The organism is Asaia sp. VD9, assembly GCF_037150015.1.
GTDB lineage: Bacteria > Pseudomonadota > Alphaproteobacteria > Acetobacterales > Acetobacteraceae > Asaia.
On record NZ_JBBCQM010000011.1, the window covers coordinates 57,672 to 115,342 of the forward strand.

General features: G+C 59.0%; 46 protein-coding genes and 1 riboswitch (2 of these 47 cut by a window edge). Of the genes, 28 read left to right on the top strand and 18 right to left on the bottom strand.

Annotated elements, in window-relative coordinates; all coding sequences use genetic code 11:
• From fliM to WFJ47_RS13145, 3 genes are all read right to left on the bottom strand, one after another.
• Nucleotides 1-722, bottom strand: the 5' portion of a protein-coding gene (gene fliM, locus WFJ47_RS13135; protein WP_336763581.1) for a flagellar motor switch protein FliM. 289 nt of this gene lie to the left of the window's left edge; the window shows 722 of its 1,011 coding nt (coding positions 1-722); its start codon is at nucleotides 720-722; its stop codon lies off the left edge, out of view.
• A gap of 178 nt (nucleotides 723-900) precedes the next feature.
• Nucleotides 901-1,419 (bottom strand): flagellar basal body-associated FliL family protein, encoded by a 519-nt coding sequence (fliL, locus tag WFJ47_RS13140; protein WP_336763583.1) that lies wholly within the window; start codon nucleotides 1,417-1,419, stop codon nucleotides 901-903.
• Between the two features lie 212 nt (nucleotides 1,420-1,631).
• Entirely contained in the window at nucleotides 1,632-3,350 is a 1,719-nt protein-coding gene (locus WFJ47_RS13145; protein WP_127101979.1) for a flagellar hook-basal body complex protein, read from the bottom strand.
• A 501-nt stretch (nucleotides 3,351-3,851) separates the two neighbouring features.
• Between WFJ47_RS13145 and WFJ47_RS13150 the strand changes: the two genes are divergently transcribed.
• The 12 genes from WFJ47_RS13150 (at nucleotide 3,852) to WFJ47_RS13205 (ending at nucleotide 22,756) form a co-directional block, all read left to right on the top strand.
• Nucleotides 3,852-5,537 carry a PAS domain-containing methyl-accepting chemotaxis protein gene (locus WFJ47_RS13150; RefSeq protein WP_336763584.1) on the top strand — a complete coding sequence of 562 codons (1,686 nt, stop codon included), beginning with the start codon at nucleotides 3,852-3,854 and terminating at the stop codon, nucleotides 5,535-5,537.
• 184 nt (nucleotides 5,538-5,721) lie between these two features.
• On the top strand, nucleotides 5,722-7,290 hold the full coding sequence (gene flgK, locus WFJ47_RS13155) for a flagellar hook-associated protein FlgK (RefSeq protein WP_127101977.1): 1,569 nt from the start codon (nucleotides 5,722-5,724) through the stop codon (nucleotides 7,288-7,290).
• Nucleotides 7,291-7,308: 18 nt separating this feature from the next.
• Complete coding sequence (locus WFJ47_RS13160; protein ID WP_127101976.1) at nucleotides 7,309-8,394, top strand: flagellin; 1,086 nt, start codon at nucleotides 7,309-7,311, stop codon at nucleotides 8,392-8,394.
• Nucleotides 8,394-9,800, top strand: a complete 1,407-nt coding sequence (locus tag WFJ47_RS13165; protein WP_336763586.1) for a tetratricopeptide repeat-containing glycosyltransferase family protein — start codon at nucleotides 8,394-8,396, stop codon at nucleotides 9,798-9,800. Before WFJ47_RS13160 ends, WFJ47_RS13165 begins: the two co-directional genes overlap by 1 nt.
• A 297-nt stretch (nucleotides 9,801-10,097) precedes the next feature.
• Entirely contained in the window at nucleotides 10,098-10,883 is a 786-nt protein-coding gene (gene flgG / locus WFJ47_RS13170) for a flagellar basal-body rod protein FlgG (protein WP_023980023.1), read from the top strand.
• 7 nt (nucleotides 10,884-10,890) lie between these two features.
• A complete protein-coding gene (flgA, locus tag WFJ47_RS13175; RefSeq protein ID WP_233582030.1) occupies nucleotides 10,891-11,889 on the top strand; it encodes a flagellar basal body P-ring formation chaperone FlgA in 999 nt (332 codons plus the stop codon).
• Nucleotides 11,890-11,921: 32 nt separating this feature from the next.
• Entirely contained in the window at nucleotides 11,922-12,644 is a 723-nt protein-coding gene (gene flgH / locus WFJ47_RS13180; protein ID WP_127101974.1) for a flagellar basal body L-ring protein FlgH, read from the top strand.
• 786 nt (nucleotides 12,645-13,430) lie between these two features.
• Entirely contained in the window at nucleotides 13,431-15,212 is a 1,782-nt protein-coding gene (locus WFJ47_RS13185; RefSeq protein WP_336763588.1) for a methyl-accepting chemotaxis protein, read from the top strand.
• A gap of 228 nt (nucleotides 15,213-15,440) precedes the next feature.
• Nucleotides 15,441-16,754, top strand: a complete 1,314-nt coding sequence (locus WFJ47_RS13190; protein ID WP_336763590.1) for a methyl-accepting chemotaxis protein — start codon at nucleotides 15,441-15,443, stop codon at nucleotides 16,752-16,754.
• A gap of 650 nt (nucleotides 16,755-17,404) precedes the next feature.
• Entirely contained in the window at nucleotides 17,405-19,048 is a 1,644-nt protein-coding gene (locus WFJ47_RS13195) for an Hsp70 family protein (protein WP_336763591.1), read from the top strand.
• 56 nt (nucleotides 19,049-19,104) lie between these two features.
• Nucleotides 19,105-21,705: a hypothetical protein gene (locus WFJ47_RS13200; RefSeq protein ID WP_336763592.1), complete on the top strand. Its 2,601-nt coding sequence runs from the start codon at nucleotides 19,105-19,107 to the stop codon at nucleotides 21,703-21,705.
• Between the two features lie 145 nt (nucleotides 21,706-21,850).
• On the top strand, nucleotides 21,851-22,756 hold the full coding sequence (locus WFJ47_RS13205; RefSeq protein ID WP_336763593.1) for a sugar phosphate isomerase/epimerase: 906 nt from the start codon (nucleotides 21,851-21,853) through the stop codon (nucleotides 22,754-22,756).
• Nucleotides 22,757-22,813: 57 nt separating this feature from the next.
• Here the strand turns inward: WFJ47_RS13205 and WFJ47_RS13210 are convergent, their stop codons facing one another.
• Entirely contained in the window at nucleotides 22,814-24,031 is a 1,218-nt protein-coding gene (locus tag WFJ47_RS13210) for a cation:proton antiporter (protein WP_127101969.1), read from the bottom strand.
• Nucleotides 24,032-24,238: 207 nt separating this feature from the next.
• Between WFJ47_RS13210 and WFJ47_RS13215 the strand changes: the two genes are divergently transcribed.
• Nucleotides 24,239-25,087 carry a M48 family metallopeptidase gene (locus tag WFJ47_RS13215; RefSeq protein ID WP_336763596.1) on the top strand — a complete coding sequence of 283 codons (849 nt, stop codon included), beginning with the start codon at nucleotides 24,239-24,241 and terminating at the stop codon, nucleotides 25,085-25,087.
• Nucleotides 25,088-25,185: 98 nt separating this feature from the next.
• Here WFJ47_RS13215 and WFJ47_RS13220 read toward each other — a convergent pair whose 3' ends face one another.
• The 6 genes from WFJ47_RS13220 to WFJ47_RS13245 all read right to left on the bottom strand — a co-directional run bounded on the left by WFJ47_RS13220 (nucleotide 25,186) and on the right by WFJ47_RS13245 (nucleotide 36,230).
• On the bottom strand, nucleotides 25,186-27,564 hold the full coding sequence (locus WFJ47_RS13220; RefSeq protein WP_336763597.1) for a TonB-dependent receptor: 2,379 nt from the start codon (nucleotides 27,562-27,564) through the stop codon (nucleotides 25,186-25,188).
• A gap of 86 nt (nucleotides 27,565-27,650) precedes the next feature.
• A riboswitch (cobalamin riboswitch) is annotated at nucleotides 27,651-27,853 on the bottom strand.
• A gap of 128 nt (nucleotides 27,854-27,981) precedes the next feature.
• Nucleotides 27,982-30,006: a phosphocholine-specific phospholipase C gene (locus WFJ47_RS13225; RefSeq protein WP_336763598.1), complete on the bottom strand. Its 2,025-nt coding sequence runs from the start codon at nucleotides 30,004-30,006 to the stop codon at nucleotides 27,982-27,984.
• A 17-nt stretch (nucleotides 30,007-30,023) separates the two neighbouring features.
• Nucleotides 30,024-32,402 (bottom strand): TonB-dependent receptor domain-containing protein, encoded by a 2,379-nt coding sequence (locus WFJ47_RS13230; RefSeq protein ID WP_336763600.1) that lies wholly within the window; start codon nucleotides 32,400-32,402, stop codon nucleotides 30,024-30,026.
• A 119-nt stretch (nucleotides 32,403-32,521) separates the two neighbouring features.
• Nucleotides 32,522-32,935 carry a DUF2809 domain-containing protein gene (locus WFJ47_RS13235; protein ID WP_336763602.1) on the bottom strand — a complete coding sequence of 138 codons (414 nt, stop codon included), beginning with the start codon at nucleotides 32,933-32,935 and terminating at the stop codon, nucleotides 32,522-32,524.
• Between the two features lie 35 nt (nucleotides 32,936-32,970).
• Nucleotides 32,971-33,852: a DUF817 domain-containing protein gene (locus tag WFJ47_RS13240; RefSeq protein WP_336763604.1), complete on the bottom strand. Its 882-nt coding sequence runs from the start codon at nucleotides 33,850-33,852 to the stop codon at nucleotides 32,971-32,973.
• A gap of 77 nt (nucleotides 33,853-33,929) precedes the next feature.
• The gene (locus WFJ47_RS13245; protein WP_336763606.1) at nucleotides 33,930-36,230 is read right to left on the bottom strand and encodes a TonB-dependent receptor domain-containing protein; all 2,301 of its coding nucleotides are present in this window, start codon (nucleotides 36,228-36,230) and stop codon (nucleotides 33,930-33,932) included.
• 158 nt (nucleotides 36,231-36,388) lie between these two features.
• On the opposite strand from WFJ47_RS13245, the gene WFJ47_RS13250 reads away from it, so the two are divergent.
• From WFJ47_RS13250 to WFJ47_RS13265, 4 genes are read left to right on the top strand one after another with little or no spacing between them, the layout of a single operon-like run.
• Complete coding sequence (locus WFJ47_RS13250; RefSeq protein WP_336763608.1) at nucleotides 36,389-37,321, top strand: ABC transporter substrate-binding protein; 933 nt, start codon at nucleotides 36,389-36,391, stop codon at nucleotides 37,319-37,321.
• The gene (locus tag WFJ47_RS13255; RefSeq protein WP_336763609.1) at nucleotides 37,318-38,334 is read left to right on the top strand and encodes an iron ABC transporter permease; all 1,017 of its coding nucleotides are present in this window, start codon (nucleotides 37,318-37,320) and stop codon (nucleotides 38,332-38,334) included. The genes WFJ47_RS13250 and WFJ47_RS13255 overlap by 4 nt, the downstream gene beginning before the upstream one ends.
• Nucleotides 38,331-39,149 carry an ATP-binding cassette domain-containing protein gene (locus tag WFJ47_RS13260; RefSeq protein WP_336763611.1) on the top strand — a complete coding sequence of 273 codons (819 nt, stop codon included), beginning with the start codon at nucleotides 38,331-38,333 and terminating at the stop codon, nucleotides 39,147-39,149. Before WFJ47_RS13255 ends, WFJ47_RS13260 begins: the two co-directional genes overlap by 4 nt.
• Nucleotides 39,150-39,168: 19 nt before the next feature.
• Entirely contained in the window at nucleotides 39,169-39,483 is a 315-nt protein-coding gene (locus tag WFJ47_RS13265; protein ID WP_127101959.1) for an antibiotic biosynthesis monooxygenase, read from the top strand.
• 126 nt (nucleotides 39,484-39,609) lie between these two features.
• Here WFJ47_RS13265 and WFJ47_RS13270 read toward each other — a convergent pair whose 3' ends face one another.
• Genes WFJ47_RS13270 through WFJ47_RS13280 form a run of 3 tightly spaced genes read right to left on the bottom strand, consistent with a single transcriptional unit; the run spans nucleotide 39,610 to nucleotide 42,641 of the window.
• Nucleotides 39,610-40,113: a CinA family protein gene (locus WFJ47_RS13270; RefSeq protein ID WP_336763613.1), complete on the bottom strand. Its 504-nt coding sequence runs from the start codon at nucleotides 40,111-40,113 to the stop codon at nucleotides 39,610-39,612.
• Nucleotides 40,106-42,058 (bottom strand): lytic transglycosylase domain-containing protein, encoded by a 1,953-nt coding sequence (locus WFJ47_RS13275; protein ID WP_336763615.1) that lies wholly within the window; start codon nucleotides 42,056-42,058, stop codon nucleotides 40,106-40,108. Before WFJ47_RS13275 ends, WFJ47_RS13270 begins: the two co-directional genes overlap by 8 nt.
• On the bottom strand, nucleotides 42,045-42,641 hold the full coding sequence (locus tag WFJ47_RS13280; protein ID WP_408868661.1) for a TerC family protein: 597 nt from the start codon (nucleotides 42,639-42,641) through the stop codon (nucleotides 42,045-42,047). Before WFJ47_RS13280 ends, WFJ47_RS13275 begins: the two co-directional genes overlap by 14 nt.
• A 147-nt stretch (nucleotides 42,642-42,788) precedes the next feature.
• Here WFJ47_RS13280 and purB point away from each other — a divergent pair, with 147 nt between their 5' ends.
• From purB to WFJ47_RS13330, 10 genes are all read left to right on the top strand, one after another.
• Nucleotides 42,789-44,120 (top strand): adenylosuccinate lyase, encoded by a 1,332-nt coding sequence (gene purB, locus WFJ47_RS13285; protein WP_336763619.1) that lies wholly within the window; start codon nucleotides 42,789-42,791, stop codon nucleotides 44,118-44,120.
• A 98-nt stretch (nucleotides 44,121-44,218) separates the two neighbouring features.
• A complete protein-coding gene (locus tag WFJ47_RS13290; RefSeq protein ID WP_336763621.1) occupies nucleotides 44,219-45,607 on the top strand; it encodes a sugar porter family MFS transporter in 1,389 nt (462 codons plus the stop codon).
• 109 nt (nucleotides 45,608-45,716) lie between these two features.
• Nucleotides 45,717-46,481 (top strand): phosphoribosylaminoimidazolesuccinocarboxamide synthase, encoded by a 765-nt coding sequence (gene purC, locus WFJ47_RS13295; protein WP_025886165.1) that lies wholly within the window; start codon nucleotides 45,717-45,719, stop codon nucleotides 46,479-46,481.
• On the top strand, nucleotides 46,478-46,720 hold the full coding sequence (gene purS / locus WFJ47_RS13300; protein WP_127101953.1) for a phosphoribosylformylglycinamidine synthase subunit PurS: 243 nt from the start codon (nucleotides 46,478-46,480) through the stop codon (nucleotides 46,718-46,720). The genes purC and purS overlap by 4 nt, the downstream gene beginning before the upstream one ends.
• Nucleotides 46,717-47,118, top strand: coding sequence for a Rap1a/Tai family immunity protein (locus WFJ47_RS13305; RefSeq protein ID WP_336763623.1), 402 nt, complete (start codon nucleotides 46,717-46,719; stop codon nucleotides 47,116-47,118). Before purS ends, WFJ47_RS13305 begins: the two co-directional genes overlap by 4 nt.
• The gene (purQ, locus tag WFJ47_RS13310; protein WP_336763625.1) at nucleotides 47,115-47,816 is read left to right on the top strand and encodes a phosphoribosylformylglycinamidine synthase subunit PurQ; all 702 of its coding nucleotides are present in this window, start codon (nucleotides 47,115-47,117) and stop codon (nucleotides 47,814-47,816) included. The genes WFJ47_RS13305 and purQ overlap by 4 nt, the downstream gene beginning before the upstream one ends.
• A complete protein-coding gene (purL, locus tag WFJ47_RS13315) occupies nucleotides 47,813-50,011 on the top strand; it encodes a phosphoribosylformylglycinamidine synthase subunit PurL (protein WP_336763627.1) in 2,199 nt (732 codons plus the stop codon). Before purQ ends, purL begins: the two co-directional genes overlap by 4 nt.
• A 3-nt stretch (nucleotides 50,012-50,014) precedes the next feature.
• Nucleotides 50,015-50,245: a BolA family protein gene (locus WFJ47_RS13320; RefSeq protein WP_264815482.1), complete on the top strand. Its 231-nt coding sequence runs from the start codon at nucleotides 50,015-50,017 to the stop codon at nucleotides 50,243-50,245.
• 104 nt (nucleotides 50,246-50,349) lie between these two features.
• Complete coding sequence (gene grxD, locus WFJ47_RS13325; protein ID WP_127101948.1) at nucleotides 50,350-50,685, top strand: Grx4 family monothiol glutaredoxin; 336 nt, start codon at nucleotides 50,350-50,352, stop codon at nucleotides 50,683-50,685.
• Between the two features lie 167 nt (nucleotides 50,686-50,852).
• Nucleotides 50,853-51,161: a hypothetical protein gene (locus tag WFJ47_RS13330; RefSeq protein ID WP_127101947.1), complete on the top strand. Its 309-nt coding sequence runs from the start codon at nucleotides 50,853-50,855 to the stop codon at nucleotides 51,159-51,161.
• Between the two features lie 356 nt (nucleotides 51,162-51,517).
• Here the strand turns inward: WFJ47_RS13330 and WFJ47_RS13335 are convergent, their stop codons facing one another.
• The 3 genes from WFJ47_RS13335 to WFJ47_RS13345 are packed head-to-tail and all read right to left on the bottom strand — an operon-like array spanning nucleotide 51,518 to nucleotide 54,347.
• Complete coding sequence (locus WFJ47_RS13335; protein ID WP_336763632.1) at nucleotides 51,518-51,892, bottom strand: YraN family protein; 375 nt, start codon at nucleotides 51,890-51,892, stop codon at nucleotides 51,518-51,520.
• Nucleotides 51,889-52,887 (bottom strand): porphobilinogen synthase, encoded by a 999-nt coding sequence (hemB, locus tag WFJ47_RS13340; protein WP_336763654.1) that lies wholly within the window; start codon nucleotides 52,885-52,887, stop codon nucleotides 51,889-51,891. The genes WFJ47_RS13335 and hemB overlap by 4 nt, the downstream gene beginning before the upstream one ends.
• 2 nt (nucleotides 52,888-52,889) lie before the next feature.
• Nucleotides 52,890-54,347: an amino acid permease gene (locus WFJ47_RS13345; protein WP_336763634.1), complete on the bottom strand. Its 1,458-nt coding sequence runs from the start codon at nucleotides 54,345-54,347 to the stop codon at nucleotides 52,890-52,892.
• A gap of 123 nt (nucleotides 54,348-54,470) precedes the next feature.
• Here WFJ47_RS13345 and glyA point away from each other — a divergent pair, with 123 nt between their 5' ends.
• Nucleotides 54,471-55,778: a serine hydroxymethyltransferase gene (gene glyA, locus WFJ47_RS13350; RefSeq protein ID WP_408868660.1), complete on the top strand. Its 1,308-nt coding sequence runs from the start codon at nucleotides 54,471-54,473 to the stop codon at nucleotides 55,776-55,778.
• 145 nt (nucleotides 55,779-55,923) lie between these two features.
• Here the strand turns inward: glyA and WFJ47_RS13355 are convergent, their stop codons facing one another.
• Both WFJ47_RS13355 and argE read right to left on the bottom strand, forming a co-directional pair.
• The gene (locus WFJ47_RS13355; RefSeq protein ID WP_336763636.1) at nucleotides 55,924-56,955 is read right to left on the bottom strand and encodes a succinylglutamate desuccinylase/aspartoacylase family protein; all 1,032 of its coding nucleotides are present in this window, start codon (nucleotides 56,953-56,955) and stop codon (nucleotides 55,924-55,926) included.
• Nucleotides 56,952-57,671 carry the 3' portion of an acetylornithine deacetylase gene (gene argE, locus WFJ47_RS13360; RefSeq protein WP_336763638.1) on the bottom strand. 432 nt of this gene lie beyond the right edge of the window, so 720 of the gene's 1,152 nt are visible here — the last part of the coding sequence; its start codon lies off the right edge, out of view; its stop codon occupies nucleotides 56,952-56,954. The genes WFJ47_RS13355 and argE overlap by 4 nt, the downstream gene beginning before the upstream one ends.

Sequence of the window (57,671 nt, forward strand, 5' to 3'; positions counted from 1 at the left end):
GAGATCAGATGGTTCTCCCACACTGAATCGCGCCCAAACCGCTCCCCCATGAATTGCTGGGAGAGGAGGTCGCGCACGGGTTCAAGGGTCGCATAGGGAATGACGAGGTCCATATTGCCGGTCCTGTCTTCCATATCGATATGCATTTTAGATGTGACAACCGCATTCGAGGCTCGAGCGATGGCCGCAAACCGCGAACTCACTTCAAGCCGCTCGAATACGAGATCAACCTGACACACCGGACTGAATGCGATCGACAACTCTCTCAATGTGAGCGTCATGAGTTTTTCTATGAGGGTACGTTCTATCGCGGTATGAGGCCGACCCTCGGTGCCCGAATGTCCCTTGCCGCGCGGCCCCCCCATGAGGATATCGATGATAGAGTAGGCGAGTGCCGAGTCTATGACGATGAGGCCATAATTTTCCCACTGCACAGCTTTGAACACTGCGAAGAGCGAGGATGAGGGCACGCTGTTAACATAATCGCCAAAACACATGGAGCGCGTATACTCCATCGTGATTTCGACATTGTCATTCGTGAAGTTTCTGAGGCCCGTTGTCAGGAGCCTCACGAGCCGGTCCAAAACGATCTCGAGCATAGGCATGCGCTCATAGGCGACAAACCCGGCTCTGATGACGCGCTCCATGCCACTCTCGTGGCGCTCGGGCAGGTCGCTGAATGCGCCTCCAAGAAGGTTATCGATCTCGGACTGATCGAGCATTTCGCTTAATGTCTCGTCCGGTGAAAAATCATTTTGGACATCATTAAAATAGTCGCTGCTGAAGTCACTTGTAGAAGCAGCGCTCTCTGAGCCGGGGGTGGGCGGTATATGATCTTCTCTGGGAGGCATGACGCGACTCTACCTGGATATAGGGGCTCTGTAGATATGCAAATTTGCCTTATTGGATGAGGAATTCGGTAATGTAGAAGTTCGTGATGTTCAGAGGCGCGATCTCGATGCGCAGACGTCTCAGCAGTGTCTCACGGAGCCTGTATACGCCATTGCCTCTTATTTCCTGTGGGCGTGTCTCATGCAGATACGTCTGGAAAATATCCTGGATCTGCGGAATGTACCGGCGCAGGGACGCCTCATTTTGTACGCCCGCAATCTCAACTCGCGCTGTCATCTTGACGTATACGGGGCGTCCTTCGCCGTTATCGAGGCTTGAGATGATCGATGGCACGGCCAGAATGGTTGTTTGTGTGGGAGCCTGACCTGCAGGATCTGCCGAATCCTTGTGAGAAAATAGCCAGCCCTTATGGATCGCAAAGTAGCCCGCGCCCCCAATGGCCAATAGCAACACCAACGAAGAGACGATGAGAATGAGACGTTTGCGTTTTGGTTGAGCCGTCTTTCCGAGCCGATCGTCCCCAACAATATTGATGTCGAGATCATCGTTCGCACGGGAGTCACTCATTTGTTTATTGCTCACCTTCTTCGGGCGTTAGGTTGGTCGAGGGGCGCAGGCGCGTAACATTAAGGGAGCCACGCACGCGTACAAAAGTATCGACTCCGAGAGTACGCGTGACGTAACGCGGGAAGCTCCGCATAACGCTAAAAGCGCGGCCTCGACGCGACACCTTACGGTGTCACGGGCGTGGCCATAAGCAAAGCTTCGAAGCTCCGTGGTTATTGCTTCATGGCAATCGTCGCTTGCAACAGCGTATCAGCAGTGGTGATGACCTTAGTGTTTGCAGAATAAGCTTCCTGCGCAACGATCAATGCAGAGAGATCACTCGTGAGATTTGTCGTTGAGGATTCCGTATAGCCGACGGAAAGCGTCCCCGTGCCGTTGGCGCCCACAGTACCTATGGCGGGATTGCCCGATGCGGAAGTTGCCGTATAGGCTTGCCCGTCCACCGCATTAAGACCATTTACATTGGCGAAGTTGGCAAGAGCAATTTTTCCGACGAGCTGTGATGCACCGTTGCTGAACTGAGCCATGACCGAACCATCGCCCTGTATCTGCACACCCTGATAGGTGCCCGTGCCGATGCTATCGGATGTCAGCGCCGTTGTATCCAGACCGAGCGAACTCGATGTGGAGAGGAGCGGGCTAGCTGCGTTGGTCATGTTTGGAAGATTGACCGTGTAAGCCTGCCCGTTGATTGTTGCGGAGAGGCTGGTCGGAGGCGAATTTGCTGTCCCATTGGCATTGAATGTAATTGAACTCGAAGCGCTCAGCGCGGCGCCAGTTGACGAGTTTATCGCCGAGACACTCCATGTCGGGGGGGAGGCGGATGTCTGTGACCAGCGTAGCGAGACGGGTGTGCCAGAGACCTCGATTGGCGATGTCATGTAGCTCTGATTTGAGCCGGTCGTGGTTCCGATCTGCGCGCTATTTTCAGTCAGCGTTGCATTTGCGCTGTCTAGCGTCAGGCTCGAGACTGCACTCTTACTGGCCGTCCCTGTAGACTGCGCCATGATCGTTCCACTCGTTCCGCCAATGGTGCCGAGGGAGAGATTGATCGTCTGGGTGGAGTTCGTGCCGTAGGAGGCCGTGATCGGCAAGGTAACGGCAGCGCCGCTCGCCGTTGATCCAACGGCCGCCCCGGTCGAATCAGTCACGCTTGCCAGCGTGCCGTTGCTGTTAAAGGTGACGTTATAGGTGTTGTTCGCCTGATTGATTGCCCCGGTGCCATCCGCGTCGTACGCGCTCGCGGTCCAGACCAAGGGATTTGTTGTGCTTTGCGACCAGGTAAGCGCTACGTGATGCTGGGTTGCATTCGCATCGTAGACTGTCACTGGAGCCGTCGTGTAGGTTTGCGCATCGGCGGCGGTGTAATTTGCCGTGTTTGCCGGCATCGTCCCTACCGTTGCGGTAAGGGTGAGCGTGTTCGTCTGGGGCGGACGATAAGCCACGTTTCCGACATTAATCTGTGTCACAGTCGTTCCGAGTTGGCCGGAAGACGGATCGACCATGTAGCCGTCCATATAGTAGCCGCTCGTATTAACTAGATAGCCTTGGTTATTTTGGGAAAACTCGCCGTTCCGGGTGAAATAGCTTTGGTTGGAAAACTGCGTCGTGCTTGTGCTGCTCGCTCCGGTAGCTTTCGAGACAACGAATAGTCCGTTTCCAGAAATGGCCGAGGAAAGGCTGTTGCTGCTGCTTGTCGGTGTTCCCTGATCGTCAACGTGCTGCACGGTGATTGCAGAAACTGAATCCGAGACGTCTGCGGAAGCCGTGTTGCCGATCAAGGAACCCGCGACGAAATTCTGAAACGCTGTCGTATCGGCCTTATATCCAACAGTCTGGCTGTTTGCGATGTTGTTGCTCAAATTCGTAAAGGCAGTCGACTGCGCGTTTATGCCGCTGACAGCCGTCGTGAGCGCATTGAATACTGACATTGGGTGTCCTCGACCTTTGTGCCGCGGGCTGCTTCGCCTGCCGCTATGGGCATTAAATACGAAACATCCAAATGTTAAATGAACGAGACAAGATAAAAATGCACAACGCCTTAGGCGGATCGGCGGCAGTCGGCCCGAGCTGAGAGCACGGACAGCAACATTTTCCGAGCGACATGAAGCCTAGCGGCACATTGGGTAGCACGCGCTGACGGAAACGCAAGCTTTGTTACGATGTTTTTCCCGATGTCCGGCAATGGCGCATACCGAGTGCGGTAGAGGCGGAAATCTGCCTAGGCCTGACCCCGAGATGCGCCAAATGAGAACAATAAACCTTTCGTTAACCATTTGCACGAACATATGAGTTGACCGGTAGAAGGCCGGTTCATCTGGGAGTCGCGTCAAAGTCGGCGCGATTAAACTGATCTTCACCTATGTGGCTTAGGGTCCGCATTGACCAGCCCTCCCTCAATTTTTGACAGCCTATCTCCGGAGTAAGAATCGATGCTCAAGTCGTGGCCTGGTGGCTGGGCGGATGCCAAAGCCAAGCTCAATGCGCTTGACCGTGCGCTGGCATTCATCGAATTTGATATCAACGGCATTATTTTGAATGCGAATGAGAATTTCTGCGAAGCGATGGGGTATCGTCTCGATGAAATTGTTGGGCGGCATCACAGGCTTTTTGTCGATGCCGCTTACTCTGCAAGCGCTGACTACGCCTCATTTTGGCGTGGGCTAGCCCAGGGCGTTTTTTGCACTCAGGAATGTGTCCGGATCTCGAAGAGTGGATCTGAAGTTTTGCTTCAGGCAAGCTACAATCCGGTCAGAGATGTGTCCGGCAAGGTTTACAAAGTCGTCAAGGTTGCGGCCGTTGTTACTGAGGCGGCGACGCTTCGTGCTGATACTGCGGGCAAACTCGACGCGATTTCGCGTGCGCAGGCTGTGATTGAGTTTGCCCCCGACGGGACGATCCTCACCGCTAACGAGAATTTCCTGACTGCGATGTCTTACTCTTTGACGGAGTTAGTCGGGCGCAACCATGCGATTTTTGTGGGGCCAGAGATGGCGGCAACTCCGGAGTACAAGGCCTTTTGGGACAAGCTTCGATCTGGTGAGTATGTGCCGTTAGAGTGCAAGCGTCTGAATAGTCGAGGAGAGCCTGTCTGGTTGCAGGCGTCCTACAATCCTATTTTCGATATGCAGGGTGGCGTGGTCAAGGTCGTCAAGTTCGCGACCGTCATCACGGGACGCGTTCGGGCGATCGACGATGTCGGCAAGGGATTGGCGCGTCTGGCGGATAATATCCTGAGTTTTCGCCTCAATGGCGAGATCGATCCCACATACGAGAAGCTGCGGGAGGATTTCAACAGGGCGATCGCCAAGTTAGATATAACTCTCGGGGGCGTTGCTGCCTCGGTGGGGACCGTTGCGAACGGCGCGAATGAGATCGTTGTCGCATCAAATGATCTCGCACAGAGAACGGAAATCCAGGCAGGGAATCTCGAGCGCACTGCGGTTACGTTGAACCAGATTACAGCGCGCGTGTCGCAGGGGGCCGATAGCGCCAAAGCTGCTGCTGCGTCAGCATCATCGGCAAGGGGGGAGGCCTTGGCGGCGAGCAAAATCGTCGATGATGCGGTTGTCGCGATGGAACGAATGCGCGAGGCATCGAAGTCGATATCGCAGATCACAGGAATGATCGAGCAGATTGCATTTCAGACCAATCTGCTGGCGCTGAATGCGGCGGTCGAGGCGGCGCGTGCGGGTGAAGCCGGGCGGGGTTTTTCCGTCGTGGCTACCGAAGTTCGTGCGCTCGCCGAGCGATCCGCAAAGGCCTCTCAGGAGATACGTGTCCTCATCTCCGAAAGCACGGCCCACGTGGATCGTGGCGCGGGTCTCATTGTCGATGCAGGTTCCGCTTTGGGCGGGATTGTCGAGCGTATATCCGGAATTGACGGTCTTCTATCAGAGATCGCTGTCGGGTCAGAGGACCAGGCTGAGGGCCTCGGGCAGGTGAACCAGGCGGTCGGACAACTTGATCGCGTCACTCAACAAAACGCGGCGATGGTTGAGGAGGCAACTGCGGCGGCAAATAGCCTCGGCGTTGAAGCGGGTCGCCTGAAGGGGCTTGTGGCGGAGTTCACCCTCAGCGAGGCTGTTCCTGGTAAGGCGCCGGCCATCGCAGCTTAGGGCCTGTATAAGGCGCCTGGCCATAACATGGCGAGGCGCCCCCTGCTCGAAGATCGTCTGGAAACCTTTCTGAAACCATTTGTCCTTACGAACTGCGTTATAAGTTACAAACCCCGTGAAGATAGGCCTTTTTATCCTGGTCCATCCTGGATGATTTCCGCCTTCCTCTGCTGACTGGACTCCTATGAACCTCCTGGCATCCCTCTCTATTGCTACGGGTAGTCTCAGTGTCATTGAGGCACAGTACGCAGTGACCGCCAATAACGTGGCGAATGCGAACACAACTGGATATGTGCGCGAAACAGCCGCGACACTCTCCTCCGTGGCTGCGGGCTTCGGAACCGGGGTGCGGATCGGCAACACGCAACTCGCAATCAATCAGGCCTTGCAGGCGTCACTTTACCAGCAGAATGCTCAGGCATCATCCTACACGGTGATGAGTAATTCGCTTGCCTCTGTCTCATCCATACAAGGCTCGACATCGGCGGATTCAGGGAGTACGTCTTCGCTTTCAGATCAGCTCGGAAATTTGCAGAGCGCGCTCATTTCGTTGACCTCGACGCCGACACAGAGCGCCTCCCAGACTGCTGTCATCAATAAGGCATCAGCGTTGACAACGACGGTTCAGACCCTCGCTTCGACCTATGCATCACAGCGTCAAGCGGCAGCAGATGGGGTTGTGTCGGACGTTTCCTCGATTAACTCTGGCCTCACCCAGATCGGGGCGCTGTCTCAACAGATCATCAAGTTCAAAAGTCTGGGTCAGAATACGGCAGATCTCGAAAATCAACGTCTCGGCGTGATGTCAGACCTGTCCTCAGAACTGAGCGTCTCGTTTTCGACCAAGGCCAATGGCGATATGATCGTGCGTACGGCGGACGGCACACAATTGCCGACAAGGCCGGACCAGATTGGGCAAGACGATGCGACACAGACATTGCCCAGCTCTACGTGGCCGCTTTCGACATCGAGCGCGACCCTTTCGAGCAGTTCTTACTACAGCGCTCAGAACAGCAATTCCTCTATACCGGGGATCACGCTTTCCGGTCAGGATATCACGTCCAGCCTCACGGGGGGTAGTATCGGGGGCAATATTGCCTTGCGCGATACTGTCTACCCTCAGATGCAGGCTCAGCTGGACTCATTCTCATACACGGTGATGAACCGGTTCAGCAGCGCAGGGCTTCCCCTATTCGTTACGAGTTCCGATGCGGGTGCCTCCAGCTCACTTCAAGGCAGTGATCTGACCAAGCCTGTTCCGCAGGGGATTGTCGGGCTGTCCTCTTCGCTGAGTGTTAACAGCGTCTACAGCAACGATCCGTCCCAGCTCACGACTACGACCAACAGTGACGGGACCACAAGCACTGGCGTCACCACAACTGTCAGCAACGTGCTGACAGTAGGATTTGGTTCAGACCCCTCAGACGTGAACGGTACGCTTGCAGCACCATCTACTAATCTTGGTCCTGCCGGATCTCTCTCGACCGGCTATACCGGTAACCAGGGACTTCTGGCCCTCTCTGCCGCCCTGACTTCCAATCAGGGGGCAACGATCGCGGCAGCGAGTTCCGGCGTCACCTCGAGCACCGCGGTGGTCACCCTGCTGCAAACCAAGGTTGCTGACGTTTCCGGCGTCAATGTGAATGATGAGATGGCGAAGACGGTCGCTCTTCAGAATGCCTACACGGCCAATGCGAAGATAATTTCCACCGTCCAAACCATGTTCAACGCACTCTTGTCCGCAATCCAGTAAGCGTTTCGGGGAACTCTCATGAGCAGTTCGATAGGCCAGTTCGGAGGGTCGGCTCTCTCCCTGATCCTCGAAGCGAGCGTCAAGGATCTCAACGCGCAGCAGGAGGTGGCTACGTGGCAAAGTAGCACCGGGATCACCGGGGCTACTTATGCTGATCTCGGGTCGTCACGATCGACAGTGCTTAGCCTTACTCCCAAGGTTACCCAGGTCGAAGCCTGGCAGTCGAATATCACGAACGCGCAGAGCACGCTCTCTGTGACAGCGACGGGCCTGAATCAGCTCGTTTCCCTTGCACAGACGCTTTCGACCAATCTGCTCGGGATTTCAGGGACCGCGACGACGAGTCAGGTGGCCGCAGCGTCTTCCTCCGCGACGAGTGCGCTCGCTAGTCTGAAAACTGTCCTCAACACCAGCGACGGTGCGAATTACGTGTTTGCCGGGACAGATAGCAACACGGCACCTATCAAAGGGAGTGGCACGCTTTCATCCAGCAGTTTGGCGGAACAAATTGCCGCAAGCGTCCAGTCGCTCAACGGGACAAATGCCAGTGCGGTCTTCTCCCAGGCGACCACACTTGCTGGGTCTACTGACCAAGCGCTCACGGTATTCTCGGCGTCCCTTTCCGTATCGCCTTCGCAGGCAGTGTCCAATCAGCGGGCGATTATGAGCGGAACCAATGGGACAACGAGTTTCGGTATCGTGGCGACGCAGTCCTCAACGACTTCGTCAAGCTCGGACAACTCCACCGGTTCCCCCATCAGGGATCTGATGCGCGACTTGATGGCAGTTTCCTCCATGAGTGGAATGTCGTCCAACACACCTGGCTTTTCGGATCTTGCAAAACAACTCTATGCGTCCCTCGGTACGACCATCAGCCAATTAACGGAGCAGGAGGGGGCGGTCGGCGCCACGCAAAACAGCCTTACAGCGCAGTCGACCCTTCTGACGGGGGTGTCCTCCATGCTACAGACGCAGTTGGGGGACGCACGGAATGCTGACATGGCCACGGTCGCGACTAATGCCGCGAATATCAAGACAGCACTGAATGCTTCATACATCCTGATTTCCAACATGAAGGGCATGACGCTCGCGGATTACTTGTGATGACGCATCCGCAGGGTAGCGCAGAGGCGCTCCAACTTGCTGGCAGCTACGAAGCGGCCGCGGCAGCCTATCAGGCGCGGCTTCAAAGCTCTCCCGATAATGCGCGCACGCTGAGCAATTACGGCGGACTGCTCAATCTGCAAAATCGGTTTACCGACGCCCTCGCATTGCTGGGGCGTGCAGTCACGCTGGATCCAAACTTGCCTGATGCCTGGTCAAATATCGGCAATAGTTTTCTGCATTTGAGTCAATACGAGAATGCGATAGCGTGCTATCGCAACGCGCTTAGGCTCGATCCTTCGCACGCTCTCGCCCTGAGTAATATGGGTGTCGCTCTGGATCATCGAGGGGACCACGCGCTGGCGCGAGGATTTCATGATGCTGCCGTTCAGATCGATGGTCAGAATGTCTACAGCCGGACGAACCGCGCGGTGTCCCTCCTTCAAAGCGGGGACTATCTCGAGGGTTTCGCGGAATACGAGCATCGCTGGACGGCTATACGTGCCAACAGTCAGCCAACGGATAAGCCGCGTTGGGCGGGCCAGGAAGCCCAGGATCAGACCCTTCTCGTCTTCACGGAGGGAGGTTTCGGGGACGTATTGCAGTTCTCGCGACTGGCGCCGATAGCAGCTCGTCGCGTTGGGCGGGTCATTTTGCGGGTGCGGCCAGAGCTCGTCTCCCTCCTGAGACGCAGCTTATCCGGTGTGCTCGTGACCTCGGAGGCCGATCCGCTTCCTGAGTACGATCTGGAATGTCCCGTATTGAGCCTCCCGCACGCGTTGGGGATCACGCTACCTGCAATTCCTGATGCGGGCAGATATCTGTTTGCTGACCCTCTCAAGATTTCGTGGTGGCGCGATTTGATCGCTGCAGACACGGACGGCGCCAAGAGCGATGCTTTCCGCGTCGGACTGGTCTGGGCAGGCGCTCCGCACCCTGAAATTCAGGCCGCTTTTCTGGCGGACCATCGACGCTCAATGGATCTGGGTCAGTTGGCTCCATTGGGAGAGGTGGCACGGCACCACAGCTCTCTCGTATTTTACAGCTTGCAATTAGGGGAGCGTGCCGGTCAGGCCCTTTCGCCACCGGAGGGAATGCGCGTCGTTGATCACACGGCGCATATAGCGAGTTTTGACGATACCGCCGCGCTCATCAGCACTCTTGATCTGGTGATCGCAGTGGACACTTCTACCGCCCATGTTGCTGCGGGCCTTGGTAAGCCCACATGGCTTTTGTCCCGGTACGATCAGTGTTGGCGGTGGCTTTCCGGGAGGAAAGATTCGCCATGGTATGAGTCGGTGTGCATTTATCAGCAGACTAATCCGCTCGATTGGACGCAGCCTGTTCTGAACGTCGCCGCAGATCTTGAACGCTTGATCGTGCAGGGGCGGTCTTCCGTAAAGTAGGCTTGGTGACGGTACGGGCGTGTCCTAAAAGACGCGGATGGGACCGATTTCGGATTTTCTGGAAAGTTTCATTCCTCGACCCTCGTATTGTGCAACAAAGCGTTGTAGGCTGTAACCACCTCGTGATGACCGCCGTTGCGGTTGGCGAGGGATCAATTTTGCTTACCTTAAAATTTACCATTCGCCTGATATTAGCGCGGAGTATGCCTCTGGAAAGCGGCCCCTCTGCGAGCACAAACATTATAGTGATGCTGAGAGCGGCGCCGAGACTGCTCTGCGGGAGATTGTCTTTAAATGATGAGATCGCTTGATATCGCGAATACGGGCATGCAGGCCCAGACGACGAACGTCGAGACAATTTCGAACAATATCGCGAATATGACGACGACTGGTTACAAGCGCCGTCGTGCGGAGTTTCAGGATCTCATTTATCAAGACCTGCGTCGCGCCGGTACGATGAGCTCTGATACGGGCGACCTCGTTCCTGCGGGGGCTCAGGTGGGTCTGGGTGTCAGGACCGCAGGTATCTATCGTATCAACGAGCAGGGCACGCTGGAGCAAACGGGTAATTCGCTCGATCTTGCGATCGAGGGACGTGGCTATTTCCGTGTCACGCTGCCATCGGGTGAATATGCCTATACTAGGGACGGAACATTTTCCCTTTCGGAAGACGGTACGATCGTCACGGCTGACGGATACCCGCTCTCTCCCAATATTTCTGTTCCGAATAACGCCGAAAACATCACAATCGATCAGTCAGGGCAGGTGCAGTACACATTATCGGGTCAAACGACCGCGCAGGTGGCCGGACAATTACAGCTTGCAACGTTCCAGAATGAAAATGGCCTGACTGCGATGGGTCAAAACCTTTTCACGGAGACGACCTCGTCCGGGACCGCCAATTTAAGCACGCCGCAAAGCGAGGGCTACGGCTCGGTCCGTCAGGGGTTCGTTGAAGAATCCTCGGTCAACGTCGTCACCGAGATTACTGCCTTGATCACTGCGCAACGCGCTTATGAAATGAATAGTAAGGTCATTACCGCTTCGAACGAGATGCTACAAACCCTGACCAATCTGCGGTGACATGGAAATGCGGGGGCTCACGATCGCTCTGATGGCGGGACTGATGCTGGTCTGCGTAACCGGGCCTGGCGATGCTGCGACGCTGCGCAGTTCGTCAATGATTTCCGCATCCACAGTCCGCCTCTCCGACATATTTTCCGGCCTAGAGCCGGGGCAGGATCGCGTACTTGGGCCGGGTCCCGCTCCTGGAACGAGTATTCAGGTCGGAGGTCAGCAATTGATTGCCTTGGCCGATCAGTACGGCGTTGATTGGGAGGATCAATCATCTTCCGCCTCAATGACCATTACCCGCGCAGGCAGAATTCTGGATGAAGCCTATTTCATCGCGTTGATACGGAAAAACTTGCCAGATCTCGGCGAAGGCCCTGTTTCCATCGCACTTCATGATTTCCATCCGATGATGGTATCGTCAGACGAGGCCGAGCCGGTCGTGCTTTCTGACGTCAAGTGGGATCAGCGAAGCGGCTGGTTTTCTTCCACTGTCTATAGGGCGCATCCTTCAGGGGATTTGACGTCAGACTCGTTCATGCTGACTGGCGTTGTCCATGCCACTCAACGCGTGATGGTCTTCACTCACTCCCTTCCAGCTGGAAGCGTGATTACCTCGGCTGATGTCAGGATGGACGAGTCCTATGCCGGGCATATTCCGTCTCGTGCCGTAACCGATGAAAGTGAAGCCGAGGGGCAGACGGTCAGCCGCGGTGTCGTAGCTGGCGCCGCGGTCATCGCTCAAGATCTCCAACGGACCGTTCTTATGCACAAGGGAGACCCGGTTCTGATATCCTATGTCGCGCCAGGGTTGAGGCTATCGATTGCGGGACGGGTTTTGGAAGATGCCGCAGCCCGTCAGCAGGTACGGGCACTTAACGAGGCAAGCGGCATGATTGTAAGCGGACGGGTCATGGATAGTTCGAACGTTGAGGTCGAATTGACGAGCCATCCCGTGCCTTCCGACCCCAATACGATGCGTCGACTTTCGGCGTCCCTGCGCAATCCCGCGCCTTGACAGATTATTGGCGATAAATAGGCCCCGATACGATGAAACTTGTGCTCTCAGGTGGCTCGTTGATTGCTCTGCTTCTGCTGAGCGGCTGCACGTCGTTGGCTGATCTGACCGAATTGGGACATCCGCCTAGAATGACGCACACCTCGGATCCGACCCAGTCTCCGGATTATCGTCCGGTGACCATGCCCATGCCGCCTCTTCAGCCCCCGCCGACAGAAGTGGGCAGTTTGTGGCGTTCCGGCAGTCGCGCTTTTTTCAAAGATCAGCGCGCCTCTCAGGTAGGGGACCTGATCACGATCAATGTCAATATTTCTGACAATGCAGCTCTGAATGATAATACGACTGTTGCCGGGAGCGGTTCGCAAACATTTGGTATCCCGAGCTTTTTCGGTGCACAGGGTAAGGTACTATCCAGCAGCAGCGCGCTCGATACCAGTAGTGCAAGCGCGAATACCGGGGCCGGTGTCATTCGCCGCAACGAAACGGTTACTCTCGCTCTCGCTGGGACGGTGACGCAGGTTCTGCCAAACGGCAATTTTGTTGTCGTTGCGAGGCAGGAAGTACGTATCAATGGCGAGTTGCGTCAACTGATGGTCAGCGGGGTTGTGCGACCCCAGGACATCACCGAGGACAATATCGTTACCCACGACCGCATTGCGGAGGCGAGGATATCCTATGGCGGTCGTGGGCAGTTGACCACTGTACAAAGCGCTCGTTGGGGACAGCAGATCATGAACGGTGTGCTGCCATTCTGATCTGTCACCTCGATGCTCTACAGCTCAGCTTTCTGAATGGATAGTCCGGAAAACCGAGATCGAAAGCGGTGACGCGGTGAAATGCCCCGGCGCGTCAATGTCGAAAGCCAGGCTAGGAAAATGGAGCCGGCAAGGCTCCATCTCGACGCTGGCCTAACTGACACACTCGCCATATCTGACCCACGAGTTTTTTTTAAGGGTTCTTCTCGCTTAAAGCCCCGCGATATTTCTGCCGAATCGATACAGAAGTATGGATCCCACCAAGGCTTTCCAACGCGCGTGGCTATGTTCTTTTAACGATTGGCCCCTACGAATCGAAGCTCTCGCTAGAAATAGATGATTGAGAGTATCGCATGCTAACGAAATTATTGGTCCTGTGCGCAGGCTTGGGGATCGCAGAGACATTATGCGTGGCGATATTGTCCGGTATCGGAGAATGGCTCGCGGATTTCGATCAATTCAATGGATCCTTGGAAAAACTAACGGCCATCTGCGAGATTTCAGCCGTGCTTTCTTTTTCGGGCGCAACGTTGTTCGGTTTTCTGAAGATGGCGCTGAGACCGGGCTTACCAAGCAACTTTGAGAAGCAAGATATAACCTCCGGCTAAGCGCTCATACCATTTTACAGCAGGGCTGTTCCTCGTCTTTTAGGGCGGCAAAAGCGTTTTCCAGGATCTGATGTTGAGACGGTGTTTCGATAGCGGAATATCGCTCATCGGTGAGACGATTTTTTAATAATTATGGAGGACGAATGGGGGGTACGCTGAGAAAAGGCTCAACCTCCCCATGTTCAATGTCCTTCGCTTCAAAACCAAGATTGCGCTGGTTGCAATAACATTGACGCTTGTGACGTTCATCGGTGCCGGGTTTCTGGTGAGTAACCAGTTACAATCTGGCTCGCGATATCGATCCTTCATTAATTCTGATGACCGCGGCACCATTATGCTTGCGCGTATCAGTGATAAGCTGAACGCATTATTGTATGCTTCTCACTTGCTCATTGACCAGGCTGGCAGCCCCTTCATCGGTGATGTCGTCACACGCTTCCAGAAGGACATGAAAGGGACGCGAGAGATCTTCGCTGAAGCGGTGCGAGTCGATCCGCGTCTTATCCCGACGCTCGATCCGCTCTTGTCACGCTACGGCACCTTCGAGCAGCAACTCAATAGTCTTCTTGCCGCACTGAACAAAGGGGATGTGGCGAAGATGCGCCTGATCGCACAGGCATCTGATCAGGATGGTGTTCATCTTGCAATCGACATCGGTGCCATTACCGGCCGCCGTATCACTCAGGTTGAGATCGCCTCGAACCGTCTCGCGCAGGAGACGAGTGTTTCCGTACGCAATTGTGTCATCGGTCTCGTCCTTGTTCAGATCATCATTCTCGTCATAACCCTCCTTATGAGCCAGAGAACAATCGTTGCGCCGCTCCTGAGGGTCCGTGATCGCATGCTTGGGATCGCTGAGGGGCGTTTGGACGACAATATCCCCTGCCTCGAGCGAGGGGACGAAGTGGGTGACATGGCCAAGGCTCTCAGCACGATCCAGGCCGGGTTGCAGCAGGCCAAGGCTCAAGCTGCCGAGCAAGCGGTCGAGCGAGAGGCCGTGGCGAAAGAGCGGGCCGAGAATGCCGCGCGCGTTGCCAAGGAATTGGAAGAAGAATCCCGTGCGGTCGAAGCCATACGCAACGGCTTGGCAGCTGCCGCCGAGGGCAATCTAGTTTATCGTATAGACGTGCCGTTGCCGCAGCGCCTTCAGGTGATGAAGACCGATTTCAACGATGCATTCGAGCGGCTCAACCAGACATTCTCGGTTATCCAGCAGAGCGTTATGGCGATCGGCTCCGGCACCGGAGAGATTTCTGTCGCCTCGAACGACATGTCGCGCCGCACGGAGCAGCAGGCGGCGAGCATTGAGCAGTCGTCGGCGGCCATCGAACGTGTTGTCAGTATGCTGAAAGATGCCGCCGATAGTGCCAAGAAGGCAGCAACCGTAACGGATGACACCCGCCTAGGAGCCGAAAAGTCGGGCTCGATGGTCCATAATGCCGTCAATGCCATGAGCCAGATCGAGAGCAGCTTCGCCCAGATTAGTCAGGTGATTGGGCTGATCGATGAAATTGCTTTCCAGACCAATCTGCTTGCCCTGAACGCGGGCATCGAGGCAGCGCGCGCAGGAGACGCGGGGCGCGGATTCGCCGTGGTCGCAACAGAGGTGCGGACCCTTGCGCAGCGTTCCACGGAAGGCGCGCGTCGGGTAAAAGAGATGGTATCAAGCTCGAGCGATTTCGTCTCCGATGGTGTCCGGCTCGTGCGCGAGGCGGGAGGCGCATTGGGCGTCATCCTCAATCAGGTAGCCGAGATCGACAAACTCGTTGCCGAGATTGCCCACTCTTCGACTGGGCAGTTCTCAGCAATGCAGGAGATCAATCTTGCAGTTGGCGAGATGACGAGATCCACACAGCAAAATGCTGCGATGGTAGAGGAGAATACGGCCGCCATCTCTTCGCTTGATAAGGCTGCAAGTGTTCTGCGCGATCGGGTTGCCCAGTTCCAACTGGAAAAATAATTCCTGTATCTGCACGCCGCTGCATGCAGTTTCTGGCCCGGTGATCGCATGCAACGCGATTGCCGGGTTTTTTTATGTGAGGGGATAAAATAAGATTTAACGAATAATGCGTTGTGAAGGGATACAGATCACTCGGCGGACGTGTAATTGATTGATCGCGAGCGGTATTTGTTCAAGTCCGCGTGCGGATCGTCTGTCATATATTTGTCATATATTGTGGGGTTAACCATGCTCGATACTCGGAACGGCGCATCAAGTTCTGCTCGCGGCGTCCATGAGCGCGCAATCCCTGCGCTGTATATGTCGGATATTGTGGAGGATGTCCCCGTTCTGAGAGCAAATGATATCGGCGCGACGCTCAATACGCTTTTTACTGGCCAGGCTGATTTGATGATGGTCGCCATTGTCGCTGAAGATGGGCGGCCGCTCGGGATTATTGATCGACAGTTCTTCTTCGGGGTAATGTCCGGTCGATTTGGCCGCGCCCTATACACGCGAAGACGTGTGGACTTGCTCGTGCAGAGCGAACCAAAGATTGTCGAGCACGATGTCGCAATAAGCGATTATACGCAGTTTTTGTTAAACGCCGATGTAAACGATCTCTATCAGGGTTTTATCGTCGTTCGGAAAGGACGTTACCTCGGTGTGGGGTCAACGCTCTCCCTCGTCCGAGCGATAAGCCGGCAAAGTGAAGAGTCTGCGCGTTACTCCAAGCAGACCGCAAACGACCTCCGTCGAGTGATCACAACCATTTCGTCGAGCGTGAAGACAGTCCATCAGGTCTCGGCGTCGATCAGGGAGGGAAGTCTGGCGCTTTCGGGGCGCACCCACAGGCAGACAGAGGATCTGACTGTGACCGCTTCGAGTATGCGTGAAATGAACGATGCCGTTCAGGCGACCGCAGAGAATGTCGATGCTGCTCGGCACCTTGTTTCCGATGTCAACGAGAATGCCGCCGCCTTCCGTATTGTGGTGGGTGAGACGGTCAAGGCAATCACGGAGATAGCAACGCGTTACCGTGATATGGTCGAGAGTCTCGGTCTGATTGAGGATATCAGCCTTCAAACACGGCTATTGTCATTCAATGCAGCGGTCGAGGCCGCGCATGCCGGTCAGGAAGGTAAAGGTTTCGGGGTCGTCGCTGATGAGATCAGAGCGCTGGCACACAGGTCAGCCGAAGCCGCACAGGTAATTGCTACGCTTGTCGCTGAATCGCGAGAGAGAATGACGATTGGGGTGCGTCTTGCCGAGAATGTGGAGCATGGTTTGGAACGAATTGTACGACAGGTCACAAGCGTCGACGAGCTCATCCGCGATATACGTGACACGACCCAGCAGCAGGCTTCCAATATTGGCGAGATCAATAGAAATATCAAATCGATCGAAGAAATTGCTGGAGACAATATGTTCATGACCGCCGGGGTTAATGAGACCTGTCTCGATCTCGATAACAGGATAGGTTCTTTGAACGAATTTTTGAAGTCCTTCTCTCCTTCCGGAACCGAGGACGCATCCTCCGGTGTCGACTTGGAGTTCTCTTGACAGGATTAGAGGTCCTGGCCACCGCTCATATCACCGTTGCAGAATCTGATGCGTCGTCGAGACGCATTAGATTTCGTGACATAGGGTTTGTTCGCGCTCGTGCGGTGCCCATCACGAAAGCAGGGACCGTGACTGACTGTTGAGGAGAACATTTCTAGCGCCTACGCTGCTCGCCGATTACGCCTCCTCGGTCCCATCATCATGGACCATTGGGGGAGAGCCTTGACTCTCTGCTCATTCCGCGCGGATCCTCTGCATGAGTACGCCTTTCCATGACGGTTCCGCCAGAATGAAATTTCAATGGCGGCGTGACTCACCCGAGCTCCGACCCACCCGTGAAAGGCGGCGCAGAATTTCACTTCTTAGATCCGTCACGTAGAAGCACGCATGATAGTGGCCTAAGAGCAGGGGATAAGTCCCCGCGCCGGATCGTCCTGCTCTTTGGCGTGTTTCGCTGTCCAGATCACCCTATCGACGCGCATGGAGCGGTTTTCCACAACGCCGTGACCGTCTTATTACCAACGCCGGGCCTCGCGTGATCGAGAAATAGTCAATTTTCATCCTCTTTTCTTGATACATCGCTCTTAGCATCCTCGGTCAAAGACGTGTCGCGCTCATGCGACAGACGAGGACCGAGAAGAAGTGCCGACGTGACGTGTATTGGAATTGATCTGGGGACCAGCAACTCGGTCGCTGCCTATCTCGAGGATGGCATACCCAAGCTGATACCGAACGCTTTAGGCGACACCCTGACGCCCTCCGCAGTCAGTATTGCAGAAGACGGCTCGATACTGATTGGCAAGCCGGCAATCGACCGTCTCATTACCCATCCTGACCGTAGCACTGCTGGGTTCAAACGGTTGATGGGCACAAACACGAGGGTCACGATCGCCAAGCGGGAGTTCCGTCCAGAGGAACTCTCGGCACTTGTCCTCAAGAGCCTGAAGCAGGATGCCGAGGCGCTGCTCGGGGTGCCAGTAGGGCAGGCGATCATCTCCGTTCCTGCGTATTTCGCGGAGCCGCAGAGACGTGCGACTCTCGCGGCGGCGCGCTTGGCAGGGCTGGAGGCATTGCGCCTGGTCAATGAGCCGACAGCGGCTGCCCTGGCCTATGGCCTCGAGAGCCGCCGAGAGGGACATTTTCTCGTTCTTGATCTGGGGGGAGGGACGTTCGACGTCTCGCTTCTCAACAAGTTTGACGGCGTCATGGAGATACGGGCGTCGTCAGGTGACTCTTCCTTAGGGGGGAACGATTTCCGCGACCTGATCGCATCGCTTTTTCTCGCCGATCAGAAGGTCGAGGCAAGTCGCCTTTCTCCGTACGACTATGCGCAGATGTTGAGCTCGGCCGAGGCGATCAAGCAGGGCCTGACGAATAGCGACTGCGCCACCAGTAAGGTCGCCCTAGAGAGCGGCCCAGTCGAATGGTCGCTTACGCGTGAGCGATTTGAGGAGGCCGCTGCGGGGCTCATCGCGCGGTTGCGGGCACCGATTACCCGCGTGATCAATGACGCGTCCATTTCAGCTGCGGAAATTGACGAGATCGTTCTGGTCGGGGGGGCCTCGCGTATGCCCTTGGTACTTGGGCTCGTAACGCGTCTCTTCCATCGCTTCCCGCTTGCCCATGGCCGCCCCGATCATCTGATCGGGTTAGGGGCGGCAGTTCAGGTCGGCCTGGCTCAGCGCGACGCCGCGCTGGAAGACGTGATGATGACCGATGTCTGTCCTTTCAGCCTCGGTGTTGCCTGTCTCGACGGCACGTCAGGTGAAATGATCATGAGCGTGATCATCGAGCGTAATACAATCATCCCCGTTTCCCATAAGAGCCATTATCATCCGGTCGTTGACGGGCAGAAAGCCCTACTCTTCAGGGTTCTACAGGGCGAAAACATTCGACCTGACATGAATGTCGAGCTTGGGACCCTCCAGATCACGCTACCACCCGGGAGCACGACGTTCGACAATATCGAGACGCGCTTCACCTATGACATCAGCGGCGCTCTCGAGGTCGAAATTCTCGTTACAAGGAGCGGCGAGACCACGCGACAGATCTTCACTGGTCAGAGTGGCCTGTCTGAGGAGGAAGTGGAAAGCCGCTTCGCGTCGTTACAGGAACTCAAGCTTGCGCCGCGTGATCAGGCGGTCAATCGCGCATTGATCGCCCGTGCCGAACGACTCTTCGCAGAATGCGTAGGGTGGCAACGCGACCAGGTTCTCGAACAGTTATCGATGTTCCATGCGAGACTGAAGACCCTGTCGGTTAAAGATCTCACTGGCCTGCGCGAGAGTTTTTAGGCGTGGCTGGATGATTTCGAGAAAAATCTCAGGTTCTGAAGCTGGATTTCCGAACAATGACTCCCGCCCAAGCCTGGACCATCCTCGGTCTGAACCCCACGAACGACAAGCGCGCGATCAACCGGGCTTACGCCCAATGTCTCCGCCGGACGCGACCTGAAGATGATTTGCAGGCCTTCAGCGCCCTGGTCGAAGCGAGAAGAATGGCGCTTGATCTCGCCAACCTGATCGCGCCCGAGGATGAGGCCACGCAGCCACCTCCTGACAGGCCTGCCTCATCTTTGCCCGAGAAGCACGACGCGGACTCCGGTCCTGCCACAGGGCTCGATCCTGCTGATGTGCCCCCTCGTGATGAGACTCAACCGGATGCGTCAGCAGGGTCGACCGATGCACGACCGATCGACAACCTCTTTCCCCCGCCGTTTCGCGGACAACACCCTTACTCTGAAAATGACGACGCTGAGCCGCCTCCGTCGGGCGCTGACGATCAGGACGAGGAGGCAGAAGAGCGCAGCGACGGGGCGCAGGACGAGATCGACAGGGCAAATGCTTCTCTCCCGGATGAGAGACCCGAGCCATCACGCCCCCCACCTGCACGCTTACCCCCCCGGTACTCTGGCACCATAGCGAAGGCAGGGAGCCACGTCGCGACCCTAGAGGTTACGCTGGATTACTTTCTGGGGGTCACTCTGAATCGGAAGCCTACCCGGTGGAACCGTTCGGAGTGGGAACCGGTTCTGGCGCGCCTCGCGGAAAGTGGGATCGATGACCAACGGGAATCGTCGATGCGGCTTCTGAAAGGCCTGTTATCGATCTTGCCACCACCTGCGGAGATGTCGCCGGGATCCAAGAGTTTCGAAGCCATCCTATGGATTGTAGGCGTCCTAGCGGGGTATTGCGGGCACGATACGCAGAGCTTGGCCGCACGGATTTCGGTCAAGCAATCCCTGATCTGGTCGGACTGGCTAAGCATTGCAGGCAAGCGGTCTGAACTCTCGAGCCGGGATGCGACGATCTCCCGGTCGGACTGGCACGCCGTGTTGCCGCTTTCCTATCACCTGATGGCCCTTTTTCCGCTCAGAAACCCGGCCGGGAGCGACACGAGCGACTCCCTCCGGTTTTTTGCGCGGTTTTGGTCGCGTGCCAAGTTTGCCCTAACGACTCTCCTCTTTCCAAGCTACACGGCTTTTGAGGCCGGGATCGGGTTTTGGGGCTATCTCTGCGCATCGGTCCTGGCACTGGTGTTTGTCTGGGCGTTCCTGTTCACGCTCGGAAGTGCGGCGTTAGGGTCGGCGGACCTTTTCGTCATGGCTGCGCATCAGAGCCTGAAGGCCGTTCTCGACATGGCCGGAATGTCGCAGGCCCTTGTTCGACAGTATCTGATCGCGACATCGCTCTGCGTGCGTGTTCTTCCACTTTTGCTGATCCCATTTCTGATCGGCCGCTATGCGCGTGCCCGACTGCGCAGGGCGGATACGCGCTGTCTGGTCTCCCCTTCGCAGCGGGCGCCAGTGCTCGATCCGTGTCTCAATCGGTCCTGGGCGCAGGCCGGGCAGCTTCTGGACGTCCTCAGCCTGATTTTCATCGCCCTACTTTTCCTTGTAAGCCCCGGTGGAGCGCTCTCGGACACTGCCTGGCAGTTCCTTGGGGAGGCCGAGCCCCGCAGTCTCGCAGACCGCGGAAGCGCGCAGTTTCTGCAGATAGGCACTCATGATCGCAGAATCTATATCGGCTATCGTCTGGCAAGCTCAACGGAAGGGGAAGCTGAGGTCGGATTGTCTTCATGCCGCCCGGAGCGGGTTGGTGTATATCGATGCAGAGCTGACCTGCGTCTTCCCGGCAAATCGATGAGCTCGCTGGATAATCCCGACGGTCTGCCTGCTTTCCGTGTGAATACTCCCCCAGACGGAGGGGCGGTTCTTGATTTCTCACCAATCATTTACCGGGGCGGACGTGACGGCGGGTGGGTCCCCCCGCCGCTGATCTCAATTTGCGCTCGCGGTGATGTCGCATGTCAGTTCTTTCTTGGACGCGGTGCCTCGGCAATCACGGCCGTAACACGCAAGACCGAAAGCGGGGCACGCCAGGCCGTCGCCCTGCTGAAACCCGCGAACCCAGGCGATCCAACGGTCAGTGTGCATCTGCAACCGACCCCCACTCCTGGCGGCCTGGTCATCTGGCTTGATGGGGTAACGCGCAATGACGAGGCCCTGTTCATGGTCGCCAACGGTACGGCTATGCCTCTTCTCTACGCCCAAGGCATGAACCAACCGCCAAGATTGCTCGGTCAGTTTCCGTCGCGTCCCGTTGACCAACTCGATGTGAAGATTCTGGGTGACAAACTCTTTTTACGGGGGTGGTTTGCTGCGCCTGACGGATCAGCGTTCAGAGGTTATATCGCAGAATCGGGGAGGATCAGGGAAGTCCTCCCTGAGGATCAGGTCATGCTCCTGAGGAAGGGAGGGGAACAGGCCGACAAGGTCTTCACGGAGGCGGATCGCCTGGATTACAGCGTGGATGGGGGCAAAACCTGGCGCCGGCTCGTCCTGCCGAGAACTCTTAGGGACGCCATGTTCGTCGCTGACCGGACGCGGCTCTACGCCTATGGGCGCGCGGGTATTTATGTGCGGCCCCTCGCGTCTCTGGCTGAACAGTGACGCTTTGCTTCGTGCGCGCTGGGGATGATGGGATTCGATCAAGATAATCGGCTCGCACGCGCGCCAAATCGTCCATTCTCTCAGCAGGGACGACGCTCAGGATCTCTTCGAGATCCTGACTTACCCCGAAGACGAGGATACTGCCGTGAAGATCGCTCTAGATCCCTATATGCATCGCCATCTCAGCCTGGACGCCCTGTGCAGGAAGACCGCCGAGCTCGGATTTGACCATATCGAACTCTCTCCCAGGGAAGATTTCCTTCCCTGGTGGGTCCGGCCCCGGGCGCATGAAGAGCGGATCGCCTCGTTCAAGAAGTCTCTGAAGGATCATGGGGTCAGGCTTGCTTCCGTTCTGCCCATGTATCGATGGGCGAGTCCGCATGAGGATGAGCGACAGGCGGCCGTACGCTACTGGATCGAGGCGATCAGGATTTGCGCCGAGATGGGTTGCGACACCATGAATTCCGAGTTTGGTCGCGGGCCATCACCCGATCGCGGGCATCGCGTCAATTGTTGTGGGGGGATGCATTCCCACGAGCATAGTGAAGCTGCCTGGTGGCGCTCGATGGAGGAGCTTGTTCCCGTGTTCGAGCGCGAGGGGATCATGCTCAACATGGAGCCCCATCCGGAGGACTGGTGCGAGACACTCACTCCGGCGCTCGACATGCTCAAGACAATCGGGTCGGATCACGTCCGCTTCCTCTACTGCGCGCCGCACACCTTCTATTTCGGGGATGATATGCGAGCGATGATCCGCGAAGCAGGACCCATGATCCGCCAAGTGCATATTGCTGATACCTATGATCACAAGGCATCTTCGGGCCTGCGCTATATCGTCAATCCGCCGGGTGCCAGGGTGACAGTCCATCAGCACATGGATCTGCATCAGGGCGAGATCGACTGGGACGTCTTCTTCTCGACCCTCGCAGAGACAGGTTTCGACGGGATCGTGACCGCCTGCGTTTTTGGTTGGGAAGAGCGCGCCGACGAGTCAGGCCGGTTCATGCGGGCCGAGATCCAGCGTTATGTGGACAAGTATTTCCGGCATTGATGCCCGAAGCCCCCCCCCCCGACAGGGCTCAGGCTTCAGGCGGGGGGATCACAAGGGTCAGACAGGCGGGGACGGGCGCGGTTTGAACAGATGGAACAATGGTCCCGTCAGAATGGTCGAGATCACCGCCAGCACCATCAGGGAGGCGAAGGCAAATTCAGACAGCATTCCCTGCTCATGCAGGATCGTTGCGGCGACAATCTCCATCAGCCCCTTGCATTGCAACAGGGCACCAAGGCTGAGCGTCTGGCGTCGCGATAGATCCTTCGACGGGGGGAAGAGATATATCGAACCGATTTTGGCCACGATCGAGATCACGACGAGGGAGAGTGAGGCCAGAACCGAGGGCCAGGTCAGGGCATCACCGTCGATACGCAGCCCACTATGTCCGAAAAACAGTGGCGCAAGCCAGATGAGGCAGAATGTTGAGACGGTCTCGAAGGGAAGGCGTTTGACCCAAGAAGGCGGCATGAAGGCACCGGCAAAATAGGCGCCGATCAGTTCATGAAGCCCCAGGGTCATGCTCGCCCAGGAGCCGAGACTGAGATAGAGCGGTACCACGGCCCAAATCACCAGTTTGGGAGGATTGCGGATAAAACGCGAGGCAAGCGAGCCACCTAAGCCGAGAGCGACAAGCAGTAGGAGCGCCAAACACTCGCGCAGCCCCCAGCTATGCATGGCCGTCTGACGCTCCGCAGCAAATTGCAGCAGGGCGAGCCCGATCCAGAGCGTCGCGTCGTCAATCACCGCAAGCTTGAGCGCAAGCTGCCCCAGCGGTTTGTCGCGCGCAGGGAGTTCGCGCACGATCCCGATCAGAACGGGCAGAGCACTGACGGCAATACAAAGCCCGATCGAGGCTGCGGCAATGAGCGGTGTAACCGCGGGTGCATGCCAGCCCGGCAGTGGCAGAAAAAACATGTAAACGAGGATCGTACCGACCAGAAACGGCCCGCCAAGTGCGGTGGCTGCGCCCCCGAGAAGACGGGTGACCGGAGGCTTGGGCAGGGCATTTTCCGCAGCTTCACCTTCCGGATGCTGCCACATTTCCATGCCGGCCGTGAACGCCAGGACGAGTACTGCGATCCACCCGATCGTATCGCCGTAGAACGAGGGGACACCTATCGATTTGAGCGGAAGATGCCAGACGGCAGCGAGGATTCCGATCAGGATCGGGATGACAGCAATCGGTACCACGCGCCCCATCACACGCCATAGAATCCATGGAACGCAGACAAACAGACCCGCATCGGCGAGAAGCGCGGTTAGATCGCTCATACATGCCCTTTCAATCTTTGATGAAAAGATAGCGTGAATTTGCGTGCGAGGGAAATCCAACGCCATACCGCGTGGACGCGTGGCGTGTCATGATGGAAGTTGGTGGGCATCATTACATGGCTTTCTTGTGCAGACATCGTCTTGTACCCAAGCTGTTTGGTGAAACTTCTCAGATCCACCTTCGCGCCATAATAAAAAGGTCAAGCAATGCCACCGGTCCTGCAGAAATATCGTCATCCCAATGAACGTCTCTATGGCGGGCTCCTGACCGGAACAGGGCTGATCCTCTGGCTCTTCCTGGGGATCATCGCCGTCGCGGCCTCGATCACCGATCCGCGTGCCGCCGCAGAATTCGTGGTGTTCGCGGTGTATGCCGTGTCCTTCATGCTGGCCCTCGTCATTTTTGCCGCGCTGTATCGCGCGTACGCCATGGGGCACATGGTGCTCCTGTCCGAGAAACAATTCCCGCACCTCCATTCCATGTTCGTCGAGGTGAGCCAGAAGCTGGGCCTGGCTGAGACACCCACAGCGTTCATCTATAATTCCGGTGGCATCATGAATGCCTTCGCGATCCGGTTACTGCGCGGCCGCTATGTTTTCCTGACCTCTGCAATCGTCGAGGCTGAGGAGGACGAACAGATCCGTTTCATCATGGCGCATGAAGTCGCTCATCATGTTTTGGGTCATCTGAGTGGTTTCAAGCACTCTCTGCGCTTGCCCGCCTACATGGTTCCGTTTCTCTATCGCGCCTATTCGCGCGCGCGCGAATATAGCTGCGATGCGGTGGGCGCATCCGTCCTGCCCGATGCGCGTCACGCGCTTGGTGCGCTTCAGATGCTGGCCTGCGGCGTGAAGCGTCTCAATGCTTCGATGAACGTCGAGGCTTTCGCGGCGCAGGAATATGCAGTGCCTAGTGTCGCAGGGTTCGTGCTGGAGATCTCGTCGACCCATCCGCGCACGACGAGACGTGTCGCGCGGATACGGGCGCTCTTTGCGATGCGTGACGCCCCTCAATTGGAGGCGAGGGCCAGACTCTCTCCTGATATTCTGGACTGATTGGGGTAACGGGGAGAAAGTCCAGCGCCACTTGCCCATCGAGAGGGAGCGATGTGCCAGGGCGCTCCCTTTCGAAATGATGGCGCGTGAAGATGGAGTCAGAGGCTTGCCTGCAGGCTGAGCGAGAAAGACCTCGGGGCACCGATAAGCACCTCTGATGGGTAACTCGTATCCGCCCACTGCACGAAATGCTTGTTGCCGACGTTGTCAATGCGGCCATAGAGCGTGAAGCCTTTGCGGATATGCCAGGCCGCGAAGACATTCACCAGGGCGTAATCCTTGAGCGCGAGGGTGTTGGCATAGTCCCCCTTGCGGGCTGAGACGTACCGCATACCCGCGCCCAGATCGACTGGCAGATTGAGCGCCGAGCTCCAGATTCCCCAGAGATTGGCGGTAACCTTGGGCACATTCGGCACCTGGTTGCCCGAGGCGTCGGTCGTCGCATCCGGGAAGAACGTGCCGTAATGGGAGTCCGTATAGGCGACATTGCCGGAGAGGCTCCAATGTCTGGCAATGCGCCAATCAGTCTGAGCTTCCATCCCGCGCGACTTCTGGCTGCCAGCGGTGGAGACGCTGTCCTGTCCGGTCTGTACCAGGACGCGGGTCCGCCTGATGTCGAAGAGCGCGAGTGTCGTGACCAGATGCCCTGAAAAGGCTCGCGCCTTCAGGCCGATCTCGCCCTGTCGGGAACGCGAAAGGCGTGAGAACTGACCTCGATTGGCGAGAAACAGGTTGGACCCCGGAGGGTCTTCGGCGGTCGTGTACACACCGTAGAGGCTGAGATCTGGAAGAAGATCATAGACCGGGCCGATACGGAAGTTGGCCGGGTTGTAATGGCCCTTGAAGCTGGTCGCAGCGTTGAGCTGGCCGTTCTGGTTGTAGTTTTGCCTGTCGAGTGACAGCCAGTCATAGCGGAACCCGCCTACCAGACGCAGCTTTTCCGTCACCGAAAGCGTATCCTCCAGGAACAGCCCGGCATCAATCATGGTGGTAGGCGATTTGCGATAGGGGTACTCCCCGGCGAAGGGACCGACCGAGCCCCCTTGGGGGTTCACCAGCGAGACGCTATCGGCATAATCTGCATCAGGAAAACCACGGTTGCGAATGAAGCGCAGGTAGTAGGCATCACCCCCGATCACGAACCGATTGCGCAGCCCGAACAGGTGGTGGTCGACCCGTGCATCGATGCTGTCACCGAGCTGATGCTGGTTCTGATATACGTAAAAGCGGTCGCGACCGATGCTCCCCGGGACGATCGATGCGCCGCTCGCGTCTACGGCGCCCGTGCTGCCGATATAACTGTAAGTCTCAGCGTTGTTCCAGCGGCGCTTGGCGTAGAGGAAATAGGCCTTGTCATGCAGGGTGATGTGCGGGCTCAGGACCCAATCGAGATGCAGGGTCGGGGTCGCATTGACAGAGCTGGCCTGCGGATTGGAAACATTGTAATTGCGCCAGAGCGATGCCCTGCTCACGACAAGTCCCTTAGACGAATGCAGCAAGCCTCCCGTGGCATCAGTGACAGCCGAGCCTGGTACGAGCGGGGCACCGTAATAGGTGGAGAGTTCGTCAGTCAGATAGTCCATGCCCAGGCGCGCGGCGAAAGACGGTGACGGATGCCAGAGCACTGTAGTCGTCCAGTCATTGCTGTGAGGACTGGCTCCTTTGACATAGCCATCTGATGAGGTGCGGCTGAAGTCGCTCCTGATGGCAAGGTTGCGTGAAAGCGGCACGGAACCGCCGAAACCCGCGTTCCAGCTGTTGAATCTGCCATAGGAGACGAGCGCGTCGGCGTGCATGCGTTCCAGGTCGGGGGTGCGGGTGCGCATATCCACGGTCCCTCCCACGGCACCCTGACCGTAGAGAACGGAGGAAGGCCCCTTGAGCACCTCGACTGCCTCCAGATTGAAGGCATTGAGGGGGCGGTTCACCATGGTGGTCGGGCCAAAATAGACACCGTCCCTCAGAATGAGAATCTGGTTGCCGGTAAAACCGCGCATCATCAATTGTGCCGGGCTGCCGGGTGATCCGCCGGAGGTCACGCCGGGCGCTGAGTCGGCAGCCTCTTCGGCATGGGTATAGCCCCGCTGGAGAATGGTCTTGCGCTCGATCACAGAAATCGAGGCCGGATTATGCTGCAGGCTGAGGCCAAGCCGCCCGCCGATGGCGGGCCGTGCCTTGAGCCCCGTACTCTGGCCCTTGGCGGTTATATATTCATCCGAGCTTGTCTGATCCGGGCTAGTTTGATCTGGGCCAGTCTTATCAGGGCCAGTCTGGCCCAAGCGAGTCCGCTCGGGGCGGGTTAGTTCCGTGCCCTTCAGCCCCAGGGAAGCACGAGCCGGAGCGGTCCGGGCCTGGGAAGCTTGAGTCGCGCCAGTTTGCGTCGCGACAGTTTGGGCCGAGGCAGCCCTGGACAGGGCAGGCAGGGCGATGGTCGACAGGGACAATCCTGTCAGAAGGAGGGCGCGTGAGGAGCGCATGAGCTGCGTTCTATCCCATATTCACGTCACTACGATGGGCGCGCCATAACGCGCCACCTTCGGGACACCCCGCCCGTCGGATCTCGTCCGTGACCATGCGTGATGGCAGGTCTCCTGGCTCGTGCGTCCTCATGCGGTCACTGGCCTTCCCGGGGATAGAGACCCAGTGGCTGGGCCTATGGGCCCGCATGATCGCACTCGTCACCTACAGTTGCGGGGGCAGCCATGGCGTCAGACCATGTTCCCTTTTCATCCCGGTCGCCCGGGAACCATCACGGTGGACCCTAGCGGGGCTGAATGGGGTGTCAACGAAATGGTATAAGAACCAGATGTTTCGGCTCGAGAGTGAGGTATGGCGGGCACAGCGCGGTGGGAGTGCGTCAATGTTGAAGGGCGTTTGATTGCGTCGAACGAGGGTCAGGCGGGACCATTGGCTCTTCGGGCGAAATGCGGGTCAGACAGGCTGGGCGTTCCATTCTCGCTATGGCCGGCCAGAGCGAGCAGCATGGTTCCGTCCGGCGCGCGAAGCTCGATGTGATACCAGCGATCACTGCTGGCGAGCATTATCTTCTTCGTGAAACGGGTTTGTGGCGTGAGTGCGCGCCTGATGGTCTGACCGGAATAATGATCAATCAGTAGGACGTCCTGGCATGGCGGATGACCGATCTCGATGGTGAGTGTCATCCGATCATTCTCTTCCCTGTGGCTCACACCAAGTCCGCTTCTCGGATGATGGAGCCGATAAAAGCCATTCGGCCCATAGATCTCGACAGGGGCGTCCAGCGCGCAGGTAAATACCCTGGTCGATTGGGCGGCTACCGTCAGATGCTGCGAAGCATGTCCCTTCTGACGGATACGGAACACCGCGCCCTGATCTCCTGAGTTCGAGAAAGCGAGCGCTGTAGGCGCATCGGCCCGCGTGGCAAGCGCGAGGCGATAAGGCAAGGCGCGGGTCGGCCTCTGTCCGGTCTCCTGATCGGGCAGGCTACCATTCTCAGGCACAAGGGGCGGCGGGTGGGCGCAGGAGAGACGCGTCTGGAGCAGATACGTATCCGTGTTCGGCAAATCGGCTGACCAGACGGGGTCCGGTTTGCTGAAATCGAAGACCGAGGTCAGATCGCCACACACAGCGCGGCGCCAGGGGGTGATGGTAGGGCAGGGGATACCAAAGCGTTTCTCGAGAAACTGGATCACAGAGGTATGGTCGAAAACCTGCGAGTTGACCCAGCCTCCTTTGGTCCAAGGCGAAATGATCAGCGCGGGAACGCGCGGTCCTAGCCCAACCGGTTCACCGTGGAAACTCTCTCCCCTTGTGGAGACGCTTCCAGCGCTCTCCGACGCACCATCGAGCGCCGGGACTGGCGGCGGCACATGATCGAAAAACCCGTCATTCTCGTCGTAATTGAGGATGAAGACGGTTTTTGACCAGGTATCCGGGTGGCGAACGAAGATATCGATCAGTTTGGAAATCAGATGCTCGCCGAATCCCGGTGGTGCTTCCGGATGCTCTGACAGGGCAGTAGGGGGGACGATCCAGGAAACCTGCGGCAGAGTGCCTTGGGCGATATCCTTCTCGAATGCGTCCAGCAGATAGCGGCCCTCGAGTTCGTGCATATTCTCCTTCGTCGATCCGGGGACGATGGCGCGGGCATTGCGGTAGCGCCAGTCTTTCGGGTCGAGGTTGCGGAACTGCCTGAATGAAGCGAGAGGGTTATCGCCGAAATTGTCGTATTCCTGATAAAACTTCCAGCTGACACCGGCTTCCTGGAGGCGTTCCGGATAGGTCGTCCAGTCGAAGGGCGTGAAATGCGGGTTGTCATGCGCCATGTCGGCAGACCAGTTGCCGTCATCCACATTCTCGACCGCCTGCTTCCCGTCTGCCCCTACGGAGAGGCCATTGGTGCCGGTGAAGAAATAGAGGCGGTTCGGATTGGTCGGCCCGAAGATGGAGGCGTGATAGGCGTCACAGATGGTGAAGGCGTCAGCAAGCGCATAGTAATAGGGAATCTCGCGTCGCGTGAAATACCCCATGGTCATAGGGGTTTTATGCGGAACCCACCCCTCCCACTCATTCCAGGCGGCCTGCGTGCCTTTCCAGCTGTGATCGAGGCTTTTCAGGCAGGCGGCCGAGGTATGGATCGTGTCGAACAGGAAGGGCCAGACAGCCCGGCCTTTCGCATCTTTCTGGGCGAAGACCGAACTGCCATCAGCCTGGGTCTCGGCCCGTGGGTCGCCGAAGCCGCGTACCCCGCGCAGGGACCCGAAATAATGGTCGAAGCTACGGTTTTCCTGCATCAGGATCACCACATGCTTGACGTCCTGTATCGTTCCCGTTTCGCGATGGGCGGGGATGGCAAGGGCCTTGCGCAGATTATCGGGCAGGGCGGTTCCGGCCAGAGCGGCAGCACCAAGGGAGAGAAATTGCCGACGGCCGGGTTTCATGTTGGGGCTTCCGGTTCTCAGTTGAAATGCTTGCGGATGGTGAAGAAGACCATACGCGGCGCAGCGGCCTGGAGCGTCTGGAAGGTGCCGGACGGATCAGAGTTTATGAACCCGTTGCTACCTACAGTGGCCACGTAGCGCTTGTTGAACAGATTGGAGACGTTGATCTGAGTGTCGAGCCCACGCAGCCAGAAATTATGGCTCTTGAAGCGATAGCCGAGGTTCAGGTTGAAGACGTCATTGGCGGGAACGTAGGCGTCATTCGTATAGGTGTAATAGCGCCGATCCTGAATTTGCATGAGCACGTTGCCCCAGATTTGCCCGTCATCATAGCCAAGCTGCACATTGGCCAGGTTACGCGGCATGCCCACGACATTCTTGCCCTTGATGGCTGCGGAGACCTTGCCATCCGCCATTACGTCGTCCTGGTAGAAGGAGTTATTGAAGGCGTAGGAGGCGAAGATCGACCAGTTCGGCGCGAACTGCCAGTTCACGGCGGTGTCGATACCACGCGAGATCACACCACCCACATTGGAGAGTACTGAGGCATTGCCCTGAATGCCCACACCCTGGGTGACCGAGAGCAATCGGTTTTCGAACTCGACGTAGTAACCGGTCACTGTTGCCTGGAAGGTTTTGGTATGATAGCGGTAGCCAAGTTCCTCGGTGTTCGACATTTCGGGCTTCAGCTTGCCCTGCAGTGCCTGGAAGCCAGCTACCGTGGTCGAGAACGGGCCTGAGGTTTGCGCGCTGTCGAAAGCCGCCATATTGCGGCTGTAATCGACGAAGATCTCATGGTTACGGTTGAAGCGGTAATTCGCCCCGATCTGCGGCAGGAAGCCATTGGAGGCATTCAGCGTACCGGAGGGATAGGCCGTAGCCACCGGCATTCCCAGATAATTGCCGTTCATGGCACGCGCCGTGTTGTCGACGATCAGGGACTTGAAGCCGTAATTGACCTTGAGTTTCGGCGTGATCTTCCAGGTGTCGCCCAGGTGGACCTGATAGGTCTTTGTGTTGAAAGCGCTCTGCCACTGCGTGGCAAAGGCATTGTTCTTGTACCAGTGGATCGAGGAGGGTGACCCATCGAGCGCGAGAGGATAGAAGCGACGCGCCTGATTGAAGTTGTTGTTTTCGAACCAGAAGCCGCCTTCGATGCTGTGATTGGCAATCTTGTAGGTCAGGCTTCCGATGAACCCGGCACGGTGGATGTCATATTCGGTCGTACGGGTGGAAAGCGGTGAGCCGCCGAGTTGCGCCGGTGTCGCGCTATAGGGCGTGACCCATACGCCTTCGCCACTATTGGTGTGGCCATAGCCCGTGACATAGCCGGTCAGACGGTTATTGATCTTGAAATCCAGCTTGCCATAGCCCAGCGCATCCTCACGAAGGCCGCCTGCATTATAATAGACGGTATCCTGGTTTTCGATGCCTTTGGGGAAAGCCGTGCCGTTCTGATAGGCATAGGCGATCTGCTTGGCGAGCGCGTAGTTGCCGGTGATGTTGTCCAGATTATAGCCATAGGTCTTGATCTGGGAGAGCGACAGATCCTGATAGTCGTTTTCGGCGCGCTTGGACCAGTCGCCGAAGACCGTGAGCTTCAGGTTGTCACCCAGAGGCTGGACGTACTTGGCATTGGCCTGGTCCTGACGCTGCACGCCATCGCCCTTCCACTTATTGGCGTCCTGATGATCATAGGACACATAGAATTTGCCGCCCCCCTTCAGCACGCCGCTGTTGATGCGGGCGAATGTGCGCCAGGTCGAGGCGGAGCCGATGGTTCCGCTGACATCGGCACCAAACTTTTCGGAGGGATCGATCGAACTGAATTGCAGCGCGCCGCCAAGATCGTTGGAGGCTGCAACGCCGACCGCTCCCGCGCCCTGTGTCAGCGTGGCAGGACCGTTATTTTCTGTCTGAAGCGCACGGCCGATCGAGAGACCATTGTCATTGCCATACGCCAGGTTGCCGAGCGGCACGCCGTCGAAGGTGAAGCCCAGGCGGCTCTGGTCGAAACCACGAATGATGATCTGCTGCGACCATTCATAGGAGCCAAGCGGATCAGATGAGGTGAACATCACACCCGGCAGCTTGGACAAGGCCTTGAAGGGGCTCGTCCCGGGTGTGTATTCCTGTATCGCCGTGCGCGAAATGGTCTGGGTTTCGCGAGCCTGTCCGGCGCCGAGAACGATCACGGTTTCGGAGCTTTTGGCCTCCACGCTTGCCTTCCGAGACGGAGCTTCAGCGTTCCGTCTCTTGCCCGGCTGCTTCTTGCTGACCGGCACGCTTGCCGAGTTTGCTGTATTCGTCACGGTTTGCGCATGCGCCACAGACTGCGCGGCAATGATCAGGGCAGGGAGGCTTGCCGATAGAACAAGACTGAGTCTGAGTTTCATGAAAAAGAGCCGTTTCGTCCTGAGGTCGAGTTGCGGCCCGTAGATATCGTGACACTGCGTGACACAGTATTATGGTTTTATTAAATCAGATCGGAAACAAAACAGTCATGGATCTGTCATTATTCTGACTTGATAACGTTTGCTCGTTCTTCTATCGGGGCGCTACCCGAACCGGACCCCGGATTTGGGCAAACCCGCAGGGGAGTGACGAGCGCCATGCCCAGAAGATAGGCGCCCATATTGCTCCATGAAAAATGCTGCCCCAGCAAGAAGCGTCCCGCAGAAACAGACCGGAGCGCGTCGAGCGGTTCAATATGGACCAGTTTCAGCCCTTCACTGCCGAAGGCGCCGAGACAGGCGAGCGCGAACAGGGCGGGGCGCTGGCGGCCGGGCAGGGTGAGTGCAGCGACGTACCAGAACAACGATCCCCAAAGGATCGATCCGCCCCATTTCCGTAGGGCAGGGTCGAGGCCAAGCGGGGCGAGGCGGCAAGCAATGCCGGCGGCAATGATGATCAGTGTGAGCAGGACCATCGGCCTCCGGCGCATCGCGTGCCCCCATGGAAGAATCATCGAGAGGTTGGGCTTCGCGTCAGGGAAGGAACCTCACGATCCGGCCTCAAAAGAAGTGTGACCGTGATAAACGCGACATAGAGCAGGAGATACCACGACACGAGCTTCTGCGGATGGACGACCCAGGTGAATTGCCGGTGGGCGTAGAGCCATGTGCCGGTAAAAGTGCCGATATTCTCCGCGATCCAGAGCGCGATGCTCGAGAGAAACGCCGCGAGGGGAAGCCTCATGCGCCATTGCGTATCGAACACGCGATAAAGGATCGTGCAACGCCAATAGATTCCGATGGTGGCGAGCACCAGAAGCCAACGCAGATCCGGGATGAAATGATGGGTGAAGAAGTTGAGATAGATCGCCAGGGCCAGAGCGAGAGAAAAGCCGAAACGCGGATAGGCGAGGAATCTCATGTCAAATAGCCGGATCACACGGGCAATATAGCTGCCGACCGAGGCGTACATGAAGCCGGAGAAAAGCGGCACATGCAGGATCTTGAAGAAACCGGGCTCGGGATAGGACCATGACCCCGCATGGACCTTGAACCACTCCATGGCTGTCCCGGTGAGATGAAACAGAAGAATGATCAGCGCCTCCTGGCGCGTCTCCAGTTTGCAGGCGAGGAACACGGCCTGGGTCAGCAGCGCGAAGAGGAACAGCGCGTCATAACGATGGAGCGGCCAGCCTGGCGACCAGAGCGCGTGGCTGATGAGAATGGCCCCCAGCATCAGGCTGCCGAAGAGACAAGCCCAACCCTGCTTGAGAACGAAAAGGATGAAAAGTCCTGAGAAACCGTCCAGATGACGTCGAATCCTCTGGCCCAGACGCAGTTCGAGCGCGGTTGTCGTATCCGTCTGGCCCGGGGCGTTCGTGGCGGCGTTCATGGCGCGGCTCCTTGTTGGTTGCCGCGCCATTGCCCGATTACCGTCCCTCGAACAAGAGTGGACGGGCAAGGCACGCCTTAACGTGACAGGGCAAAATTCAGCCCTCCCATCACGGTCAGCCCCTGGTTGGGGATTGAGGAGATCTGGCTCGTGTAATAGCGACGGTTGGTAACGTTATCAGCATTGACGAACATCTGGATCTGCTTGGTGATCTGATAGGAGCCGAACATGTCGAAGACGACATAGCCGCCCTGTTTCGGGAAGCCCGGCGTGCCGCTCTTGGGTTGGCCGAGCGTCTGCGTGGCTGCACGGATACGCGCGCCCACGGAAAGCTTGCTATCGAACAGGTGCAGCCCCACCGTTCCAGCCAGTACCGAGCGCGGCGGCGTGGTCAGGATCGCGCCAAATCCGGTGTAGTCGGGGCGAGGCAATTTGGTGGTGGTGTTCGTGTAGGACAGGGTGGCGAAGACGAAGCGGTTGTCGTATTTCGCCTGCCCCTCAAACCCGTGAGTGTAGGTATCGCCCGCCATATTCTGGTAGAAATACCCATAGACCGGAATATAGGAGCCTGGGGCGGGACGGCCGATCACGCGTGTCTGGGCAATATAGTTCTTGATCCGTGTATCGAAATAGTCGCCATCGAATTCGACTTTGTCACCTTCAGCAAGCACGTCGCGGTAATGCAGCTTTGCGCCGGCCTCCCACCCATAGGTTTGCTCGGGTGCCAGACTAGGGTTCGGAATGAATTTCAGGAAGCCAAGACCAGGATGCGAACTGGCCATGAGCGTCTCAGTTGTCGAGGGCGGTCGAAAGCCGAGCCCGTAGCTGCCATAAAGCTGCAACCCATGCACTGGCGTGACTGCGAGCGTGACCTTCGGGTTCACCGCGTCCGAACTGGTGCTGGTATGAAAAGCGCCCGCCGGAATCGAGGTAAACCCGGAGGCCTGGTTCACGCCGCCGCCGGAAAGATGATAGGCGTCGTAACGCAGCGCGCCGGTGAGCTGGATAATTTTCCAGTTCAGGGCGAGCTGTGTAAATGCACTGCCCACTTCGCGTCCGCCTGATGGCGTTGCGCCATCATAGCCGGTTTGGTCCTTGGTCTTGACCGAGTCATGATAATACTCCCCGCCATAATTGAGTGAGGCCAGTACGGGTCCGAGAGGGAATTGCGAGGTGTTGTCAGCCTCGAACCCCAAGGTGGTGAGATCGTACCGGGTCATGTTCGCGGCAGCCATTGTGAGCGCACGATAGGCGGGGGTGGCGTTGTCCAGTCCAGTCGACACCACATAGCCCTTCACGTGGAGGGAGACGAGCTTGTTATCCTGAGGCGTGAACCGATACTCGATATTGCCCTGATTGTTCTGGATACTATTCGCCGTCGCGATCCCCTCGGTCCCCTGACCGAACTGGTTGTGATAGATCACGGTACCCAGCGTCAGGCTCTGATCGATGCCGGGTTTGATATCGATCTTGAACAGGCCCGACTGCAGACGCTGGTAGCTGTTGGGAACCCGCGTGCCAGCGCCGTCTTCGTAATCGCCCGAACTGCGCATGCTGAAAGCGGCGGCGATGCCGAGCCACGGGCGCACCCGCACCCCGGCACCGACCACACCCGAGCCATCGTAATTATTGGATCCACCGAGAGCGCGGGCCATCACGCCATAACGCTTGCCTGACGCGACTAGGTCATCCACGCCGAGCGTGTGCATATTGACCACACCCGCGATGGCTCCCGCGCCATCGGCAGTCGAGACTGTACCACGGGCGACATCGAGCCCGGCAAGAAGGGCAGGGTCGACAAAGACGCTGCCATTGGCGCCATGATTACTCGTCTGGAAGTTCTGTCGCGCCCCATCCACCATGACATTCACACGGCCGAAATCCTGCATGCCGCGTATCGATATGGCCAGTGCCGGCGACCCGTCATTCTGGAAATACACCCCCGGCAAACCGGTCAGGATCATGTAGGGCTCGGTCGGATTGACGCGAAGCATGTCCTTGCGGGTCAGGGTCGCGCTGGCCTGTGGCACCGTGGTTTCGTTAACGCCGTGCACGCGGACACTTGGCAGAGCGATGGCGTCCCCGTTCTGCGCGGCGCTGGTCGCGACAGCTTCCTTTTGGGTGCCCCCGACTGTTCGGCCCGGAGGAGGCGCGGCACGCGACGCGGTGTCGAGCTTCGCCATCTGGATCGGCGCGGCTGGGGATGTTGCAGAGGTTCTCGCAACGACCGCTTTTTCATGCGGGCCGGTTCCGGGCACGCGGGCGGCAGCGTTTCCCGCCGATGGGGGCGTGGCAGATTGAGCAGAAGCCTGTTTGACGGGGAGGGCTGTCAGGGCAAGAGCGGAGGACAGGAAAAGTGCCCGGCGTTTTGTGATCATCGTTTCGGCCCTGCGAATCGTTAACGGATGTGACGATGGGTTATTGAGAATGACTCGCACTTGCAAGAGAGAAAAACTTCCTCTAAAGCTCCGCCGCATCGGGTGAGGGAATGACGCAACAGCTTCTCCTCGATCGGTTAAGAGAAGGGTCAGGGTTCATGAGCATCAGATTGTTCAGCCGACGCCAGTTCGGCTTGACGGCCTTCGCCACCGGGGTATCCGGCGCAGCAGCGCGTGGTGCACGGGCAGGCGAGAAACGGCCGCTCACGATCGAGGATTGCCGTGGCCGCCGGGTCACTCTGGGCACGATGGACCGCATCGTCTCGATTGGGGGGACGATTACCGAAACGCTTTATGCGCTTGGGGCCTCAGGGCACGTGGTAGGCGTCGATATCACCTCTACCTACCCGGTTGCCGCCCTGAGGGAGAAGAAATCAATCGGCTATATGCGTCAGCTCTCCGCTGATGGGATCCTGTCGCTCAGGCCTGATCTGGTTCTGGCCATGAATGACTCGGGACCACCAGCTGCGATCGACCAGATCATGAACGCGTCGATCCCCACGGTCATGATCGACGCAACCCCCTCACTCGACGGGGTACGCAAGCGTATCCTGACCTTGTCGAGTATCATTGGCGCGGGGGAGCAAGGCGCCTCGATGGTGGTGCGCTTCGATAATCAGCTGCGGACGCTCAAGGCGTGGAAAGAACTGCATCCGCAGCAACCGCGTGTTCTGTTTGTGATGCGTGTGGTCAATGGCCGCCCGATGGCTGCAGGCACCGGAACGGCGGCCGATGCCATCATCACGCTTGCAGGGGGCACGAATGCCGGAAGCGCCATGCAGGGTTACAAGGCACTCGAGCGTGAGGCATTGATCACGCTTCAGCCCGACGTGATCCTGATGATGAGTCAGGGCGGACAGGCCATGCGCGATGCGTTGCTGGAAGATCCTGCCGTTCTGGCGACCCCGGCCGGCAAGAACAGGGCGGTTATCGACATGGAAGGTGAAAAGCTTCTTGGTTTCGGCCCGCGCACGGCTGAGGCCGCGCTGGAACTTGCGCAGCAGATCAACGGACATATGAAGCCTGCATGACGATACGCCGCCTTTCGGCGCTTCCGGCTCTCGTCCTGCTGGGGCTTGGTCTTGCGGCCAGTGTTCTGCTCGCTCTCGCCTCGGGAGCGACCGGTTTCGGGTTCGCGCCTATCCGAGCGAGCGACCCCCAGATGGCGCGTATGATCATCATGGACATCCGTCTGCCCCGTGTGGTTCTGGCTCTGCTCGTCGGAGCAGGGCTCGGTGCCGCAGGGGCTGTGATGCAGGGCCTGTTCCGCAACCCTCTGGCGGATCCGGGGCTGATCGGTGTGTCATCCGGGGCAGCCTTGGGTGCCACACTGATGATCGTTCAGGGACCAATCTGGTTCGGCGCGGGCATCATCGCGCGCTGGGGAATCCCCGCAGGCGGGATGCTCGGTGCCTGCGCCCTGACGCTCGTCTTGCAGGCGATGTCCACGAGGCAGGGCGGGATATCGACCAACAGGCTCGTACTTGCGGGCGTCGCGCTTGGGGCCCTGGCCTCCGCCGCAACCGGCATTCTGCTTTATCGCGCCAATGACACCGCCCTGCGTGACCTGACCTTCTGGTCCATGGGAAGTCTATCGGGCGCGCGCTGGCCGGAGATCGATATTCTGGCGCCCCTCATCCTCTTGGCGCTGCTCCTGCTGATGGCGCTTACTCGGCCACTCAACCTGCTTCTGGCTGGCGAGGAAAACGCCATGCTGATGGGATGTCGGGTGAGAGCCGTGAAGTATCTGAGTCTTTTTGCCGTGACGATGGCGGTTGGGCCGGCAGTGTCGTTTTCAGGGGTAATCGGCTTTGTCGGCGTCATCGTGCCGCATCTCGTCCGTCTTGTGTGCGGCCCCGATCACCGGTTTCTCATCCCGGGCAGCGCCTTGCTGGGCGCGATCCTGCTGGTGTTGTCCGATACGCTGGCGCGTGTGATCGCATCCCCCGCAGAGGTGCCTGTCGGGATCATCACCGCCGGACTTGGCGCTCCGGTCTTCATCTGGCTGCTGCTCCGGCTGAGGGATCAGGAGATTCCTGCGTGAGCCTCGAACTGATCAATGTCACGGTCATGCGTCAGGGCCGTCTGTTGCTGGACGATTTTTCCCTATCGCTTTCTCCGGGAGAGATGGTCGCCGTGATCGGTCCGAATGGTGCGGGCAAGACGACACTCATGCGTGTGGCCGCCGGGTTGCTCACACCCTGTATCGGTGAGGTGAGCCTCGATGGCCGTCCCTTGCAGGCGTTCACCCCGGCAGAACTTGCGAGATACCGTGCCATGCTGACGCAGGACCAGGGGATGGAAGCCCGTTTTTCTGTTGCCGAACTGGCGGGTTTCGGTGTGGCCGCGCGTGGAAGCGCGTCGGAACGCGCCCGGCTGAGCGCGCTGATTGACTCGACGCTTGCCGAGGTGGGTCTCATGCACCTTGCCGGGCGTGATATTACGAGCCTGTCCGGCGGCGAGCGGCAGCGCGCGCATCTGGCACGCGTGTTCGTCCAGCTGCGCTGGCATGGAGACAAGGGATACCTGTTGCTGGACGAACCGGTTTCGGCACAGGATATCGCCCGTCAGGGACAGGTTCTGTCCCTTGCGCGGGCGCATACGGGCAAGGGCGGATCATGGGGGTCGGGGGCATGTCTTGCCATCCTGCATGACCTGAACTGGGCAGCCGCCTTTGCCGACCGGGTTGTGGTGATCGACAAGGGGCGGCTCTATGCGGACGGCCCTGCGGACAGGGTCATCACCTCGACTATGCTTCGGGACGTATTCGGCCTGACCGATGTCGTTCTGGGGCGCCATGGCGAGACGGGGCGGCCTTTTCTTCTGCCGCATGATCTCGTTCTGCCCGGTTTGTCATGAAGAAATGAAGGTATCGTCGATGTATATCGCAATGAACAGGTTTCAGGTCCTCCCCGAGAGCGAAGAGGCATTCCGCCAGCGCTGGCTCGATCGCGAGGTGCTGCTGACAACCGTACCCGGCTTCGTCTCTTTCTCGTTGCTGCGTGGCCCGGTAAAGGATGACCATATCCTGTGGTCCTCGCACACGATCTGGAAATCCCAGGACGCGTTCAAGGACTGGACCCAGTCAGAGCAGTTCCGTAAAGCCCATGCCGGTGCGGGCGGCAACAAGCCCCTGACACTCGGGCCGCCGGTATTCGAAGGCTTTGAGGTGGTCCAGCACATCGATAACTGAGACCTGCCCGAGCGTTTTGCGGTTTCCCTCAGAAGGAGGCCGCGAAACGGTCGCCGTCGCGCTTCCCACCCCCATTTGGGGCGCGCTTAGGCACCCGACCTGATGGGATGCTTCCGGGGCTCTGTATCAGAGCTTTGTGAGGATCAGGTCGAAGATACGTGCGACTGTTGCCCGTCGCACGGCATCCCGGTCTCCCGGAAAATGGGCGGTTTCGAGCACGGGATTGCTGATACCCCGCATCAGGCACAGACAGACGGTCCCAACTGGTTTGTCAGCCGTCCCACCGGAAGGTCCGGCGATACCAGTCACGGCCACCGAGACATTGGCATCCTCGGCGCAGCCCAGCGCGCCCACGGCCATTTCGGTGGCGGTGGCCTCGCTCACGGCACCATGACGCTCGAGCGTCGAGGCCGAGACACCCAGCGCCGTAATCTTCATGGCGTTGGAGTAGGTAACCAGCCCCCCCTCGATCACATCCGACGATCCCGCAAGCGCGGTGAGCGTGGCGGAAATCAGTCCGCCCGTGCAGCTCTCGGCGGTCACAAGTTTTTCCCCCCGGCGACGCAGCAGCGCAAGAACCTCGACGGCCTTGTGGGTCAGATCGGCGGCATTCGGCGCATTGTCAGCCATGGGCGCCAGTCTCCAATACGCGGTAAAGAGCCATGTTCTCCTCGACGCGCTGGATATAGGAGCGCGTTTCCTCATAGGGCAGGCTCTCGATCCAGTCGATCAGACCGTCCTGCGTCAGAGGCTGGGGCAAGGGCAGGCTGGCCAGCCATTGATCGGTGCGATGGGGCCCCGCATTATAGGCAGAGAGGACGAGTGGCACGACATTGCCAAAGCGCGCCAAAAGCTGCGCCAGATAGGTGCGTCCCAGGGTGAGGTTCGTCGCCGGGTCACGCAGACCGCTGGCGCTGGTATCCAGCCCGGCCAGACCGCCGCGCCGCGCGACGTCTCTGGCGGTTCCCGTTTGCAACTGCATCAGGCCGATTGCCTTCGCCGGGCTGACTACATGCGCGTCGAAACTGCTCTCCTGGCGCGCCACACCCAGAGCCAGACCACGGGGCAGGGCGTCGCCTTCTGCCTGTGCGGCATCGAGAACCGGCCAGCCCTCTGGATAAAGCGCCGAACCAAGACGCCCGGTGCGGCGGGCCGCGAAAACTGCAGGCTCATATGAGTCGATAGAAAGGGCAAACCGCGCGAGAGCCGCCTGACCTGCGGCATCCTGAACCTGGCTGTAACCGAGCATCAGGAACTCGCGCGCATGGTCGTCATCACCGCGATTGTGCAGGAGGCGCGCCGCTTCAACCAGATCGGCACGGGATACAGGGCCTGAAGCGAGGGCCGGTATGTTGTTGAGCGCCTGAGCCAGACCCGGAACATCGCCGCCTCCCGGCAATAGCGTATCATCACGGCCCGCCATGGCGGCCAGTGCGAGCTGACCGTAATAGGTTGTTGGCATCGCCGCAGCCTGACGGTACGCGCTGCCTGCCTGCGTCGTATCTCCCTCGGCGGCATAGGCGCGCCCGAGCCAGTAATAACCCCGGCTTTTCGTGATCAGGCTCGTCTGTCTCGACAGGGGGGTAAAGGCCTCGCGCGCCTGGGACGGGTTTTTGAGAAAGCGCAGGTCGATCCAGCCGCGCAGGAAGCGTGCTTCAAGACTGGCCGTGATCGGGGGGGCAAGGGTCGCATCATCTGCAAGACTGCGCGCCTGGGGGACGTTGCCCTGCATCAGAAACGCTCGGGCGAGCCCAAGGCGTTCGGTCGTCCAGTCGGCGGAAGGTGCGGCTTTCTGGGCGGCGAAACCCGTTGACTGCCAGAGGGCATAGGCACCGGCAAGATCGCTGGCGCGGCGCATCTGCCGAAGGCGCGCAAGAAGGACCTGTGGGTCGGATTGAAGAGAGGGGGGCAGCGAGACGAACTGCACCTCTGCATCAGCAGCGTTCGAGGCGAGAGCGATCAGTGCGCTCGCCAGCGCCTGCTTCTGGGGAGCGAGCAGGGGCACCTGACGAGTAGCGGCCGAGAATTGCCGCGTACGAAGCTGACGCTGGAAGCGCGCCCAGTGATCGTCCGGGGTGAGGGCCGCGCTGTATTCGGCAAGGATCAGGCTCGAATCCGTTTCCCTGTCGGCACCATTGCGCCAGATGCGCCTTGCCTGACTGGCTGCGTCCGGAAGAAGGGAGGCACAACGGATGAAGGCCTGGACGTTTGTGAGTGGCTCACGGGGGCAAAGCTTAGGCAGCTCGGCGTCACTGGCGCGTGTGGCAAGGGCTGCCTGGTAGCGGGCCACCATCGTACCCCGCTCGGGCCAGGCGGGAGTGATATCGAGAAAATCGGCATAGGCGCGTGCCGAAGGGGGCGTGCTCGCCTCCACAAGAGCCAGCCACATATCGAGCCTGCTCGCGACGTTGTCGAAGCGTGTCGGGACTGCCGGGGTCAGAGCGTCCTGCGCGGTATCGGCAGTGCCCAACGTCTCGCTTGAAGGCGCGGTGGCTTCTGGTTCCTGCGCGTGGGAAGAGCATCCGCCGAGAAGAAGAAAGGTGCCAGCGAGGAGAAGAGACTTAACCCGCAACATGATGGACCACCTCGATACTCCCCTTATAGATCAGCTCGCATGCCACGAAGGCGACGATCGCAAGACCCAACCACGCGATCCAGCGATAGCGCTCGAGCAATCGGGCCACCAGAGTGGCGGCCACCCCCATGAGCACGACCGAAAAGGCGAGACCAGTCACAAGCACGTAAGGATGCCCGAGTGACGCCCCCGCAACGGCGAGGACATTATCGAGGCTCATGGATAGATCCGCGAGGATGATCCGGAAGATTGCCTGGCCCAGCGTGCCGTTTTGGGTGCTGCCTTCCACCTCTTCCGGGTGACGCATCTCCTGATACATCTTCCAGCACACCCAGAGCAGCAGTAATCCGCCTGCAAGCGTCAGCCCGATCACGGCGAGAAGCTGTGACGCCACGAGCGCCAGAACGATGCGCATGAGCGCGGCACTCGCCACCCCGACGATAATCGCCTTTCGCCTCTGGGTTGCGGGCAGGCCGCGTACGACCATGCCGATGACCACCGCGTTGTCCCCGGCAAGGGTGATATCGATCATGACAACCTGGGCGAGCGCGATCAGGGCATGCCAGGTAAGATCAGGCGCCACATCATCCTCCAATACGACAGATACACGAAAGCCTAGAGAAAGCGCTCCCGGCGCGCAATTGAGTGGGATGACAAGGATGGTGTTCGCGGGCGCCGAGTTGCGGTAAGAGGGCGCAATCCGCGTCCCAGACATTCCAGGAGCCAAGCCATGGTGCCTCGCTACAGCCGCCCCGAAATGACCGCCATCTGGTCTCCCACCAATCGCTATCGCATCTGGTTCGAGATCGAGGCCTTGGCCTGTGAGGCCATGGCCGAGCTGGGAGACATGCCGAAAGAAGCCGCCGCAGTCATTCGCGAGCGTGGCGATGCCGCGATGGCCGCGTTCTCCGATGCAGATGTCGCGCGTATTGACGAGATTGAAGCCGTAACCCGTCATGATGTGATCGCGTTCCTCACATGGCTGGCCGAGAAGATCGGCCCCGAGAGCCGCTTCGTGCATCTCGGCATGACGTCGTCAGACGTGCTCGACACATGTTTTTCAGTGCAGCTCGTGCAGGCGACGGACCTCCTGCTGGAAGACATTGACGCGGTTCTGGCGGCATTGAAGAAGCAGGCTTTCGCGCATAAGAACACGGTCACGATCGGACGCTCGCATGCCATCCATGCCGAGCCCACGAGCTTCGGTCTCAAGATTGCCGGGCACTATGCCGAGTTCGCGCGCAACCGCGAGCGTCTTCTCGTGGCCCGTAAGGAAATCGCGATCTGTGCGATTTCAGGCGCGGTCGGCACCTATGCTCATATCGATCCGCGCGTTGAGGAATTCGTCGCTGCGCGCCTGGGTCTGGCTGCCGAAGACGTCTCTACCCAGGTCATCCCCCGTGACCGGCATGCCGCATTCTTCTGTGCGCTGGGTGTGATCGCCAGCGGTATCGAGCGTCTGGCTGTTGAAGTGCGTCATCTGCAGCGTTCGGAAGTGCGCGAGGCAGAGGAATTCTTCCATCCGGGCCAGAAGGGCAGCTCGGCCATGCCGCACAAGCGCAACCCGGTGCTCTCCGAGAATCTGACAGGTCTGGCGCGTCTGGTGCGTTCGCATGTCGTCCCGGCACTCGAAAACGTTGCGTTGTGGCATGAGCGCGATATCAGCCACTCCTCCGTTGAGCGCAATATCGGGCCCGATGCGACGGTGGGGCTCGATTTTGCCCTGATGCGTCTGGCTGGGATGATGGACAAGCTCGTTGTTTATCCGGAGCGCATGATGGCCAATCTCGAATCGCTGGGTGGCGTGGTCCATTCCGGCGAGGTTCTCCTGGCTCTGGCGCGTTCAGGCATTTCGCGCGAGGACGCTTATCGTATCGTCCAGCGCAATGCGATGGAGACCTGGACCAAGCTGGGCGAGCCAGATGGCCGTAGCTTCCGGGAGAATCTGGAGCAGGACCCGGAGGTAGCGGGGCGTGTGGATGCCAAGGTGCTGGATGAGGCGATGGACAGCACACGACATCTTGTTGCGGTAGACCGCATTTATGACAAGATTTTTGGTTAACTTCCCACATTGTGTGTTGACCTTGTGGGGGCATAGTGTGGAAGTAACGTGTTTGTAATCTCAAGCACGTTCACCTGGATCAGGACGAAAGCTCACCAATGGCTTCCACAACGCGCCCGCGAGGGCAGGCACTCACCAATTTTATCGCCGTGATCGCGGCGACCGGTGGTCTTCTTTTCGGTTATGACACCGGCATCATCTCGGCGGCGCTTCTCCAGCTGACTCCCCAGTTCCAGCTGACAACGGAGAGCGCCGAGGTGGTGACCTCTGCCGTGATTCTCGGCGCCCTGATCGGGTGCATCAGCGCCGCGCCGCTTTCCGATCGTCTGGGGCGCCGCCGCACCATTATTGCCGCTGCGACCTTGTTCCTGATCGGTACCGTGATCGTGACATTCGCGCATTCGGTGGCCGTCCTGACCTTTGCCCGTCTGATCCTCGGCCTCGCCATCGGCGCGTCGTCTCAGATCGTGCCGATCTATATCGCCGAGATCGCCCCTCCGGAGCGTCGCGGCTCGCTCGTGGTGGCATTTCAGTTTGCCATCGCTTTCGGCCAGCTGATCTCGTTCATCACCGGCTATGTGCTGCAGGATTACTCCTGGCGTCTGATGTTCGGTCTGGGCGTGATCCCGGCCGTTATCCTGTTTGTCGGCATGTTGTTCCTACCCAACAGCCCGCGTTGGCTAGCCATGCAGGGCGAATTCGAACGTGCGCGTCAGGTTCTGCGCAGCGTACGCCGTACAGATGCCGAAGCCGATCGCGAGTTGCAGGAAATCCAGGACCAGCATGACGAGAAGGCACCGCTCTCCGAGGTGTTCAAGCCCTGGGTCCGCCCAGCGACGATTGCTGCGGTTGGCATCGCCCTTCTTTGCCAGCTCACGGGCATCAATGCCGTGATGTATTACGCCCCGACCATCTTCGCGGATGCCGGATTCGGCCAGTCTTCCGCGCTACTGACCTCGGTTGCGGTAGGCGTTTCGATGGTGGGTACGGTGGCTTTCGGCGGCTGGGCTGTCGATGCTTGGGGGCGTCGTACGCTGATGCTGCGCCTGATCCCGGGTGCGGTTGTCTCGCTCATCCTGCTCGGCTTCATGTTCTTTACCGGTCAGACGCATGGCTGGGGCGCATTCGTGACCGCTGCCGCCGTTGTCGGCTATGTTGTGTTCAACGTGGGCAGTCTTTCGGTGGCCATCTGGCTCGTAGGCGCAGAAGTGTTCCCGCTTTCCTGCCGCGGCACGGGCATGAGCCTTGTTGCTGCCAGCCATTGGGGTGCTGATCTGATCATCTCGCTCACCACGCTCAGCATGGTGAAGGCGCTTGGTGCAGGCGGCACGTTCTGGCTATTTGCCGCTGTGAACGCTGTCTCCTTCTTCTTTGTGCTGCGCTATGTGCCCGAAACGCGCGGTCGTTCGCTTGAGGAGCTCGAAGCCTCACTGCGCAATGGTACCTTTGCTCCGGTCGCGCATGAGAAGGCTGCTGCTGCCGAGTAAGCGCGGGCGCCACGCCCTGTCGTAACGACAGGGACGATCATGGGTATGAACGGCGTTGCTCCGCTGCTATATGCGGGACAACGCCGTTCACCGTTTTTGAAAGATCGTCATGGCACGCCGTCGTCAGCTCTATGAAGGAAAAGCCAAGATCCTGTTCGAGGGGCCCGAGCCCGGTACACTCGTGCAGTATTTCAAGGATGACGCCTCCGCCGGGAACGGCGTGAAGAAGGGCATCATCACCGGCAAGGGCGTGCTGAACAATCGTATCAGCGAGCATTTGATGCTCCGCCTGCATGAAATCGGCATTCCGACACATTTCGTCCGCCGCCTCAACATGCGTGAGCAGCTGATCCGCGAAGTCGAGATCATCCCTCTCGAGGTGGTGGTCCGCAATGTCGCTGCGGGCTCGATCGCCAAGCGTCTCGGCCTTGCGGAAGGGACGCGTCTGCCCCGCTCCATTCTCGAATACTACTACAAGAACGATGCGCTGAACGACCCCATGGTGTCGGAAGAGCATGTCACGGCATTCGGCTGGGCCAATGCCCAGGATCTCGATGAGATCAATGCCTACGCTTTGCGCACCAATGATTTTCTCACCGGCATGTTCCAGGGGATCGGCATCCAGCTGGTTGATTTCAAGCTGGAATTCGGTCGCCTGTGGGAAAATGACGAGATGCGTATCGTTCTCGCCGATGAAATCTCTCCCGATAATTGCCGCCTGTGGGATACCAAGACGAGCGAGAAGCTCGACAAGGATCGTTTCCGCCGGGATATGGGGCGTGTCGAGGAAGCGTATCAGGAAGTCGCTCGTCGCCTTGGAATTCTGCCTGAGGCAGGCAATGGCGATCTCAAAGGACCGGAGGTCATGCAATGAAAATTCGCGTCAATGTCATGCTGAAGGAAGGCGTGCTCGATCCCCAGGGCAAGGCTATCGGTCATGCCCTCGAGGTGCTGGGCTTTGCCAATGTCGGTGAAGTGCGCGTGGGCAAGACCATGGAGCTCGAGATCGCGACTGATGACCGCGAAAAGGCTCTCGCCCAGGGTGAGGCCATGGCGCGCGAATTGCTCGCCAATCTCGTGATCGAGGATTTTGCCGTAGAGGTCGTTGGATGACCCGCAAGCTGGCTCTTCTGGCGGTGGTCGCTCTTGCGCTGCCCGCGGGCGGTCTGGCCGGTACGGCTCAGGCCGATGAGCATCGCCTTTCTTCCATGCAGGCGGGTCGCTTCGGCGCCATCTGTTCCAAGCCGCAGGGCAAGGCTGTGTGCGATGCCTATATCGCCGGCATGGCTGATTCAGGAGCGCTGTCTGCCCTTAACGCTAAAAGCGCTGGCGATAGCGCGACTGTTGTCGGTTTCTGCGTGCCGGATGCGGAAACGACCGACGCCATGCGTGGCAAGGTCCTGTCCTGGCTGAAGAGCCATCAGGATGTGCTGAAATATCCGGTTGGCAAATCCGTGTTTGCTGCGCTGCACGAGGCCTACCCGTGTTCGGGCCAGGGAGGAAAGCCATGAAGGCCGGTATCGTCGTTTTCCCCGGCACGAACCGTGAGCGCGACATGGAGCAGGCGCTTCGCCTCGTGAGCGGCAAGGCGCCCACCATGCTCTGGCATCGTGACACCAGCCTGCCTGACCTGGATCTGATCGTCCTGCCGGGTGGCTTCAGCTTCGGCGATTATCTGCGTTCGGGCGCCATGGGCGCGCACTCGCCCATCCTGCGCGAGGTTCGTGCCTTCGCCGAAAGGGGCGGATATGTGCTGGGCGTGTGCAACGGGTTCCAGATCCTGACCGAGGCGCAGCTCCTCCCCGGTGCGCTGTTGCGCAACGCCGGGATGCGCTTTCTCTCGCAGGACGGGTTCCTGCGTGTCGAGACGCAGGACACGGCCTTCACGCGCGACTGGGCGAAGGGCGATGTGTTCCGTGCGCCTCTCGCTCATGGCGATGGCAACTATACGGCTTCCGAAGCCGAACTCGACCGCCTCGAAGGCGAGGACCGCGTGGCCTTCCGCTATGTCTGTGCCCAAGGTACGCTTGATGCCGCCAATCGCGTGAGCAATCCCAATGGCAGCCAGCGCTCGATCGCAGGCATCCTGAGCGCCAATAAGCGCGTCTGCGGTCTGATGCCCCATCCTGAAAACCTGGTCGATCCCGATCTTGGCGCGACAGATGGCGTGCCGCTGTTCTCGGGTCTGGTGAAGAGTCTCGTCGCATGAGCATGATCGTCAACGCTGAACTCGCCGCCCGCTTCGGTCTCTCCGCTGAGGAATACCAGAAGGTTCTCGACATCATGGGCCGCGTGCCGAGCCTGACAGAACTCGGCATCTTCTCGGTCATGTGGTCCGAGCATTGCTCGTATAAATCCTCACGCGTGCATCTCAAGACCCTGCCGACAACGGCTCCCTGGGTGATCCATGGCCCGGGCGAAAATGCCGGTGTGGTCGATATCGGCGACGGGCTCGCCGCCGTCTTCAAGATGGAAAGCCATAATCATCCGTCCTTCATCGAGCCCTATCAGGGTGCGGCGACAGGTGTGGGGGGCATCCTTCGCGATGTCTTCACCATGGGTGCGCGCCCCGTCGCCAATCTGAACGCGCTGCGCTTCGGCGATCCGTCTCTTCCGGTGACGCAGCGTGTGATCGATGGCGTCGTGCGCGGGATCGGGGGCTATGGCAACTGCGTGGGCGTGCCCACGGTCGGTGGTGAGATCAACTTCCATCCCGCCTATAACGGGAACCCGCTCGTCAACGCCATGACGGTGGGTATCGCCCGTCAGGATCGCATTTTCCTCTCGGCCGCTGCCGGGATCGGCAATCCGGTGGTCTATGTCGGCTCCAAGACCGGGCGTGACGGCATCCATGGTGCCACCATGTCGTCTGCGGAATTCGATGAACATGCGGCCTCGAAGCGCCCGACGGTGCAGGTGGGCGACCCGTTCACCGAAAAGCTGCTGATCGAGGCATGCCTCGAACTGATGGCGACCGACGCGATTGTGGCCATCCAGGACATGGGAGCGGCTGGTCTGACGTCCTCTGCCGTAGAAATGGCAGGCAAGGGCGGGGTGGGTATCGAGCTCGACCTGGACAAAGTGCCGCAGCGCGAAACCGGCATGACGGCCTATGAGATGATGCTGTCCGAGAGCCAGGAGCGTATGCTCATGGTGCTCAAGCCCGAACGCACCGACGTGGCCCGTGCCATTTTCGAGAAGTGGGACCTCGATTTCGCGATCGTGGGCGTGCTGACCGACACGGCGCATATCACGGTCAAGCATCTCGGCAAGACCGAAGCCGATATCCCGCTGGCGCCGCTCGCTGACGAGGCTCCTCTCTATCACCGCCCGATGACCCATGCAGAAAAGCCGGGTCGTCTGGGTACGGTGGCCGATCCCGCGGGTGTCGAACATGCCCTGCTGACCCTGCTGGCCTGCCCGGATCTCGCCTCGCGCGCCTGGGTCTGGAACCAGTACGACAGCGGTGTGGGCGGCCAGACCGCACGCCGGCCTGGCGCAGCTGACGCCGCCATCGTGCGCGTTGAGGGCACGAAGCGCGGTCTTGCCATGACCACGGATTGTACCCCGCGCTATTGTCAGGCCGATCCTCATGCAGGTGGCGCTCAGGCGGTCGCGGAAGCATGGCGCAATATCACAGCAACAGGCGCCCTGCCTCTGGCCGTGACGGATAACCTGAATTTCGGTAATCCCGAGAAGCCAGAAATCATGGGTCAGTTTGCCGATGCCATCAAGGGCATGGGCGAAGCCTGCCGTGCGCTCGACTTCCCGGTCGTGAGCGGCAATGTCTCGCTCTACAACCAGACGAGCCATCCGAGCGGTCTGTCGCAGCCGATCCTGCCGACCCCCGCCATCGGCGCGATCGGTGTGATCGACGATGTGAGCAAGGCCATCGGTCTTGGCATGCCCGAGCACTGCGAGCTTGTGCTGATCGGTGAAATCCGCGGCGAACTCGGTCAGTCGCTCTGGTTGCGCGAGATCTGCCACCGCGAGGATGGCGCCCCGCCGGTCATCGATCTTAACGCCGAGCGCCGTAACGGCGACTTCGTGCGCAAGATGATCGGGGAAGGGCGCGTCGAGGCGTGTCACGACATCGCCGATGGGGGTTTGCTGGTCGCGGTCGCCGAGATGGTCATGGCCAGTGGCGTTGGGTGCCATCTTGACAAGCCGCATTATGGCACAAGCCTGCACGCCTTCTACTTCGGTGAGGACCAGGCCTGTTACGTGATTGCCACCAAGCACGCTGCGACCCTGATCGATGCAGCGGAGAAGGCCCATGTTCCTGTGCGCCATCTGGGTCGTACAGGGGGTGATGCTCTGGTTCTGACCGATGGTATGTCGCTCTCGGCCGAGCGTATGCGCAAGGTCAATGCCGAGTTCTTCCCCAAGCTGATGGAGCGCTGACCCATGCCAATGAGTGCCGAGGAAATCGAGCGTACGATCAAGGCTGCCCTGCCTGACGCCAAGATCGAGATCCACGATCTCGCCGGGGACGGGGATCATTATGCTGCCACCGTGACCAGCTCCGCTTTTGCGGGGCTGCCACGAGTGCGCCAGCACAAGCTGGTTTATGACGCCTTTGGAGGGCGTATGGGCACGGAGCTGCATGCGCTGGCCCTGAAGACCCAGACACCCTGAGGCGCTGATTACGCCCGAATATTAACCCCCTGACAATAGAGACCGGTTGGGTCTATAATCTCGAGACGATAGACCCAGCGCGTTTTGCGCACAGGAGAGACCCCATGGCTGAAGCCGTTTTCCAGCATATCCAGCAGCTGATCGATTCCAACCCCGTCATGCTTTTCATGAAGGGTGACAAGCTGTTCCCGCAATGCGGATTCTCGGCACGTGTTGTGCAGATCCTCGGCCATATGGGCGTGGATTTTGAGACTGCCAATGTTCTGGCCAGCGCCGAAATGCGTCAGGGCATCAAGGATTTCTCGCAGTGGCCGACGGTTCCCCAACTCTATGTCAAGGGCGAGTTCATCGGTGGCTGTGACATCGTGACGGACATGTTCCAGAGCGGCGAACTGGAGTCTCTTTTCGAAGAGAAGAACATCGCCAAGAAGGTGGCGTGATCTTGCCTTGATTAGGCCATAAATTCTGCGTTCTGCCATGGTTTTGGCCCAAACTGTGGCAGAATTGCAACGCGCTCCGGTGGAGTGAAAATTATCTCCAAACGCCCCTTGTTGCTCCTTATTTCTCCCGCATAACCTGTCCCCAGGTCATTCAAAGGGAAGTAAAAATGCGGCGTCTTTCGGTTCTCAAGCTTGCCACTTCAGTCATCGCCGCAGGAGCCGCCTTTGCTTCGCACGGTGCAAGTGCAAGAGAGATCACCGACTGGGAAGCTTCGAAGCTGACGCTCGATGCCCTGACCGCCACCCCGGTTTATCACCGCCCCGCCGTTTCCCATTCTCATCATGGTGCAACCGTTCATCAGGTCGCCTCTCATCGCAGCGTCGGTCAGTCGCGCAGTGCCCTGGTTCACACGGTCGTCTATCATGCCAAGGCTCCGGCGAGTGCCAAGGGCCATCACGCCCGCCGCCACGGCTGATCTCCCTCTCCCTGATATGACGGTTGGAGACGCTTCCCGCAGCGCCTGACGTCTCCATACCCGTTCAAGTCGCGCACGCGTGCTTTGAAGCTGGTGTGAGGCGTTGCCCCCAAAGAGCGGAGCCTCGCGGGGTAGAAGGTGCCGATATCTGAGTGAGCGGACATCTCGTGACGTTCCTACCCAGTCACGATCGAGCACTCTTCCCCGTTTTGCAACGATCAATGCGTCGAAAACGCCCGGTGCGTGGCCCCATGGTCTGTGGCCTCAGCCGATGAACCTAGCCGTCCGGTCAGAGCAGGGACAATACCACGCCTCGCGTTTAGATTTCCGGTGGAATGGTGCGTTCCCAGCTTTCCTTAGAACGCGCGCAGGATGTCCTCGCGCCATTCCAGTTTTCCCCACTCGTCACGCATGATCAGATCGATCCGCACAGCCTCTCTGTGCCATTCAGGTCGGGTCTGGATCAGGTAATCAGCAGCCTGGAGAACCCGACGCTGTTGCGCAGGGGCCAGTGCGAAAGCAGCTTCCGTAAGGGATCTGCGTTGCTTGACCTCGACAAAGATCAGCGTGGTGGGAGAGGCGGCCACCACGTCGATCTCCCCAAGGGGCGTCCGGCAGCGCCTGGCCATAATGCTGAAGCCATGCTGCGCGATGAGCGCACAAGCATGACTTTCCGCTTCCTTACCCGCCGCATGAGCGGCACTTCCGCGCATATGGCGGGTAGACGTCACAGCTTTGAGTTCAAAAGCCGTGCGGCTTCCACAGCGAAATAGGTGAGGATCCCGTTGCATCCGGCCCGTCGGAACGCCAGCAGGCTCTCTAGAATGGCACGGTCGCGGTCGAGCCAGCCATTCTGGATGGCCGCCATCATCATCGCGTATTCGCCTGAGACCTGGTAAGCGAATGTCGGCACCGCGAAATTGTCACGGACGCGCCTGATGATATCGAGATAGGGCATCCCCGGCTTGACCATCACCATGTCAGCGCCTTCCTGCAGGTCCTGCGCAACCTCACGTAGGGCTTCGTCGCTATTGGCCGGGTCCATCTGATAGGTCTTCTTGTCGCCTTTCAGGAGCCCTCCGGAGCCGAGCGCATCCCTGAACGGCCCATAAAAAGCAGAGGCATATTTCGCCGCGTAGGACATGATGCGCACATGTTCATGGCCAGCCTTGTCCAGCGCCTTACGGATCGCCCCGATACGTCCGTCCATCATGTCTGACGGGGCTATAATGTCGATCCCGGCGGCGGCCTGGTTGAGCGCCTGCAACGCCAGTATTTCCACCGACGCATCATTGACCACGTACCCGTTCTCGATGAGTCCGTCATGGCCGTGATCGGTGTAGGGGTCTAGGGCGACGTCTCCTACCAGACCAAGGTCGGGGAAGAGACGTTTGATCTCCCGTGCCGCCCGACACATCAGATTGTCCGGATTTGTGGCCTCGCGACCTGTGGCATCGCGAATATCGGTGGGGGTGATCGGGAAAAGGGCAATCGCGGGAATGCCCAATCCCACAGCTTCGCTCAGATGCGCCTCGAGCAGATCGACGCTGACGCGCGCGACGCCGGGCATGGAAGCCACCTCACTGCGCTGGTTCTGGCCGTCGCAGACGAAGATTGGCCAGATCAGGTTGTCGGTGGTCAGCGTGGTCTCGGCCACCAGGCGACGCGTGAAGCCGTCAAAACGGTTGCGACGCGGCCTCGTGGTTGGGAAAGCCCCGGTGATCATCATCACATCTCCTTCGAGGTGAGTTTGCTCTTCTTGATCCCATAGGCGGCGTAGACGAACAGCCCCGCGCCCAGCCAGAGAACCAGCCGCAGCCAGGTCAGTCCGTCAAGGGACAGCATGACGGCTGCGCAGCTCAGGATTCCGCAGATCGGCATCAACAGCCCGCCTGGCGCCTTGAAGATGCGCGGCCGCTCCGGTTCGCGCACACGCAGGATGAGCACGCCCACACAGACCAGTACGAAGGCAAGGAGCGTTCCGATTGACGTCATGTTGCCGAGCACGGAAATCGGAACGAGCCCCGCAAGCAAACATGTCACCACCAAGAAGATGAGGTGAGAGACAGCAGGCGCACGGGTACGCGGGCTGAGTCTGCCAAAAATGGCGGGAAGAAGCCCATCATGGGACATGGCGTAGAATACGCGCACCTGTCCCATGAGAAGCCCCATCAGTACGGAAATATAGCCGAACAGGATGCTGAATTTCAGCGCGCCCTGAAGCCAGAAGAGATGGGTTACGTCAATGGCGGTTGCGACCGGACTGCCGTCATTTTCCATCTGGCGATAATCGACCACGCCGGTCAGAACCAGAGCGAAGGCGATGTAGATGATCGTGCAGATGGCGAGACTGCCCAGAATGCCCACCGGCATTGTGCGACCCGGATTGCGGGCTTCCTGCGCCGTCGTGGCGATGATGTCGAAGCCGAGATAGGCGAAAAAGATCATGCCTGCTGCGCGCATGATGCCGGAGACGCCGAAATGTCCGAACTCGCCGGTATTGGGCGGGATGAACGGGGTGTAATGGGCGCTCTGGATATAGGGTGTGCAGAAGACGATGAACGCGCCAACCACTGCGAGCTTGAGCACGACCACCACCGCATTGATACGCGTCGATTCCGTAATACCGCGCAGCAGCAAAAGCACGATGACCACCAGCGCCGCCATGGCAGGAAGATTGATCCATCCATGGGCCGAGCTGCCATCGGGCAGGGTGACCATGGTCATCGGCGAGGCCATCCAGCGCGGATCGGGGTGGAGGTTCCACTGGCCCAGTATGGAAGCCAGATAACTCGACCAACTCGAGGCTACCGCCGCAGCACCCACGGTATATTCGAGCACAAGATCCCAGCCGATGATCCAGGCGACCAGTTCACCAAGTGTTGCGTAGGCATAGGAATAGGCCGAACCGGCTGTCGGAATCATGCTGGCCAGTTCGGCATAGCAGAATGCCGCAAAGCCGCAGGCGATGGCCGCTACGATGAACGCGAGAATGACGGCAGGTCCTGCATTATGGGCTGCCGCGATACCCGTCAGCGAGAAAAGTCCCGCGCCCACGGTTGTTCCGACCCCGAGAGCGATCAGGGAAAACGGCCCGATAACACGATGAAGCCCGTGTTCAGCATGTTCGTCAGGGGCAACATCGATCGGTTTACGCCGCCAAAGGGCAGCGAGGGGCTGGGCCATTCAGTCTTCCTCTAAAACGTCTCGCCCGCGCTAAACGGGTTGGCGGCGGGGGGAAATCTGGGATATTGCCGTTCGTGATACGCCATTTTGTGCGTCTGTGCGCCCCCTCTGGGAGAGAAAAGAATGAGCCCTCGCGAGAACATGTCCGCCCAGCACGACTTCTTTCACCGTGGCCTCAATGAAGCCGACCCTGAGGTGGCCGCCATTCTGAACGCCGAACTCGTGCGCCAGCAGGACGGGATCGAGCTGATCGCGTCTGAAAACATCACGTCCTTTGCCGTCCTCGAGGCCCAGGGCTCGGTTCTGACCAACAAATATGCCGAAGGCCTTCCCGGCAAGCGCTATTACGGCGGCTGTGTGGATGTGGACCGCGTCGAGAATCTGGCCATCGAGCGCATCAAAGCGCTGTTCGGTGTCGAATTCGCCAATGTGCAACCCCATTCCGGTGCAAATGCCAATCAGGCAGCCTTCATGGCCCTTGGCAAGCCGGGGGATACCGTGCTGGGCATGAGCCTTGCTGCCGGTGGTCACCTGACCCATGGCGCTGCGCCGAACTACTCGGGCAAGTGGTTCAATGCCGTGCAATATGGTGTGCGCGCTGAGGATGGGACGCTCGACTACGAGGAAATGGAGCGTCTCGCGCGCGAGTACAAGCCGACCATCATCGTCGCCGGTGGTTCTGCCTACCCGCGCCATATCGATTTCGCACGCTTCCGTCGCATCGCCGATGAGGTTGGCGCTTACCTCATGGTTGACATGGCGCATTTCGCAGGCTTGGTCGCAGCCGGTCTCTTCCCGAGCCCAGTCCCTCACGCCCATATCGTGACCAGCACCACGCACAAGACCCTGCGCGGGCCGCGCGGTGGTATCGTTCTGACCAATGATGCCGAAATCGCCAAGAAGGTGAACTCAGCCGTGTTCCCCGGTCTGCAGGGCGGTCCGCTGATGCACGTCATCGCGGGCAAGGCTGTCGCCTTTGGCGAAGCCCAGGGCGAGAAGTTCAAGGCCTATCAGGGGGCTGTCGCGGAGAATGCCCGCGTTCTGGCTGAGGAGCTCGTCGCCCGTGGTTTCGACATCGTCACCGGGGGAACCGATTGCCATCTGGTACTGGTTGATCTGCGTCCGAAAAAGGTGACGGGGAAGATCGCCGAAGCCGCCCTGGAACGTGCCGGCATCACGGCCAACAAGAACGCCATCCCCTTTGATCCGGAGAAGCCTTTCGTCACGTCCGGCATCCGTCTGGGCAGCCCGGCCGCCACATCGCGCGGTTTCGGGGTGGAGGAATTCCGTGTCATTGCCCGCATGATCGATGAAGTGCTCAGCGCCTATGGCACGTCGGAGCAGGATGCGGTCGAACAGCGCGTCCATGACGAAGTGAAGGCGCTGTGCCGCCGCTTCCCGATCTATGACGTCGCTTACCCCAGGGCCTGACCGCCTCCCTGCGGGCAATGTTCCGCAGGTTTGACCTCCAGCCTTTGCCTCTCTTCAGTCGGGTGGGGCCGGGTTCTCCCTCCCGTAGGGAGAACCCCAGGGTGATATGTTTTGGTCGATGGGTGTGTCGCTGGAACCCGATCACTCAGATGAGTCTGGCGAGCCTCACCGCAAGCTGTCCGCGCCTGACGCATAGATTGGGCATGATCAGGACGCAGTGATCATAGGGTGTGCAGATCTCGTCGTCGCCATCTGTCGCGATGAGTGTGCCTGCCTTCTCGATCACGCTTCCGCCCTGAAAAGCCTCGGTGAAGGCGAAGCTGGCGCTGCGCGCCACGACATTATCCGTCACCATGGCCTGGTGCGCGGCGGCGGCATTCTCCGTGTCTTTCGCGCCGAAATGGAGGAACCCGGCATTATCGACGAAGTGACGAATGACGCGTTTGCTGATCTCGACCGTCTCCGCGCGCCAATGCTGCCCGGCTTCGAGCAACACGCTGCGCGCGCCGCCCGTCTGGGTCACGAAGCGGTTGTGCTCGATCAGCCTGGCGCCACCGACATGGCCCAGATCCGTGAGGGTCAGGAACGGTGTGTCGGATTGGGAGGAGAGAAGTCCTGCCAGCGTGACTGAACGGGCGGTCTGGGGGGAAATGAAGAGAGGCGCTGACTCCCAGAGCATGGAATGCAAGTCAAGCAGCAGATCGCTGCGTTCTATGATTGGCAGCAATTCGATGGCGCGCTCCATCTCGACCGAGCCGGGCGCGTGAGAGAGGCGGTCGTGGGACCAGACCCGGTTCAGATCCTCCGCGATGAAACGTGAGGCTGTAGGATTTTGAGGGGTGAATCGGTCAAACGCATCTATATTGGCAAAGACGACACGCAAGACGCCGCATAACGGGCGTATGTCCTCGCGTAGCAGCGCATCGGCGGCTGCTGCTCCGGCAAATTCATTGCCATGGATGAGTGAGACGACCGTGATTTCAGGCCCCGCCCGTCCGCTATCGCGCTCGATCACGCCGGGAATACCATTATTGCCCGTCCGCCACTCAGTCAGATCTGGCGGTGTGATGAGTACAGGGAAATCAGGGAGGCGGCGCGGAAGGGTCAGATTGGGCAGGAGCCGCTGACGCCTGCGGCGCACGGGATGATGGTCGCGCGGGGAGGCGCCGCAACTCATGACGCCGCGCAAACGCGGCGGACCAGGCGTTCGATCATGGCATCGCAGCGATCGAGCTGATCGCGGGCGATCCATTCATCGGGTTTGTGGGCCTGGGCAATATCACCGGGACCGCAGACGATTGTGGGCAGTCCTGCCTGCTGATAGATCCCGGCCTCGGTCCCATAGGACACATATCCGGCAGAATTGCGCCCGGTAATCTGCTGCATCAGCGAAACGAGCGGTGCGTCCGGAGCAAGATCCAGCGGTGGCAGATCGACCAGAGGCGTGTAATCAATCCCGCATTCCGGGCTCAACGCGCGCAGAGCGGCGTCGATGGGGGAAAGACGGTGCCGCAGACGCGCCAGGATCGCTTCGTTATCATCCCCGGGCACGGCACGCCACTCCACCTCGAAAGTGGCGTGCTCCGGGACGATATTGAGTATGCTGCCTCCTTTGGCCAAGCCAACTTGCATGGTGGTGTGGCTGGGCTCAAAGCCCGCCACATGAGGGCCGTCGCGCTCGAACCCTTCCGCCATTTCTGCAATTTCGGCAATCGCCCGGCCCATGGCATGCAGGGCATTGGCTCCCAAAGCAGGCTGTGAGGAATGCGCAGGGCGCCCGCGTACATCGACGCGGATAGTGAAGCGCCCTTTATGAGCGATGATCGGTGAGATGAGCGTAGGTTCGCCCACGATGCAGAGATCCGGCATCAGATCACGCGCCGATACATCCTC

What these genes read in the sequence shown, in the direction of transcription:
- fliL (WP_336763583.1), bottom strand. Translation starts at nt 1,419, where the DNA reads ATGAGTGACTCCCGTGCGAACGATGATCTCGACATCAATATTGTTGGG.
- WFJ47_RS13145 (WP_127101979.1), bottom strand. Translation starts at nt 3,350, where the DNA reads ATGTCAGTATTCAATGCGCTCACGACGGCTGTCAGCGGCATAAACGCG.
- WFJ47_RS13150 (WP_336763584.1), top strand. Translation starts at nt 3,852, where the DNA reads ATGCTCAAGTCGTGGCCTGGTGGCTGGGCGGATGCCAAAGCCAAGCTC.
- flgK (WP_127101977.1), top strand. Translation starts at nt 5,722, where the DNA reads ATGAACCTCCTGGCATCCCTCTCTATTGCTACGGGTAGTCTCAGTGTC.
- WFJ47_RS13160 (WP_127101976.1), top strand. Translation starts at nt 7,309, where the DNA reads ATGAGCAGTTCGATAGGCCAGTTCGGAGGGTCGGCTCTCTCCCTGATC.
- WFJ47_RS13165 (WP_336763586.1), top strand. Translation starts at nt 8,394, where the DNA reads ATGACGCATCCGCAGGGTAGCGCAGAGGCGCTCCAACTTGCTGGCAGC.
- flgG (WP_023980023.1), top strand. Translation starts at nt 10,098, where the DNA reads ATGAGATCGCTTGATATCGCGAATACGGGCATGCAGGCCCAGACGACG.
- flgA (WP_233582030.1), top strand. Translation starts at nt 10,891, where the DNA reads ATGCGGGGGCTCACGATCGCTCTGATGGCGGGACTGATGCTGGTCTGC.
- flgH (WP_127101974.1), top strand. Translation starts at nt 11,922, where the DNA reads ATGAAACTTGTGCTCTCAGGTGGCTCGTTGATTGCTCTGCTTCTGCTG.
- WFJ47_RS13185 (WP_336763588.1), top strand. Translation starts at nt 13,431, where the DNA reads ATGTTCAATGTCCTTCGCTTCAAAACCAAGATTGCGCTGGTTGCAATA.
- WFJ47_RS13190 (WP_336763590.1), top strand. Translation starts at nt 15,441, where the DNA reads ATGCTCGATACTCGGAACGGCGCATCAAGTTCTGCTCGCGGCGTCCAT.
- WFJ47_RS13200 (WP_336763592.1), top strand. Translation starts at nt 19,105, where the DNA reads ATGACTCCCGCCCAAGCCTGGACCATCCTCGGTCTGAACCCCACGAAC.
- WFJ47_RS13210 (WP_127101969.1), bottom strand. Translation starts at nt 24,031, where the DNA reads ATGAGCGATCTAACCGCGCTTCTCGCCGATGCGGGTCTGTTTGTCTGC.
- WFJ47_RS13215 (WP_336763596.1), top strand. Translation starts at nt 24,239, where the DNA reads ATGCCACCGGTCCTGCAGAAATATCGTCATCCCAATGAACGTCTCTAT.
- WFJ47_RS13220 (WP_336763597.1), bottom strand. Translation starts at nt 27,564, where the DNA reads ATGCGCTCCTCACGCGCCCTCCTTCTGACAGGATTGTCCCTGTCGACC.
- WFJ47_RS13225 (WP_336763598.1), bottom strand. Translation starts at nt 30,006, where the DNA reads ATGAAACCCGGCCGTCGGCAATTTCTCTCCCTTGGTGCTGCCGCTCTG.
- WFJ47_RS13230 (WP_336763600.1), bottom strand. Translation starts at nt 32,402, where the DNA reads ATGAAACTCAGACTCAGTCTTGTTCTATCGGCAAGCCTCCCTGCCCTG.
- WFJ47_RS13235 (WP_336763602.1), bottom strand. Translation starts at nt 32,935, where the DNA reads ATGGTCCTGCTCACACTGATCATCATTGCCGCCGGCATTGCTTGCCGC.
- WFJ47_RS13240 (WP_336763604.1), bottom strand. Translation starts at nt 33,852, where the DNA reads ATGAACGCCGCCACGAACGCCCCGGGCCAGACGGATACGACAACCGCG.
- WFJ47_RS13245 (WP_336763606.1), bottom strand. Translation starts at nt 36,230, where the DNA reads ATGATCACAAAACGCCGGGCACTTTTCCTGTCCTCCGCTCTTGCCCTG.
- WFJ47_RS13250 (WP_336763608.1), top strand. Translation starts at nt 36,389, where the DNA reads ATGAGCATCAGATTGTTCAGCCGACGCCAGTTCGGCTTGACGGCCTTC.
- WFJ47_RS13255 (WP_336763609.1), top strand. Translation starts at nt 37,318, where the DNA reads ATGACGATACGCCGCCTTTCGGCGCTTCCGGCTCTCGTCCTGCTGGGG.
- WFJ47_RS13265 (WP_127101959.1), top strand. Translation starts at nt 39,169, where the DNA reads ATGTATATCGCAATGAACAGGTTTCAGGTCCTCCCCGAGAGCGAAGAG.
- WFJ47_RS13270 (WP_336763613.1), bottom strand. Translation starts at nt 40,113, where the DNA reads ATGGCTGACAATGCGCCGAATGCCGCCGATCTGACCCACAAGGCCGTC.
- WFJ47_RS13275 (WP_336763615.1), bottom strand. Translation starts at nt 42,058, where the DNA reads ATGTTGCGGGTTAAGTCTCTTCTCCTCGCTGGCACCTTTCTTCTTCTC.
- purB (WP_336763619.1), top strand. Translation starts at nt 42,789, where the DNA reads ATGGTGCCTCGCTACAGCCGCCCCGAAATGACCGCCATCTGGTCTCCC.
- WFJ47_RS13290 (WP_336763621.1), top strand. Translation starts at nt 44,219, where the DNA reads ATGGCTTCCACAACGCGCCCGCGAGGGCAGGCACTCACCAATTTTATC.
- purC (WP_025886165.1), top strand. Translation starts at nt 45,717, where the DNA reads ATGGCACGCCGTCGTCAGCTCTATGAAGGAAAAGCCAAGATCCTGTTC.
- purS (WP_127101953.1), top strand. Translation starts at nt 46,478, where the DNA reads ATGAAAATTCGCGTCAATGTCATGCTGAAGGAAGGCGTGCTCGATCCC.
- WFJ47_RS13305 (WP_336763623.1), top strand. Translation starts at nt 46,717, where the DNA reads ATGACCCGCAAGCTGGCTCTTCTGGCGGTGGTCGCTCTTGCGCTGCCC.
- purQ (WP_336763625.1), top strand. Translation starts at nt 47,115, where the DNA reads ATGAAGGCCGGTATCGTCGTTTTCCCCGGCACGAACCGTGAGCGCGAC.
- purL (WP_336763627.1), top strand. Translation starts at nt 47,813, where the DNA reads ATGAGCATGATCGTCAACGCTGAACTCGCCGCCCGCTTCGGTCTCTCC.
- WFJ47_RS13320 (WP_264815482.1), top strand. Translation starts at nt 50,015, where the DNA reads ATGCCAATGAGTGCCGAGGAAATCGAGCGTACGATCAAGGCTGCCCTG.
- grxD (WP_127101948.1), top strand. Translation starts at nt 50,350, where the DNA reads ATGGCTGAAGCCGTTTTCCAGCATATCCAGCAGCTGATCGATTCCAAC.
- WFJ47_RS13330 (WP_127101947.1), top strand. Translation starts at nt 50,853, where the DNA reads ATGCGGCGTCTTTCGGTTCTCAAGCTTGCCACTTCAGTCATCGCCGCA.
- hemB (WP_336763654.1), bottom strand. Translation starts at nt 52,887, where the DNA reads ATGATCACCGGGGCTTTCCCAACCACGAGGCCGCGTCGCAACCGTTTT.
- WFJ47_RS13345 (WP_336763634.1), bottom strand. Translation starts at nt 54,347, where the DNA reads ATGGCCCAGCCCCTCGCTGCCCTTTGGCGGCGTAAACCGATCGATGTT.
- glyA (WP_408868660.1), top strand. Translation starts at nt 54,471, where the DNA reads ATGAGCCCTCGCGAGAACATGTCCGCCCAGCACGACTTCTTTCACCGT.
- WFJ47_RS13355 (WP_336763636.1), bottom strand. Translation starts at nt 56,955, where the DNA reads ATGAGTTGCGGCGCCTCCCCGCGCGACCATCATCCCGTGCGCCGCAGG.